The sequence below is a fragment of the Pseudomonas mandelii genome, assembly GCF_006438925.1.
Lineage (GTDB): Bacteria > Pseudomonadota > Gammaproteobacteria > Pseudomonadales > Pseudomonadaceae > Aquipseudomonas > Aquipseudomonas mandelii_C.
The window spans coordinates 114,552-169,870 of record NZ_RCZA01000003.1 but is presented as its reverse complement, the minus strand read 5'-3'; the positions used below and the strand labels follow the sequence as shown (position 1 = coordinate 169,870).

Here is a 55,319-nt window from a genome sequence, read left to right as displayed (position 1 = left end):
GGTATTGGGCGGCAATCCGCTGGATGAACCGTCCACGGTGTATGACTCCGGCGGCAATCAGGAAAGCGACTTCGTCTCACGGCATCCGGGGATCTTCGTGTTTCTGGTGATGCTGTTCATCCTGACGATGTTTGTCTGCCAGATGCTCGGGATCCTGCCCAGCGGCGGCGGTGGCCGAGGCGGTTCGAGCGGCGGGTTCGGCGGTGGAGGTTTTGGCGGCGGTGGAGGCGGGGGCTTCAGCGGCGGCGGGGGCAGTTTCGGGGGCGGCGGTTCCTCGGGCGGCTGGTGATCACACAACAATAGCGAGTGGGCATTCTTAGACATGGCATTACTGACCGAACACGAACAACGCAAAGTTGCCGAGGCGATTGCCCGGGTCGAGCGCGACACCGACGCCGAACTGGTGACCGTGCTCGCGGCCCGCGCCGACGACTACGCGTACATTCCGTTGCTCTGGGCCAGCCTGCTGGCGCTGGTGGTGCCGGGTATCGTGCATTACCTCACGGGCTGGCTGACCCTGCACAGTTTGCTGCTGGTGCAATGGATCAGTTTCATCGTGCTGTGCCTGGTGTTCCGGATTCCGAAAGTCACCACGCACCTGATTCCGCGCTCGGTGCGTCATTGGCGCGCCTCGAACCTGGCGCGCCGACAGTTTCTGGAGCAAAACCTGCACCACACGGTGGGCAGCACCGGCATGTTGATCTTTGTCTGCGAAGCTGAGCGTTATGTGGAAATTCTGGTCGATGAGGGGATTTCGAAACGGCTGGACAACAAGAACTGGGATGGAATTGTTGCGGCGTTTACTCTGCAGGTGAAGCAGGGGCAGACGTTGCAGGGGTTTGTCACCTGCGTCGAGGCGTGTGGCGAGTTGCTCAAGGTGCATGTGCCGGTGACGCATGTGAGGAATGAGTTGCCGAATCGGTTGGTGGTGTTGGGTTAAAAGCCCCCCTCACCCTAACCCTCCCGAAACGTCGGACCGCCCCGAGGGGCGAGGGGACTGACCGATGTGTTCTCTAGAAATTTTGCGACCGGGGAAATCGAGTCGAACTCAGGTCCTGAAAAGCTTGAAGATCGGCTCCCTTTCCCCCTCTCCCCATTGGGGAGAGGGCTGGGGTGAGGGGTGGTTTTCAAACCGTTCGGTAAATAACTGCGTGTCCCCAACCCCCATCCCCCCTAAAATACCCGCCATTCCCTGATCCGCACCGCCCGAGGCCGTTTTTCCCATGTCTGTCACCGCCACTCCCGCCAGCCTCGCGCCGGATCATCACGCCCAATTCATCGACCTGCTGCAAACCAGCCTTGACCAGAATGCCTTCATCAAACTGGTGCTGGCCAAGTACGTCGGCACTGAAGCGGACTTGCAGCGGCTGATCATCAAGCAGCTGACAGTCAAGGATCAGCCCTGCCTGTCCTTTGTCTACCGCTACAAGACGCGTGATATCACCAAGAATTTGCCGATTGCCGAGGGCGTAGCGACCATCGCCGCGCTCTTGCCGGCATCGTTCAAAAATGCGCATTTGCTGTCGCTGACGGATGAAGCTCAGCTGGAATACAGCAAAAAGGGCAAGTCTTCGCTGTTCAAGAGCAAACCTCAGCAATTGCGTGAAGTGCCGTCCGCTGAGCATAACCGCGAGAAGAACCGCTTTCTCGACCTGAGCCGGCCGTTCCTCGCTGACCTCGGCGTGACCAACAAGCAACACGAGCTGATCCCGGCGATGTCGCGCAAGTGGAAGCAGATCAACAAGTTCATCGAAGTCTTCAGCCATGCACTGACCACCTCACCACTGGCGCTGGACAAGCCGGTTCAGGTGGCGGATTTCGGCTCGGGCAAGGGTTACCTGACGTTCGCGATCCATGACTATCTGCGCAACACCTTGAAGGCCGAAGGCGTGGTGACCGGCGTTGAGTTGCGCGAAGAGATGGTGGATTTGTGCAATGCCGCGGCCGCAAAGCTCGAGCATCCAGGGTTGGTGTTCAAGTGCGGTGACGTACGCAGCGTCGCGCCGAGCGAGCTGGACGTGATGATTGCGCTGCATGCCTGCGACATCGCCACCGACTATGCGATTCACACCGGCATTCGTTCTGGCGCCTCGATCATCATGTGCTCGCCGTGCTGCCACAAGCAGATCCGCCTGCAAATCCAGAGCCCGGCGCTGCTCAAGCCGATGCTGCAATACGGTCTGCATTTGGGCCAGCAGGCGGAAATGGTCACCGACAGTTTGCGTGCGTTGTTCCTGGAAGCCTGCGGTTACGAAACCAAGGTTTTCGAGTTCATTTCACTGGACCACACCAACAAGAACAAGATGATCCTGGCGGTCAAACGTGCCGAGCCGGTTGATCCGGCCCAGCTGTTGGTGAAGATTCAAGAACTGAAGGATTTCTACCACATCAGCGAACATTGCCTCGAGACCCTGCTGCGTTCCGACGGTTATTTGGGTTAACGGCAAAAGATCGCAGCCTTCGGCAGCTCCTACATTTGGACGGCGTACGCCCTGTAGGAGCTGCCGAAGGCTGCGATCTTTTGATTTTGCTTTCAGGCTGCAGCCACTCGTGCTGGCTTGACTGCTGTCTTGCGTCCGAGCATCACGGTCACGATCACCCCGGCGGCAAACAGCCAGGTGATCGGCTCGATGTGTTCGCCGAAGAACAGCGCCGAAAAAGCGATGGTGAAGAAGATCTGTAACAGCTGGATCTGACTCACCCGGGCAATCCCCCCCATCGCCAGCCCGGCGTACCAGGCAAAGAAACCGATGAACTGCGAGAACAGCGAGACGTAACCGAAGGCCCACCAGGTCTTGGCCGAAATCTCACCCTGATGTTGCAGCGCCAGGTACACCACCGGCCCGATCAGCAGCGGCGTCGACAGCACCAACGCCCAGCAGATCACCTGCCAGCCGCCCATCTCCTTGGCCAACCGGCCGCCCTCGGCGTACCCCAAACCACCCACTGCTATCGCGCCGAGCATCAGCAAATCACCGGCCTGAATGCTGCCGGCCCCGCTGATCAGCGCATAACCCAGCACCAGCGCACTGCCCAGCGCGGCGCAGGCCCAAAAGGCTTTCGACGGTCGTTCGTGGGACAACCACGCGGCGTACAGCGCCACGCACAACGGCTGTAAGCCGTTGACCAGCGCACCGTGGGACGCCGGCAAGGTTTGCATGGCCCAGGCCGACAACACCGGGAAGCCGAGGATCACCCCGGCAATCACCAGGGTCAGGCCTTTGACCTGCTTCCAGGTCGGCCACTTCTCCCGGCGCCACAGCAACAGCAACGCCGCCGGAACCGCCGCGAACAGTGCACGGCCCAGGCCGTTGAGCAGCGGATGGAGTTCCTGCACGACGATCCGTGTGAAGGGCAGGGTGAGGCTGAAGATCACAACGCCGATCAGGCCGAGGGCCATGCCGGTGTTTTCGCGCGAGGACATGATGGCAACCAGAATCTAGGGTGGCGGGAAGACCTTCATCTAGCCACAAACTGTGCAGGCTGCTCTGTTACAGCTAGGCGCAGAGTTGTCCGTACAGTTGCGAGTAATGCTCGCAACGTAGGAGCTGCCGAAGGCTGCGATCTTTTGACTTTGATTTTTAAAGATCAAAAGATCACAGCCTTCGGCAGCTCCTACAGGGGATTGCCGTAGTAGTCGGGTATTACCTGCCATGCTGATTAAGGACTACCTTGAATACTCCTGCAGGCCCACGTATTTCCCAGAGGAGTCCTCCCCATGGCGGCTAAAAAAATTCTGATGCTGGTCGGCGATTACGTCGAAGACTACGAAGTGATGGTGCCGTTTCAGGCGCTGCTGATGGTTGGCCACACGGTGCACGCCGTTTGCCCGGACAAAACCGCCGGTCAGACCGTGCGCACGGCGATCCATGACTTCGAAGGCGACCAGACCTACAGCGAAAAACCCGGTCACCTGTTTGCCCTGAACTTCGACTTCGCCAAGGTCAAGTCCGAGGACTACGACGCCCTCCTGGTACCAGGCGGTCGTGCGCCGGAGTACCTGCGCCTGAACGAGAAAGTCCTGGAACTGGTGCGAGCGTTCGACAAGGCCGGCAAACCGATCGCCGCCGTGTGTCACGGCGCACAATTGCTGGCGGCAGCGGGGATTCTCGAAGGTCGCGAGTGCAGCGCCTACCCGGCCTGCGCCCCGGAAGTGCGCCTGGCGGGCGGTACGTTCATCGATATCCCGGTGACGGAAGGTCACGTTCAGGGCAATCTGGCCACTGCGCCAGCCTGGCCGGCGCACCCGAGCTGGCTCGCCGGTTTCCTCGGGTTGCTGGGTACTAAAATCACGCTGTAACGAGGGACCTTTCCATGTGCGAGCTCTACGTCAAAGCCGATCCGATTCTCTACGAATCGCGCTCCCGCTCGCTGCGCATCTGCGGGGTGGTCACCACCCTGCGGCTGGAGAATCAGTTCTGGGACATCCTCAGCGAAATCGCCGAGGTCGACGGCATGACCACCAACCAGTTGATCGCCAAGCTGTATGAAGAGGTAATGAACTACCGCGGCGAGGTGGTGAATTTTGCCTCGTTTTTGCGGGTCAGTTGTATGCGCTATTTGAGTCAGCGGCGGGTGCAGGCACCGGAGTTATCAGTGGTGCGTGCGGTGGTGAAGTAGGTGATTTTGCGCTGACCTTACCGGCCTCATCGCGAGCAGGCTCGCTCCCACAGGGGAATTGTGTACATCGATCCATTGTGGGAGCGAGCCTGCTCGCGATGAGGCCCGGACAGGCGACAGATGTCCCAGCCTAGTCTTTACTCTGAGGCGCGAAACCTCTCAATTGCCAAGGAGAAAGAGCATGTCTGGATGGTATGAAGTGAACAAAAGCAGCAATGGTCAATTCAAGTTCGTCCTGAAGGCCGCCAACGCGGAAACCATTCTGACCAGCGAGCTGTACACCACCCGCGCTGCCGCCGACAAAGGCATCGCGTCGGTTCAGAGCAACAGCCCGAAGGATGAACGCTACGAAAAGAAAACCACCAAGGATGGCCATCCTTACTTCAACCTCAAGGCTGGTAACCACGAGATCATCGGTAGCAGCGAGGCTTACACCTCCGCTGCCGCGCTGGAGAAAGGCATCGCCAGCGTAAAAGCCAACGGGCCGACCACGGTGGTCAAGGACAAGACCTTGCCGGTGCTCTAAACACACCGACGATCTAATGTGGGAGCGGCGGTGCGACGATTCGACTTGCCCGCGAAGGCGTCAGCCGCGTCGCCGCCTAAACCTCGACCGGCACCGTCAGCTTCGGGCTACCCAACGCATGGGTCTTCGAATCAAAAAACCGCAACTCACTCCCGGTTCCTTCAAACACCTTCGCGTAATGCCGCTTCTGGTGCTGAATGAACGCCTTGCTGCGCGGATAAATCGAGATCGCCACCCTTTGCGGTTTCGCCTGGCGCAAGGCGTGAATGATGTGGCTGTCCTGCTCACCCAGGGCATGGCCAAACAGGCACAACCCGTCGCCATGGCCAAGTAACTGGTCGTAGCAGAACGACAGATAGTCCGAGCTGCGAATGGTTTTGAGCTTGTCCTGCGCCGGACCTTCATTGACGAACAGCGGCACGTCGTCGAGGGTCTTGATCGTGTTGTTGATCGCGAAACTGCCGAGCAACGTGCCCTCGGTCGACATCAGTTTGCGCGCCGTACCGTCCTGATTACGCACCAGATGCAACCCGCCATGCAGGTAAAGCAGCCGGGTTTTATCGGTCGCCGTGGCGCTCAGATCAAAGCTTGATTCTGCACCCTGAAACAGGTCGCTGATCACATCAGGCTGGTGCTGGATCGCCCAGTAGCTGAGCAGATCGTAGTTGGTGGTGAACACAGTCCGGTAGCGGCCCAGTTCCTGATTGATCGTCGTCAGCGTCGAAGGCACCACCAGCCGCCATGGGATGTGCACCGCGTGCACAGTGTTGATCAGCGCTTCCTTGATCGCGTAGTAACGATTGCGCGGCGCGGCGGAACTCACGGCCAGGGCCTTGTTGACCCGGCTGGTGGTTTTCAGCGCGCTGAGCACTTGCTCGAAGCTGCGCGTCTGCAGGGCGTCAAACACGCTCAGCTCGGACTGGCTCAGGGGTTTTTCTTCGACGGTACGGGCGTTTTCGAACAGCGAGTCGTAGCCGAAGTCGTCCCACACGGTGCGGCTGGCGCCGTTGCCCACCAGCAGGCCGCTGAACGAGGCGGTGGCGCGCAAGGCGTTCCAGTCTTCAAGTTGGGCATCAACATCCTGGAAATCGGTCATTGCGGTCAAAGTCTCAAAGCAAAGGGGCTGATGGGCGGCGACTTTATCACGACCAAGACTTGAGCCAGATCAAGTTACTTCATGACCGATAGGTCGATTCTGTGGGCCCCGCCAGATCGGCGCTGCCGATTCGGCCTCAGCCAGGAGACTCGCTCATGAGCAGCACGTTTTTCATCCCCGCCGTAAACATCATGGGCATCGGTTGCCTCGGCGAAGCCATGGACGCCATTCGCAAGTATGGTTTTCGCAAGGCGCTGATCGTCACCGACGCCGGGCTGGCCAAGGCTGGCGTGGCGAAGATGATTGCCGAGAAACTGGCGATGCAGGACATCGATTCGGTGATTTTCGACGGCGCCAAGCCTAACCCGAGCATCGCCAACGTCGAGAGCGGTCTGGGTCTGCTGAAGGAAACCCGCTGTGATTTCGTGGTGTCCCTGGGCGGCGGTTCGCCCCATGACTGCGCCAAAGGCATCGCGTTATGCGCGACCAATGGTGGGCAGATTCGCGATTACGAAGGCGTCGATCAATCCACCCAGCCGCAACTGCCGCTGATCGCCATCAACACCACCGCCGGCACCGCCAGCGAGATGACCCGTTTCTGCATCATCACCGACGAATCCCGTCACGTAAAAATGGCCATTGTCGATCGCAATGTCACGCCGCTGCTGTCGGTCAACGACCCGGCGCTGATGGTTGCCATGCCCAAGGGCCTGACGGCAGCCACCGGCATGGACGCGTTGACCCACGCCATCGAAGCCTACGTTTCCACGGCGGCCAATCCGATCACTGATGCCTGCGCACTGAAGGCGATCACGTTGATCAGCAACAACCTGCGCCTGGCCGTCCGCGACGGCAGTGACATGGCTGCGCGGGAAAACATGGCTTACGCGCAGTTCCTCGCCGGCATGGCGTTCAATAACGCATCCCTGGGTTTTGTCCACGCCATGGCTCACCAGTTGGGCGGTTTCTACGACTTGCCGCATGGTGTGTGCAACGCGGTCCTGCTGCCCCACGTACAAAGCTTTAACGCCCTGGTTTGCGCCGATCGCCTCACCGATGTCGCCCTTGCGATGGGCGTCGATGTTCACGGTTTCACCCCGGAAGCGGGCGCCCAGGCGGCCATCGTGGCGATCCGCAGCCTGTCCAAAGACGTGGAAATTCCCGCCGGTTTGCGTGAGCTCGGCGCCAAGCTCAACGACATCCCGACCCTCGCCAGCAATGCCTTGAAAGATGCGTGTGGCGTGACCAATCCTCGCGTGGCGGATCAGCGCCAGATCGAGGAGATTTTCCGCAGCGCTTTTTAAGACGTTTTGCGAGCGGGCGCGAGCTTGACGCAAAGCATCGCGCCCAACGCCAGCAAGGTACACAACAGTGACAACGGCCATGCTTGTGGGCTCGCGATCATACTGGCGATCCCGCCGATAACGGCAGCCATCAGTTGATGAATGAAACCGCTCAACGCCATCGCATACGCACCGCCGACCGGCGAACCGTCATTGGCCAGGGACAGGCTGATCGGATAAGTCAAAGACTGGCCGAACACCGCAACGCAATAGGGCAACCAGAACAGCAGCGCTACTGAAGTGCCCGCCAGACTCCCCAGCAACATTACCGCGCTGCCAGCCAGCACCAGCCCCACACCCGCCGTTATCAACCCGCGTTGACCGGTGCGAAGTACAAAGCCATTGACCGCCAAAGCCCCCAGAAAATACGCCGCGCTGATGGGCCAGCCCAATAACCCGTATTCCACGGCCGACCAGTTGAACGGTCCTTGCAGAATCAGCGGCGCAGCGGTGTTGAACGCCACAATCACCCCGTACCCAAGGCCGCCGGTGAGGGCCGGCAACAGAAAGGCTCTATGACGTAAAATGCGCCAGTAGCTCGGCCAGGCGGATGACGGGGCATTCTCCTCGGCCAGCATCGGGAATGTCACCCGGGCCACGACCAGCCCCACCATCAGACTCACACCCCCCAACAGGTAGAAAATCGCCGGCCAGCCCAGCGCCACCTGGATGATCGACCCCAGGTATTGGCCGATCCCCAGCGCCACCACAAAGGAAATCGAAATCCAGGACAACGCCTTGGCCAGCAGGTCGCCGCGGAAACTGTCGCGGATCAGTACCCGCGCCATGACCGAAATCCCGCTGGCGCCAATGCCCTGAACCAGTCGAAACGCCAGGAACGACTCAAGCGACTGGCTCAGGGGCAGGGCCAGATTGCCCAGCCCGTAGATGCCCAGCGCGGCGAGCAGCACCGGTTTGCGACCGATGCGCTGGCCAAGGCTGCCCCAGAACAACATCGGCAACGCCATGCCGATCAGATACACCGCCAGCCCCCAGGAAACCTGCGAGGCGTCGGCGGACAGATCCCGGGCAATCTCCGGCAGCGCCGGCAGATAAATGCTCATGCCTAATTGGGCGAGGAAAACCGTGCAGCAGGTGACGAGGAGGGTGGTGCTGCTCTTCATTGAATCTTCCCTGGTTTCAGTTCAACAGCCGATTTCCCGGCCTTGAGTGCGTAAAAGCTCGGTAATCAGTTCACAAAAGTGGCGGATCAGCGTCGGTTCCATGTCGGCGCGCAGGGTGATTCTGATGGCTGCCTTGCCTTGTGCGACCACCGGGAAAAACACGGCCGAGGTGAAGAAGCCGTGATTGGCCAGTTCCATGGCGATGCTGTTGGCCAGCGCTGCTTCGCCGCAGTTGACCAGTCGAATCGCCATGTTGCTGTTGTGTTGGTCGGTGCGTATGAGGCTGTCGAACAGCCGGATATTAACCTGAAGTTTTTCCTGCAACGCGGCAAATTCCAGCGTGCGATGAAGCTGGATGGACGCTATGCCCGCGCCAATGGCTGCACTGTTCAGGCATTGCGACCAATTGCTGGGGCCGCCGTAGCGCGCAATGAGCTTCTTCTGCCGTTCATTGCCCAGCATCACCAGACCACCGCTGGCGCCAAACGACTTGGCCAGCGAGGCGACGATCAGGCAGTCATCCTCCAGGGCATGCATCCTGGGGCGCACGAGGCCAGCGCCCATTGTTCCGACGGCGGACAGCGCGTGGGAATCGTCCAGATAGAGAAACAACCCATAGCGGTCCTTCAGGTACAAAAGACTGTCCATGTCTGCGACCCCTCCCATGCTGTAGGCGCTGTCCGCGACATAGGCGACAGTGCGGTGTTGCTGGCACTGCTTCTCGAGAAAATCCATGTCGTTATGAGGACAAGTCACGACCGTGGTTTCATCAGCACAGGCGGCTTTGAGGTGACTCATCGAGTCATGCGCCAACCGGTCAAAGACCATCACGGGAGGGCGGTTTTCCGTGAACACGCCGCTGGCCAGCAATGGCAGAATCCCGGCACTCGCCGCACTGCACGACAAGGTGCTCAGGCAACTGGCGCCGAACAACTCGGACAGTTCGGTTTCGTACTGTTCCAGAATGGCCAGCTTGCAGCGGTTCTTTGAGTTGGCGACGCGAAGGGTGCCGGTTTCCCACAGTGTATTCATGGCGCCATCGAGAATGTCGGGATGGTGATCCAGGCCCAGGTACGAGGTCGTGCAGAAATGATGAAACGCGCGCCCGTGCTGATCGAGCATCCGGTTGGCACTTTTGATTTCGATGTTAAGCCCGGAAATTTTCCCGGCTTCAGCGCTCTCCCAATTGTGATCGGCCAACGCGATGACCTTGCGGTAGTTGGTGTAGCGGTTTGCCGCCTGTGCTGTCTGGTCCATATGAAAATGACTTTCCTTGAGTGAAACGATCCATGGGTTTGTTGCAATTCGTGTGTGTTTCCAGACTTTACAGAGCGCGGCGAAGGCTTTGAATCGGCTGTTTCCGGTACGGCTGAGTGTTACAAGAGATTTATGTGTAGGACGACGCCTCGTGATGTTGTGGGCTAAATGCTTTGCCGAGTCGCGTGGAAACCGGGCTATCCTGCCGACTCAGCCGAACAGAAGTCATCGAGCCCTCCATGCTGCAAAAAAGCCTGATCCGCCGCCTCGACCTGATCACTCTCCAGCTGTTTGTCGCCGTTCATGAGGAGGGCACGCTGACCCGTGCCGCCGCGCGTGAAGCCATCGCTGTGTCGGCGGCCAGCAAGCGGCTGATGGAGTTGGAAGAAGCGCTGGGCATCAGCCTGTTCGTGCGCCAGGCCAAGGGCATGACCCTGACGCCGGCCGGGGAAACCTTGTTGCACCATGCTCGGCAGATGCTGTTCAACGTCGAGAAAATGGGGCTCGAACTGGGCGAACACAGCCACGGTATCCGCGGCTATGTGCGAATGCTCGCCAACCTGTCGGCGATCATTCAGTTTCTGCCCGAAGACCTGCGGGACTTTTCCGAGCGTCATCCTCAGGTCAAGACCGACCTCGAAGAACGCCCCAGCAGCGGGGTGATTCAGGGTGTGCTGGATGGCGTGGCGGACCTTGGGATCTGCTCCAGTGACAGCGACGTCAAAGGTCTGCACAGCGTGCTTTATCGACAGGACAAACTGATGGTGTTGATGCTGCCCGATCATCCGTTGGCGAGTCGTTCCAGTCTGGCCTTCGCCGATACGCTGGACAGCGATTACGTCGGTCTGCATTCCGCCAGTTCGATCAATATGCGTACCCACGCGGCCGCGCGCGAGGCCGGCAAAGTGCTGCGGCTGCGGATTCATGTCCCGGGTTTCGACGCCATGTGCCGGATGGTCCAGGCCAACATGGGCATCGGCATCCTGCCGCAAAAAGCCTATGAGCTGTTTGGTCGGGCGTTGGGCTTGCATGCGGTGCCGTTGATGGATGACTGGTCGGATCGCGCATTGGTTCTGGTGGTGCGCGATGAAGCGGCGCTGTCGCCGGTGAGCCGGATGTTGTTCGAGCAGTTGCGCGGGCAGGTCTGATCATTCTCGATTGGATTGACTGGCCCCATCGCGAGCAAGCTCGCTCCCACAGTGGTCTTGCAGTGAGTTTGAATTCAGCGCTGATCCCTTGTGGGAGCGAGCTTGCTCGCGATGGCGGACTCAAGGTCGCGGTAATCTTCAAGGCGTTCGCGTTTCGCGAACGCTCGTTGCCAACTGAAGGTTGGATTCCTTCACCCGTGGTCCTCTAGCCTTGGCTCATATTCCAAGAACAACATGAGGTACCCCGCGATGACTGCCCCCTTGAGTGCAATCAAAGTGATCGAGATTGGCACACTGATCGCCGCGCCGTTCGCCGCACGCATGCTCGCCGAGTTCGGTGCCGACGTGATCAAGATCGAAGCCATGGGTCAGGGCGACCCGCTGCGCAAATGGCGCAAGCTGCACGAAGGCACGTCGCTGTGGTGGTACCTGCAATCGCGAAACAAGAAGTCCCTGGCGCTGAACCTGAAATCCCCCGAAGGTATTGAACTGGTCAAGCAACTGGCAACCAGCGCCGACGTGTTGATCGAAAACCTGCGTCCCGGCGCTCTGGAAAAACTCGGCTTGGGCTGGGACGTGTTGCACGCCCTCAATCCTGACCTGACGCTGGTGCGTATTTCCGGTTATGGCCAGACCGGCCCGTACCGTGATCGCCCGGGGTTCGGCGCCATCGGCGAGGCCATGGGCGGGATCCGCTACACCACCGGCACCCCCGGTTCACCGCCAGCGCGGGTGGGCGTCAGCCTCGGCGATTCCCTGGCTTCGTTGCACGCGGTGATCGGTGCCTTGATGTCGCTGCTGCGGGTCAAGACCGGGCAGGGCGGTGGGCAAGTGGTCGATGTGTCGCTGGCTGAAAGTGTGTTCAACGTCATGGAAAGCCTGGTGCCGGAATACGACATGCTCGGCCATGTTCGTGAGCGCAGCGGCGGGGCCTTGCCGGGCATCGCGCCGTCCAACACTTATCTGACAGCCGATGGCGCCTACGTGGTGATCGCCGGCAACAGCGACCCGATCTACAAGCGCTTGATGGACGTCATCGGCCGCCGTGATCTGGCCGATGCGCCGGAGTTTGCCCATAACGACGGGCGTGCCGCCAAGAGCAACGTGCTCGATGCGGCGATCACTCACTGGACCAGCAGCCTGCCGATCGACGATGTGTTGTCGGCACTGGAAGCTGCCGAAGTCCCGGCCGGGCGCATCTATTCAGTCGCCGACATCGTCGCCGATCCGCACTATCAGGCGCGGGACATGTTGCTCAACGCCGACCTGCCCGGCGGCGCCACGGTGAAGATGCCCGGCATTGTGCCGAAAATGTCCGAGACGCCCGGTGGCGTGAACTGGTCCGGCCCTACATTGGGCCAGCACACCGACGGCATTCTCGCGGGACTGGGCCTTACCGGTTCGGACATCGAACGGCTGAAAGCTCAAGGGGTGGTGCAATGATCACTGATTTTTCCGAGACCCTGATTGTTCAGGAAGTCTCCCCCCGCGACGGCTTGCAGATCGAGCCGACCTGGGTCGAAACCGTCGACAAGATTGCCTTGATCGATCAGCTGTCGCTGGCCGGTTTCAGCCGCATCGAAGCAGGCTCGTTCGTTTCCCCCAAGGCGATTCCGGCGCTGCGCGATGGTGAGCTGGTGTTCAAGGGCATCACCCGGCAACCGGGGGTGATTTACGTCGCGTTGATCCCCAACCTGAAAGGCGCGCAACGGGCGCTGGCGACGGGGGCCGACGAGTTGAATCTGGTGATGTCCGCCAGTCAGACCCACAACCTGGCCAACATGCGCATGCGTTGCGAAGCCTCATTGGCCGCGTTTGGCGAGATCGTGCAATTCGTTCACGGGACGAAGGTGCGACTCAACGCCAGCATCGCCACCACCTTCGGCTGCCCGTTCGAAGGCAAGATCGACGAGGATTGCGTGCTGCAAATCGTCGAGGCTTATCAGGAACTCGGGATCCAGGGCATTACCCTGGCCGACACCACCGGCATGGCCAATCCGCGGCAGGTTGATCGTCTGGTGCGGCGGGTCTTGCAGCGGGTTTCGCCCGCTGATTTGACCCTGCATTTCCATAACACTCGCGGCCTCGGTTTATGCAACGTACTGGCCGCCTATGAGGCCGGTGCCCGACGCTTCGACGCGGCACTGGGCGGGCTCGGCGGTTGCCCGTTCGCGCCAGGTGCCTCGGGCAATATTTGCACCGAAGATTTGGTCAACCTGTGCGATGAGATCGGCATTCACACCGGCATCGATCTGCCGCTGCTGCTGCAATTGTCGCGAGGATTACCCGCGCTGCTGGGCCACGAAGTACCCGGTCAACTGGCCAAGGCCGGACGCAATTGCGATCTGCATCCAAGCCCTTCCTGACCACACCGAAGAACCCCTGTGGGAGCGAGCCTGCTCGCGAAAGCGGTCTGGCATTCAGCATTGTCGGTGACTGACACACCGCCTTCGCGAGCAGGCTCGCTCCCACAGTAAAAGCTTTTCCAGCCTCTCAACCAGACAACAAAAACAATCGGACACCCACGGGCAGTCCGCCTGGAGAACCATCATGAGCCTTAATGTACTGGAGGCGGGCGCGAGCCCGTCCGTTAGCCACGACGAAGAAAAAGCCCTGGTCAGCAAAGTCGCCTGGCGTCTGATGCCGTTGATCATGGTCTGCTACCTGTTCGCGTTTTTCGACCGTATCAACATCAGCTTCGCCAAGTTCCAGCTGCAGACTGACCTGAGCCTGAGCGACACCGCTTACGGCCTCGGCGCCGGGCTGTTCGTGGTTGGTTACGTGATCTTCGAAGTGCCGAGCAACATGATGCTCTACAAGGTCGGCGCCCGGCGCTGGATCGCCCGGATCATGATGTCCTGGGGCCTCGCCACCGCGGCCATGGTCTTCGTCAATAGCGAATGGCAGTTCTACGCGCTGCGCTTTGTGATTGGCGCGATGGAGGCCGGTTTTGCCCCTGGCGTTCTGTATTACCTGACGCTGTGGTTCCCGCAGCACTATCGCGGGCGCATCACGTCGATGTTGTTTCTGTCGTCGGCGTTTGCCGGTCTGGTCGGCGCACCGTTCTCCGGGCTGGTGTTGCAACACCTCGACGGCTTTATGGATATGCGCGGCTGGCACTGGCTGTTTCTGCTGGGCGGCGTGCCTTGCATTGGCCTCGGCTTGCTGGTGCTGACGTTGCTCAAGGACCGCATCGAAGACGCCCATTGGCTGACGCCATCCGAGAAAACGCTGCTGGCCAGCCGTATCGCGCACCATGAACCGCACAAGAGCGGTGGCTCGTTGCTCGCCGCACTGCGGATTCCGGGTTTCCTGACTCTCGGGCTGATCTACTTCCTGATTCAGGTGGCGTCCTACGGCTTGAACTTCTGGGCCCCGCAACTGATCCGCAGTGCCGGCACCGAAAGCCCGGTGATGATTGGTTTGCTGACCGCCATCCCTTACATCTGCGGCGCCATCTGCATGGTGGTGATCGGGCGGTTGTCCGACGCGACCGGTGAGCGGCGCAAGTTTGTCGCAGGTTTGGTCGCGGTGGGCGCGGTGGGGTTCTTCTGTGCGGGGATTTTCGCTAACCACACGACCTTCCTGATTGTCGCGCTGGGCTTGCTCGGTGCCGGGATCATCGCGTCTATCCCAAGCTTCTGGACCCTGCCGCCGAAACTGCTGGCCGGTGCTGGTGCAGGGGCTGCTGGCGGGATTGCGGTGATCAACACCCTTGGCCAGTTCGGCGGCATTGTCAGCCCGGTGATGGTAGGGCGGATCAAAGACCTGACCGGCAGTACCACGCCGGCACTGTATGTCATCGGCGTCTGTGCGCTGATCGCCGTGGCGCTGCTGATGTGGGGGCTGCCGCAGAAGCTGCGCACGCTCGACAAGTTTTAAAAGATCGCAGCCTTCGGCAGCTCCTACCTGGGACCACGCATCCCTGGAGCTGCCGGAGGCTGCGATCTTTTGATTTTCAAGAGGCTGCAATCACCGCGTTGGCCGGTGTAGCGCTGAACTGAATCAACACCACTCCCGCCACTAGCAACAAAGCGCCAACCCCCCGCGACACGGTCATCTGCCGCTCCACCAACCCAAACCACCCGAAGTGATCCAGCACTAGCGACGCCACCACCTGTCCCGCCAGCGCCAAAGCAATAAACCCCGAGGCCCCGAGTTTGGGCAACAGCATCAGCGCCAATGAAATAAAGCACACCCCAAACGCGCCACCGGCCCACATCCATAACGGTGCCTTGCTGATGAACCCCAGCGACGGCAACGGCAATCGCAGCGCCAACATAACCGGCAACAACACCACAATACTCACCAACAACGACGCGAGGGTTGCCCACAACGGATGACCCAGGCCGCGACCGAGGTTGGCGTTGATCGCGCTTTGAAAAGGCACCACCGCTCCGGCTATCACGGCCAGCAGCAACAGCCCGGCCCAATGCAACGTACTCATGAAGATTCTCCAACAGGTTTTGCTGGACTCTAAAGTATTCGTCGCGCAGATTTAAATTCCAAATAGCTATCCAGAACATGCATCAGATGAATGATCTTCGGCGCGTCGACCTCAATTTGCTGGTGACCCTCGACGCCTTGCTCAGCGAACAACACGTGACCCGTGCCGCCGAGCGCTTGCACCTGAGTCAGCCGGCCGTCAGTCATGCGTTGGCACGGTTGCGTGATCTGCTTGGCGATCCTTTGCTGGTGCGGGCGGGCGCCAGCCTCGTGCCAACCCCGCGAGCCCTGGAGTTGATGGCTCCATTGGCCGAAGCCCTGGCTCAAGTGCAATCGCTGCTGGCACCGAATACCTTCGATCCGGCCACCGCCAAGCGCACGTTTCGACTGGCGATGTCCGACTATGGCGCTGCAATCGTCCTGCCGGGGTTGATACGGACCTTGCGCCGGGAAGCGCCGGGCATCGATCTGCAAATCAGCCATGCCAGCCGCGAAGGCATGCTCGAGGGGGTGCTCAACGGCGACATTGACGTAGCGGTAGGCGTCTTTCCAGAGTTGCCGAACGAGTTGCGCAGCACCCCGCTGTTCGAAGAGCACTATGCCTGTCTGGCAGACCGCAACAGCCTGCCCGCCGATGGCGTGCTCGACTTGCCGACCTACCTTGCCCGACCCCATGTTCTGCTGGAAATGCGCGGCAGCGGCACCCCGGAAATCGAACGGGCCCTGACAGCCCTGCGAGAACGCCGTCGCGTGGCAATCAGCCTGCCGCACTGGAGCGTCGCCCCGGAATTCATCAGTGGCACTGATCTGATTCTTACTGTTGCTTCCCGAGGGTTGCTGAACATCGATGAGCAGTCGTTGATCGTGGTCCCGCCGCCGTTTCACATTCCGTCGTTTACGTTTGTGTTGGTTTGGCACAAGCGGCGGGGTGGGGATCAGGCTTTGAACTGGTTGAATGGGCGGATTGGGGAGGGGATAGTGCGTGGCTACCAAACCACTGGCTCATCAATTAACGATTGAGGTAAAAAAATTGCTCACTGGCCTCAACCACCTGACCCTCGCCGTCACCGACTTGAACTGCAGCGTGGCGTTCTATCACGATCTGCTGCAACTTCAGCTTGAAGCCACGTGGGACACCGGCGCTTATCTCTCGCTGCCGGGTCTGTGGGTGTGCCTTTCCTTTGATCCACTGCGCAAATCCGAACCCGCCGCCGACTACACACATTACGCCTTCGGCATCAGCGCATCGGATTTCCCGTTGTTCGTCGAACGCCTGCAATCCGTCAACGTGCAGGAATGGCGCGACAATCGCAGTGAAGGCGCCTCCTTCTATTTCCTCGACCCGGACGGCCACAAGCTTGAAGCCCATGTCGGTGACCTGGCGTCACGGCTGGCAGCCTGTCGTGGGCGACCCTATGCGGGAATGAAGTTCTTCGACGATCAGTAAGTCGATGCGCGTGGACCTGAGATAGACTTGCGCCCATTCACCAAGTAGTTCAAAAGGACTTTCCGATGACCCCATCGCTGCTAATGGCTGTTCTCGCCTCTGGCTTTATCTACGGCATCACGCCGGGGCCGGGTGTGTTGGCGGTGTTTGGCATTGGTGCGGCGCGTGGTCGGAGGGCCGGGGCGGGGTTTCTCTGCGGGCATTTGCTGGGGGATGTGGTCTGGTGCAGCACTGCGTTGATCGCGATTGTCGGTGCGCGGGAAATCGGCAGTACCGCATTCGATGTGCTGGGAGTACTCAGTGGGCTGTACCTGTTCTGGCTCGGTCTGCGCGCGGTTCGCGCTCGTCGCAGCAGTGACGAAGCCCCTCAAGGCCCGGCGCGGCAGCCGTTCTGGCACGGCATTCTGTTTGGCCTGACCAATCCGAAGGCTTACCCGGTGGCGGTAGCGACTTTTACGGCGCTGCTGTCCAGCCGTGCCGAATTGCTGCACTGGTCGATGCTGCCGTGGCTGATTGTCCTGAGCTTCGTCGGTGGCCTTTTGGCCTACGCTATCCTCATCGGGATCGTTGGTGCGCGACAGGTCCGTACCTTGTATCAACGCCATGAACTGGCGATTACCCGGCTGTGTGGGGTGATGTTTATCGGATTCGCCATCAATGCCCTGGCGCATGCATTACCGGGGCTGGTGACGAACAAGGCGTGAGGCTGATTGCAAGGAGGCGTCAGTTGTACTGATGGGGCAGGGAAGATTCTTTATTGCTGCATTGGCCGGGCACGCTCACCGCACTATGGCAACCAGAAATTCCGCGCCGTTGGCGAGCTTCATCGATCTCTTGCTGGACGCCGTCTGTGCGGTCGACAAACAAGGTCGCTTCGTATTTGTCAGCGCGGCCTGCGAGCGTATTTTCGGTTATACCCCCGAAGAGCTGATCGGCCAGTCGATGATCGATCTGGTGCACCCCGCCGATCGTCAGCGCACCCTCGATGCCGCGCAGGAGATCATGGGCGGCGACCCCAAGCTCAATTTCGAAAACCGCTACCTGCGCAAAGATGGCCGAGTGGTGCACATTCTCTGGTCGGCGCGCTGGTCGGAGGTCGACCAACTGCGAATCGCCGTGGCGCGCGACATCACTGAACGCAAGCAGGCCGAATCCCGGCAAGCGGCGTTGTATGCGATTTCCGAAGCCGCCCACGCGGCGGAAGATTTACTGGCGCTGTTCAAACGCGTCCATTTGATCATCGGTGAATGGCTGCCGGCGCTGAATTTCTCCGTGGCGTTGTATGACGAACACTGTGCACAGCTGAATTTCCCCTATCACGTCAACGACCATGAGCAGCAACCCGAGCAGCCCGGAACGATCACCGGACGTCTCTGCGCCGAGGTGATTCGCAGCGGCCAGCCGATTCTGCTGACCCCGGATCAGGACAATCCACCGGCGGGGTTTGAGGCGCTGGTCGCGGGCCGGCATTCACCTTGCTGGCTGGGTGTGCCGTTGAGTTCACAAAACGGCACCATCGGTGCGCTGATTGTTAAAAGCGTGCCCGGTGGTGAGCGCTACACCGAGCAGGACAAGGAACTGCTGCAATACGTTTGCGCCCAGGTCGCCACAGCGATTGAGCGCAAGCAATTGCATGCCAGACTGCAGCGCATGGCCCAGTACGACCAACTGACTCAGCTGCCCAACCGAGAGTTACTCCGTGACCGGTTTAAAGATTCTCTGACGCTGGCGCGGGCGGACTCCGGCCGAATGGCACTGCTGTACGTCGACCTCGACCGCTTCAAGCAAGTCAACGACACCCACGGTCATGCGGTCGGCGACATGCTGCTGCAGGCTGTCGCCAATCGTCTCAAAGGCTGCGTGCGAGAAACCGACACGGTGGCGCGCATCGGCGGTGATGAGTTTGTAGTGTTGTTGCACAGCATCCACGCTTCGGAAGACGCCGACAGCGTAGCGGGAAAAATCCGACAGGTTTTGGCTCAGCCCCTGCGTCTGGACGGCCACAGCCTGATCATCCAGACGAGTATCGGCGTTGCGCGATACCCCGACGACGGCACTGAAGAAAAGCAGTTGTTCCGGCATGCCGATGAGGCCATGTACGCCGTCAAGCGCCAACATCATCAACGCCTCGGGACCTGAAAAATCTGCCACCGTTCGTCGCGGCGATTTCAACTTTTCTAAACCTTTGCGGTGATCGAAATTCTGATTCTATGCGGGCTCCTGCTCGCCGCGATCATCACCAAGAGGTAGAGAATCATGCCTAATTCAAGAAACTCGAACTCGGGAAACTTCGCCAACGATCGAACGAAGGCGTCTGAAGCGGGTCGCAAAGGTGGGAAAACTACCACCACGACCGTCGATAAAGACCCTGCGAAACCCGATATGGGCCGCAAAGGTGGTCAGAAATCGAAGTAGCGGTGAAGGTAGTTTTGATTGAGAGGCGGGAGCGTAAGCTCCCGTTTGAATTTTTTAGGAGGAGGGCGCGACCATGAGCCGGATGGCCACCCGATTACGCAATGCCAGTTTTGCTACGTTACTGGGCCTGTTTGCCTGCAGTGCCTTTGCCCAGTCCCCCGCCGAATTCATTAACGATGCATCGGCCAAAGGCATGGCCGATATCGAAGCCAGCCGCCTGGCGCACCAGAAAACCGAATCCAAAGAGGTCAAGGACTACACCATCGTCGTCATCAACGACCGCACCACCGCCAATCAGCATCTGGCGAAAATCGCCAAGCAGCTGGATTTGCCGGTGGCCCCGCGCGAAGAGGTAGTCGATAAAGCCAAAGCCTTGATGCCGCAAGTGCAGGACGGCGCCAGCTTCGACCAGGCCTACGCGGCCAGTCAGGTGAAAACCACCCAGGAAGCCATCGAACAGCTTCAACAGGCAGCGCAGACCACCGACGTGCCTGAAATCAAAGCCTTCGCCGAAGAAACCCTGCCAAAATTGCAGAGCCATCTGCAAATGGCCAAGGCGCTGCAAGCCAGTCGCTAACCCACGAAGTACGCGGGTGACCTCGGGCCACCCGCGATGATCCCGATCAGCATTCATTCAAATCCTGCTTACCTTTTTCCTGGACGACGGTCCCGTCCAGGGAAATCGTTTGGCCCTCGCCAAGTTGCCGATACTGCTTTCTCAGCGCTTCCAACTGCTTGAGGTCCAGCGCCTCAAGCCCCAGCATCGCGTTCTGCGCCTCCTTCGTCACCCGCAGCAACTCATCGACCTTCAAATGCAAAATATCCGTATCGCGGTTCTGGGTGTTCTGGATCAGGAACACCATCAGGAAGGTGATGATGGTGGTCGACGTATTGATGATCAGTTGCCAAGTGTCGTTGAAGTGAAAAATCGGCCCACTCAGACCCCACAGAAAAATCAGAATGATCGCCCCCATGAACGTCTTGGGGCTGCCCGCCCACAGGGCAAGTTTCTGAGCGACTTTTGCGAATTTCATAGCCGTGTTCCTTATAGGGATGCGCCTGATTTTCAGACAGCGACGGCGTGTTGGAAATTCTAATTACTTATCTGTGCCCGCTGAAAAAACGGTTTTCTGAGCTTGATACCTTTTACATTGGAATATGGTCGGCGTAGGAGCTGCCGAAGGCTGCGATCTTGGTGATGTCAAAGACAGATTGAACGAGAGCTGGGTAGAAGAAATCTAGGCGGTTCTCAATTCTTGGCTGGAATCTTTCTTTGTGCGGGTTTGTGACTAGTATCAATGGCAGTCAATTTGCCAGCATGCAATCTCACGGATCGAAACCAGGTAAGAGGCCACTCATGGAATTCTTCGAAAAGTTAGCAAGCTTAGCCGCCAAAGTTCGTTTGCAAGGCGCTGCCATTAAGACGGAAGAAGCGACCAAGAACGCGTTTGTCATGCCATTTATCAGCACGGTGCTGGGCTACGATGTCTTCGATCCGACCGAAGTGACCCCCGAATTCGTTTGCGACATTGGAACGAAAAAGGGAGAAAAAATTGATTACGCAATCATGAAGGGGGGGGAGGTTCAAATCCTCATCGAGTGCAAAAAAATAGGCGAGCCGTTGCACATAAATCACGCCTCCCAGTTGTTTCGCTACTTCCACGTCACCAGCGCCCGAATCTCTATCCTTACCAACGGTCAGGTCTACAAGTTTTTCACCGACCTGGATGCACCCAACAAGATGGATGAGAAGCCATTTCTTGAACTCGACCTTCTGGATATCGACGAGTATTCCGTCCCCGAATTGGTCAAGCTCACCAAGTCAGCCTTCGATGTGGATTCGATCATTAGCGCCGCAGGTGAGCTGAAGTACGTCAGCCAAATCAAAAAGGTCATTGCTTCGCAGGTCAGCAAGCCTGATGACGACTTTGTGAAGGTGTTCGCGTCGCGTGTATACGACGGGGTGATTACTCAGAAGGTCCGTGAACAGTTCTATGAGCTAACGAGAAAGGCCGTGGTGCAGTTTCTCAACGACCAAATCAACGACAGGCTCAAGTCGGCCATGAGCGGTGCTATTCAACCCGCGTTAGCCTCTTTGCCGGCTTCTTCCAGTGGTGCTGAGCAGCCGGATTTGCGAGACGAGTCAGAGGACAAGGTTCTGACAACGCTGGAAGAACTGGAGGGGTATCACATCGTCCGTGCCGTCGTTCGGTCTGTTGTCGATGCGAAGCGGATTGTTCAGCGCGACACCCAGAGCTACTTCGGCATTCTGCTCGACGACAACAACCGCAAACCGATCTGTCGTCTGCACTTCAATCGTTCACAAAAATACATCGGCATATTTGACGAAGAGAAAAATGAAACCCGGCACGCAATAAACTCGATAGACGATATCTACGAATACTCAGATCACTTGAAGAAGACTGTTGGATATTACGACTAACCACGATGATCGATTGGCAGAAGAAACCGGCCCTTGAGGCCGGTTTTTTTGGATTTCTGTTCACTCCGCCAACTTCACGTCCACCGTCCAACTGAAGTACCCCAATGCCTCGCAGCTTTTATTGATCAGCATGAATTTCAGTTCGCACGCCGCTACCCCAGCCGCCAATTGCGTACAGTGCCAATAATGATCATCGGCCGTGTGGCTGCCCGGTTGGGTCGGGTTTTCGGGATCGGGTGCGGGGACTGTCAGGTTTGCGTGGACCACCAGTTCAGGCGGTGAAAGTACCCCGGCATCACCGACAGACATCTCGTAGAACACCACGCTGTGTTCGGCGAGCAAGCTGACGGTCCTGCCACGGATTTGAAAGTTCTTTCCGTTATTTGCGGCAAGCGTCATTGGGCTGTCATTAATTGTACTTTGTGTGAGATTTGTACCGCTGATGGAAAAGATGAAGCCTTCCTCAATCCCGGTCGGATTTTTCGGCTCAAGACTGGGTTGCGGATAGCGTGAAAGCAGTGATTCGACATCGACGATCAGCAGCACATTATTGGCTGGCGCGATACTCATCGAGGGGGAGGCAATCGGTTCAGAAGTCATCATGGATTCCTTTCATGATGTTGATTCAAGACGGCAGCCGCATCGGCTCAAGCAAGACATCCCGTCCCGGCCGAAGCGGCAACGAACTCGGCAGGCCCCTTGTCTCCAAGGGGCCTGGTCATCGTCAGTTACGGATGGTAATGAACGGATCCCACGAGCAGCAGCCTACGATCTTGCAGTCGCGATCAACGATCAGGAAGTGGAAGTGGTAGGTCACACTGCCGCATGAAAGTGTTTCTGAAGACCAGTAATGGTTGTCGACTTTCTGGCAGCTAGGCACCGACGGGTTGCTGGTGTTGGGAACGGCAACGCACGCTGTAGCCTTGCGGGGCGTGGGTGTGGAGATCAAGTCGTTGCCGACATTGCCGATGAACTTGTAGAAAATCACTGCAGTCTCGAAGCTCTGCGACAGACTGGTTTCACGCCAGCGAATCAAGTCGCCTACCTGGGCTTTCAAGTTGAGTTCGCCACCGGCCTGGCCGCTGACCACGTTGTTCTGATTGGTCACCATGTACACATGATTGACGTCGATTAACGTCGGCGAGGCAGGGTTTTTGCTGATGTTCGGGTAGTTTTTCAGAATGGTTTCAGTGTCGATTGAAACAAGTACATCCGTGACTCGAGACATAGTAAAGCTCCTTGTTCATAGTGAATGCCTGGCATCTTCCAGGCAAAACAACGCTTGCTTGCCTTACGGCCGTTGCGAACACACTACGGGCGGAACCCACCTGTCACGGGCATGAGCTGGCCTTGCTCCTTGCGTGCAAACTAACGGGTTCGGGTTCCTTCCGACGGGCCGCGATTGGACTATAGATGTGAATTTTAGGCTGTCAAAATTGCTTGGCTTCTAGTTCGACGAACGGTCGGTTTGGTTATGACTTCAGAAGATTTTGCGATAAAAAATGCTCATTCAAATTCTCGTTGTTATGTCGGTGCCAAGTCATACAAGTTCAGGTAATAGACAGATACGACCTGCTACAAGATCAATTAGCCAAGCAGGAGCGTGGCTGGAAAAGGGGGGATTTTTGCTGATTCACTCAATGCGGCGGTCAAGCCTGAGGAGGCAGCATGTGGTTACGTTATATGGCGTTATTGGCGGTGATGTTCGCAGCGTCCGGCTGTGTGCAGGAGCGGGTCGTTCATGAGCGGCGTCCGGTGCAGCATGAGTACGTTGAAGTCATTGCACCGCAGCCGCCACCGGAACGCGTAATCGAAGTAGAGCCTGTGGCGCGTCCGGGGTACGTCTGGTCCCGAGGATACTGGCGTTGGGAAGGTGGGCGTTATGTCGCTGTTCATGGCCACTGGGTGCCGGAACGACCGGGCTATCGTTATGTGCATCCCCACTGGGAGCAGCGTAATAATGGCTGGTATTGGCAACGAGGGGGTTGGGTCAACTGACATCTTTCGCCATAGGTCGGATAGGGCAGAGCACATCGGTCGGCGTATCGTAGCGAACTGTTATCTGCCCTGCCCATGACAACGCACCGACAGGAGAACGCAATGAGTTGGTCCGCCAAACAATACGTCGCTTTTGAAGATGAACGCACACGTCCCGCCCGTGACCTGCTGGCCGCGATCCCTGCTGTGGACGCACGCTCGGCAATCGACATCGGTTGCGGCCCCGGCAATTCAACCGAGTTGCTGGTTGAGCGCTTCGCCAATGCCGCGGTGCGTGGCTTGGACAGTTCGACCGATATGATCGCCGCCGCCCGCAAGCGCTTGCCGCAGGTGCAATTCGATACGGCTGATATTGATACCTGGAACGAAAACGGCCCGTTCGATGTGATTTTCGCCAACGCGGTGTTGCAGTGGTTACCTGATCACGCGAAGTTGCTGCCTGCACTGGCGAGCAAGCTGGCCCCAGGTGGCAGCCTGGCGATCCAGATGCCGGACAATCTCAACGAACCTTCGCATCGCTTGATGCGCGAAGTTGCAGCCGATGGTCCATGGGTTGGCAAGCTGGCGGGCGCCGCCGGGCAGCGGACGGAGATGGCAGATGCCAGTGGTTATTACTCGATGCTGCGAGCCCACTGTTCCCGTGTCGATGTGTGGCGCACGACTTACCATCATCCACTTGCTGGCGGCGCGTCTGGTGTGGTCGAGTGGTTCAAGGGCAGCGGATTGCGACCGTTTCTTGATCCGCTGGATGAGGCGGAGCGGGCGCAGTATCTCAAGCAGTATCAGGCCGCGATCGAGCTGGCCTATCCGCAGTTGACCGATGGTTCAGTGCTGCTGCCGTTCCCACGGTTGTTTATTGTTGCGACGCGCTGATGAATTAATGAAAAAGGGACAGATTCCGCTCTTTTCGTCTGTCCCTTTCGCGTACCAATGGCCGAGAATTCCGTCGTAGCTAGGCGTCAATCAGCTGATCAATCAAAACCGCGTTGCTATAGATCAAGCTTCCATCACTCGCTCGATGCCCGACCAGATGGAACTGACCGCGTTCGTTGTGTATATAGACGCGCATTTGGCAGTCGGACAAAGGGCCGTATCCCTCCGGCAAGTTCAACTCCAGAGTGTCCATGTCGACATCGACCATGGCTTCACGCTCATGGGTCTTCTGCAGGCGTTCTTCAGCTTGCTCCAGACCCCGATGGAGGGGGCCATCGACGTAAAAATGGATTTCACCCACAGGGGTCGACTTTTGTTCTCCGTTGACTTTGCACCAGCCTTCGATCGTCAAGGCACTCATGACGAAATCTCCGTTGTGGACGGCTGGACGCTGTAGCTCTTGGCCGTCACTTGTCTGACCGCTATGCATAGGCAAAGACTTTTGCGGGCGCTTGCCGATTTTTGCCTTCCGTAATCAGACCTAATTATAGCTGGCAACCGGGCCCCGCTTACTCGACTGTCGTTCAGGCGAAATGTGTTGCTGAAGAGTTACAGTTATATATAGCGAATAGGTTTTAAGTGATCAAGTTGATGCTGAAGTTGGAATATCCAGGCAATAAGGCTTTTCAGCAAAAAGCGCTTGTTCCGGCCATGAACTATACTTCCTGCGGACTTTGCCACAAAGATAGGTGGTATTTGTCTAGCCTGTTTTGGCGTCAGATTAGTACGGATTTGACGATGTTGTTCTGTGGCGATGCTTATGCATGCCGATGAGTAACAGGAATAGGATGAAAGCAAAATGGCAATGGCAATTATTCTTGTACTAATCGTTATTGCATCAGTGCTGTTCCATATATTAGCGCCTTGGCATGCGACACCGGCAGCGTCCAACTGGGGGTCAATAGACACCACCCTGTTCATCACCCTGATCATTAGCGGAATATTTTTCGTCGCCGTCACCCTATTCATGGCGGTGGCCGTGATACGTTTCCGTCACAAGGAAGGTGCCAGGGCGGCCTACCAGCCAGAAAATAAAAAGTTGGAAACATGGTTGATTATCGTGACCTCGGTAGCGATTGCCGCGATGTTGGCGCCAGGCCTGGTTGTTTACAGTGACTTTATCCGGGTGCCGAAAAATGCTTATGAACTTGAAGTGGTTGCCCAGCAGTGGCAATGGGCCTTTCGTTTTCCCGGCCAGGACGGGAAGCTGGGCAAATCGGATATTAAGTTTGTTGATTCCACCAATCCCTTCGGCCTCGACCCCAAGGATCCTCTTGGGCAGGACGATGTACTTATAATAAACAATGACGTTCGCCTTCCGCTCGATAAGCCGGTAAAAGTTTTACTGCGCTCTAAAGATGTGCTGCACGATTTCTATGTCCCACAAATGCGCAGCAAGATGGACATGGTGCCAGGGATGGTGTCGTACTTCTGGTTTACACCGACTAAAACGGGGAAATATGAAGTCCTTTGCGCTGAATATTGTGGCGTAGGTCATTACAATATGCGCGGCCATATGATCGTAGAAGAACAGGATGCCTTCGATCAATGGCTGAACAGCCAACCAACTTTTGCGCAAACATTAACGACAGCTGCCAAACCCAGTCGGGACAGCGTGCTGGAAAAAGGTCGCCAGTTGGTCGAAAAACTCGGCTGCAGTGCCTGCCATAGCCAGGATGGCAGTGCCAGTCTCGGCCCGGGATGGAAGGGCCTGTACGGCCGCACTGAACAGCTTGCCGATGGCACCAGCGTGCTCGTCGATGAGGCCTACGTAAAAGAGTCGATCCTCGATCCGAAGGCCCGACTGGTACAAGGCTACCCGCCGGTCATGGTGACCTATACTCTCAATGACGATGAACTGGGTGCGCTCGTCGCCCTGATCAAATCACTCGGTGCCGGGCAGCAAGACAAAGAACCTACTCCCGGCGAAGCGTCGAGCCCAGGTGGCGACTTGGCGGCACAGGGACAGAAGTTGGCTCAGTCGCTCGGCTGTCTGGCCTGCCACAGTGTCGATGGCAGCAAGGGTGTTGGCCCCAGCTGGCAGGGCCTGTATGGCAAGGCAGAAACCCTTGCCGACGGTACGAGCATAAAGGTCGATGAGGACTATATAAAAGATTCGGTTCTTAATCCCGGTGCCAAAATCGTCAAGGGCTACGCGGCCGTCATGCCGGCCTTTACTCCGAGCGACAAGGACCTGAACGCACTGATCGCTTTTATCAAATCCAAAGCGAATGCCGACGCTGATGCGAGCAAGGCGCAACCAGGGAAGTAGCCGTAAAGCAACCAGGAATGCACCGAAACTTCGACAGGAGGATGACGTGATGGCCTATGCGGAGCAAGCCGAAACAGAAGCACTACACGAACCCAAAAGCTTCCTGACCAAATATATCTGGAGTCAGGACCACAAGGTCATAGCCATTCAATATTCCTTGACGGCTCTGTTCGTGGGTCTTATCGCCGTGGTGTTGTCCGACTTGATGCGCATACAGATAGGCTTCCCCGGCAGCTTGGCGTTCATGGACGCCAGTACTTACTATCAGGCGATGACCATGCACGGCATGATCATGGTCATTTATTTGCTGACGGCCTTGTTTTTGGGGGGCTTCGGCAACTATTTGATCCCGCTGATGGTGGGCGCCCGCGACATGGTCTTCCCCTACGTCAACATGCTGAGTTACTGGTTCTACCTGCTAGCGGTACTCGTGCTGCTCTCCAGTTTCTTTGTCCCCGGCGGTCCCACCGGTGCGGGCTGGACGCTCTATCCGCCACAGTCCATTTCTCAGGGGACACCAGGGGTCGAGTGGGGCATCATCCTGATGCTTGTCTCACTGGCGATTTTTATTGTCGCAGCCACCATGGGCGGGTTGAACTACGTCACCACGGTGTTGCAGGCGCGCACGCACGGCATGACATTGTTTCGCATGCCGCTCTCCGTATGGGGAATCTTCATGGCCTCGATCATGGCCTTGCTGGCCTTCCCGGCGTTATTTGTCAGTGCAGTCATGATGCTGTTTGACAAGCTGTTGGGCACCAGCTTCTTTATGCCGGCGATGGTCTCGTTGGGGCAGTCGCTCGATCACCAGGGCGGTAGCCCGATATTATTCCAGCACCTGTTCTGGTTCTTCGGCCACCCGGAGGTCTACATCGTTGCTCTCCCTGCGTTTGGTCTGGTGTCCGACTTGATCAGCACGCATGCGCGTAAAAATATCTTCGGCTACCGAATGATGGTGTGGGCCATTATTGCGATTGGCGTACTCAGCTTTGTGGTCTGGGCGCACCATATGTATGTCAGCGGAATGAACCCGTACTTTGGCTTTTTCTTCGCGACCACCACCTTGATCATCGCGGTGCCGACCGCACTGAAAGTCTACAACTGGGTGCTGACCCTGTGGCGCGGCGACATTCATCTGACTGTGCCGATGCTGTTTGCCCTGGCCTTTATCGTCACTTTCCTGGTCGGCGGTCTGACCGGCTTGTTTCTGGGCAATGTGATCGTTGATATCCCGCTCTCGGACACCTATTTCGTTGTAGCCCATTTTCATATGGTCATGGGGGTTGCACCGGTACTGGTGGTGTTCGGTGGCATTTATCATTGGTTCCCGAAAGTCACCGGGCGCATGTTGAACGACACCCTGGGCAAGTTGCATTTCTGGATTACCTTTCTGGGCACCTACGCCATCTTCTTCCCCATGCACTACCTGGGTTTCCAGGGCATGCCACGCCGTTACTACGCCTATGAAAACTACGCGTTCATCCCGCAGTCGGCGCAAGAGTTGAATGCTTTCATTACGGTGGTCGCATTGACCGTCGGCGTTTCCCAGTTGCTGTTCCTGTTCAACCTGGCCTGGAGTGCATTTAAGGGCAAACCCGCAGGCAGTAATCCCTGGGGCGCGGCCAGTCTGGAATGGCAAACACCGAACACCCCGCCGATACACGGTAACTGGGGAGCGAAGCTGCCGGTCGTGCATCGCTGGGCCTATGACTACAGTGTGCCGGGGATAGAACAGGATTTCGTTCCGCAAACAGTCTCCGCCGAGGAGCTGGAGCAGATGCGGCAACTGAGTGTCGGAACCAAGATAGCGGACGTTAAAACATGAGCCGGTTGCTATTGAGAAACGCCGACGGCGCTGACCCCGGCGGCAGCTGGAATCGCGATCCGGAGGGTATTCAGGCCGGCGAGGGTGCCGACCGAAACCAAACCGCAAGAATAGGCCTGCGCTTATTTCTGGTCGTGGTGAGTTCGTTATTCTTTCTCTTCTTGCTCGCCTTTATCGCCCGTTCACAAATGACCGACTGGCTACCCCTGACAGAGCCCTTGGCGCCGTTAGCCAATCCATGGCCGCTGTGGGTGAATTCGGCTTTTCTGGCATTCAGTTGCATCGCACTGCAGTGGTCACGCATGGCCGCGCGACAGGCTCGACTGGACGCAACGGTCATTGGCTTTGTATTGGGGGGCGTATTTGCAATTGCCTTTCTGGTGGGGCAATTCTGGGTCTGGCAGCAGTTTGTCGCCTGGGGCTACTTTGTCGCCAGCAATCCGGCCAACAGCTTCTTCTACCTGTTGACCGGTGTGCATGGGCTCCACCTGCTGGGCGGGTTGATCGCCTGGGGCAGAACCGTCGCCAAATTCCTGCGTCATGTGCCGCTGCCTCAACTCAGCGCTAGCGTGGAGCTGTGCGCCATCTATTGGCATTACTTACTGGGTCTTTGGTTCGTGCTATTCGCTCTGCTGACCAGCACGCCGCAAACCTATGAAGCCATCGCCAGATTCTGCGGCCTGAGGTGAAAAGCCATGGCATCGCATTCACCCGCCCCAGGCGAGTCCAGTTCATCCAATCCCCCCAGCTTGCCGCCAGCAGCAGGATGGCAGGGCATCGCCAGCGACTGGTCCTCGGATAAGGAGGCTTTCAAGCAGGTCCCCTGGGGCAAGGCGATGATGTGGATATTCCTGCTCAGCGATACGTTTATATTCACCTGTTTTTTAACCGGCTACATGTCGGTACGCATGACCATCACCACCGCCTGGCCGAACCCCAGTGAAGTGTTCGCATTGACGATCGGCGGTAGAGAAATCCCGCTTATTCTGATCGCCATCATGACCTTTGTGCTGATCAGCAGCAGCGGCACCATGGCCATGGCAGTCAATTTCGCCTATCGCCATGATCGTGCGAAAACCACAGCCCTTATGCTGGCGACCGCTGCCTTGGGTGTGACCTTCGTCGGCATGCAGGCATTCGAATGGAGCAAGCTCATCGCAGAAGGGGTGCGTCCCTGGGGGAACCCTATGGGGGCGGCGCAATTTGGTGCGAGTTTTTTCATGATTACCGGTTTTCACGGGCTGCATGTGTCAATCGGCGCCATCTACCTCAGCATTGTGGCAATGAAAGTAATGCGGGGAGATTATGAGCGCTCCGGGAACTATCAGAACGTCGAGATAGCCGGGCTTTACTGGCACTTCGTGGATCTGGTGTGGGTGTTTATTTTTGCTTTCTTCTATTTATGGTAGAGGAGCACGGGTGATGGCACATGCTCAGGGTCAACAACATCCGATTAGTTTGTATCTCAAAATCTGGGGGCTGTTATTCGTCCTCAGTACGATGTCGTATCTTGTCGACTATTTTCACTTCCAAGGCTACCTCAGGTGGTCCCTGATTATTACTTTCATGTTGTTGAAGGCAGGTTTGATTGTCTCCATCTTCATGCATATGGCCTGGGAACGGTTGGCCATGGTCTACGCCATACTGGTGCCACCTTTGTGTTTGCTGGTACTCGTCGGACTGATGGCCACCGAGGCGGACTATGTTTTCCTCAGCCGGGTCATTTCCTTCGGCCAATAAGCAGCTTCCGGATGGCCTTCAGTCTCCAGGGGCTAACCCGATATCACTCGCTTGAACTGATGCCATTTGTGCTGCCAGGCCACTGTCCAGTGGGGGGCTGCGGTTCCCGTGCCGGCAATCTCCAGCGCTGGGTGATGTTCGATAACCCCGTCCAATACCGACTCCTGAGCCGGCTCGACATCTACGAAGAAAATATGTTTTCCCTCTCCTACCACCTGTTTAAAACTGCGGAAGTGAGTGTTTGGCACCTGAATACCAAAAAAACCGCCTTCCCAGATGCAGAAGCCACATACAACAATGGCAAGAAAGATAAAAGGCATCCAGCCTGCGGCGGATTCGGTCCAGCCCAGCCAATAGGCGCCGCCAAGAACCAGCGCCGCGAGTGGCACACCGATCACTGCACCAATTTCGCCAGAGCGAACAACATCCTGTTCCATTAACGAGTTAACTTCGTGAAGGTGATGTTGTTCAACATCGGCAACGTGTTGACTGAGCACATGAATTTGTTCGGAATTGATGCCGCTGGCTTCCAGTTCATTTTCAACGGCTTCAAGATCGTCGAGATTGTTGCTGATGTAATAGTGTCGATTCATGCCACACCTCCCATCTCGTGCTTGCCGTAGACCTCCTTTGTCTTGCAGCTGCCAGTCGAGATTTGCAGTCGGTATCAGTACCTGTGGGGAACGTTGTGCGCTTCATTCAAGCCATAAAAAAGTATAGCACTGCATATCATTCAGGCATGGGGATGGGAAGCATGCGGTCTGATGCTCCCGGCAGGTTCCCCGGCACCCTAAATTCTGGACATAAAAAAACCGGTCACAACGGACCGGTTTTTGTGTTCCTGCATCTCCCGTCAAAACCCTCCTGACGTGAGACCAAATTCGATTGGAGCGGGTGAAGGGAATCGAACCCTCGTTATCAGCTTGGGAAGCTGGAGTAATGCCATTATACGACACCCGCTCAGAGCGGCTGACTTTGTACCAGATGTGGGCGTAGAAATGAAGTTTTTCTTTGCGCGCGACGGCTTTAGCGCAGATGAAACAAAAGCAGAGACCGCATGACGATCTATCGCGGGCAAGCCTTGCTCCTACAGGAATGCATTCAACACTGTAGGGCGAAGCCTGCTCGCGATGACGCTGTTTCAAATGGCCAATGCATGTTGGTTCTGGACGTAGTGATAACGCGGTCGGCTTTCGTGTTGCGAAGGTTTCAGAAAGCCCAATAGTGCGTTGCGGCTGTCTCGGCAAGCTGCTTTGTGCTCCATGTCGAGAAAGTGGCCGGTGGCCTGCAGGGTGCTGAAGGTGGCGTCCTGCACGTGGTTGGCGAACAATCGGGCGCCGTCGGCAGCGGTGTACTCGTCCCATTCGCCGTTCATGAACAGCACCGGCACGTTGATTTTCTCCGCGGCTTTGAAGAAGCACTGGCGATCACTGTGCAGCAGATCGCTGATGTGGAAGTGCATCTGCCCGTATTCATGCTCGGCCAAAGAGCTGACGTGCCGATAATTGAAGCGCTTGAACAGCGTCGGAAGGTGTTTGCCAATGGTGCTGTTCACCAGGTTGCCGACCCGGTCACCGTCCCGGCTACCGAGGTAATCGATGCCGCGCTCGAGGTAGTCGAGCATGTGCGCGTTGATCTCCGGGGAGAACGAACTGATCACGGCTTTTTCGATGCGCCGTGGCTGGTGGGCCAGGGCGACCAGGGTCGCGGCGCCACCCCAGGAAAACGACAGCACGTGTTCGGCGGCGAAGTGGTCGATCAGCTCCAGGAGGATCTGCCCTTCGACTTCCTTGGTCAGCAATTTCTCGTGCAGGTTGTGGGCTTTCGACTTGCCCGCGTAGGGCTGGTCGTAGCAGACCACATTGAACTGCGGGTGAAGGTTTTTCACGGTTTGTGCAAACGACGCAGTCGTGGCCATCGAGCCGTTGACCAAAATAATGGTCTTCTCAGCGGCGTCTGCGCGATAGAACTCCGTGTAAACCCGATACTGACCCTGTATATCCAGCACAGCGATTTCAGGCCTCATGTCATAAGACTCCAAGCAAGCGGGTATGCGCGCAAATGAGATTGCACGAGCTTTGTGACAGGTAGGCATACGCCTGGAATTTTGGAGCCCATGTCGATCCAATGCAGGCCGGTCGACGGGTATTGTTATTGGAGGGCAGTCTGCCGGGGGAAAGCGGAACCTGAGGGTTCTCTACCGGCAAAAAGTTTCTTAGAAGTATGTTGTGACTCGTCGGTCACATTTCGGCCGACGTCCTGATTCAAGCAGGGGTCACGTCATCGCGCAAGTATCTTTGGCAAATTGTTCGACAACTTCTGCTGAGCGGTCGCCTGCTTAGAACAATTGAATCTCTTCAGTGCGTAATGCGCGGTACTCGCCCGGTTTCAGGGCACTGTCAAGCACCAGCGGGCCCATGCTTTCGCGGTGCAGGCGCAGCACCTTGTTGTCGAAATGGCCGAACATCCGCTTCACCTGGTGATAACGGCCCTCGACGATGCTCAGTCGTGCGGAGGTTGGTCCGAGTACGGCCAGCTCGGCGGGCTGGGTGGTGAGGTCTTCGAAGGCGAAGTACAGGCCTTCGATGAATTTCAATGCGTATTGCGGGCCAATCTCTTGCTCCGTCTCGACGTAGTAGACCTTGGGCAGTTTGGTTTGCGGCTGGGTCAGGCGTCGCGACCAGCTGCCATCATTGGTGATCAGCATCAGGCCGGTGGTGTTGAAGTCCAGGCGTCCGGCGATGTGCAGGTCCTCCTTGTCCGGCTCATGGATCAAGTCGAGCACGGTCGGGTGTTGCGGATCGCGGGTGGCACTGACGCAGCCGGGCGGTTTGTGCAGCATGAAGTAGCGTGCAGGCTTGCCGACTTGCAGCAGCTCATCGTCGATTTCCACGCGGCTGAATTCCAGTACGTCGGCGTGAGGGTCGCTGACGATGTTTCCGTCGATCCTGACGCGCTTTTCCACCAGTAACAGACGCACCTGCTTACGGTTGAAGCGCGGCAGGTTGCTGAGAAAACGGTCAATGCGCATGACGAGGGATCGGTAGGAATGGGGCGCGTATCTTACGTGATCGGTTGTGCGGTTGCTTACAGCTGCGCTTCGACTTGCGCGCAGCGTGGGCACAAACAGGATTTGTCGCGCAGTTCGGGCGGCAGCGCTTCGAGCACCGCCGGGTCGATGCTGACGCCATAGCACCAGCAGGCCCGATCGGCGGTTCGCGGGTCGGCCAGCGTGCAGTCGTTGGAGGCGCCGCACGCCGGGCAGAGGTCGGGTTTACTCATGTAGGGTTATGCATAACTGGAGTGAGGCATTTCCACGCAGGTGCGGTTACGGCCGGCTTGCTTGGCCCGGTACATCGCATGATCCGCTCTCGACAGCAGCGTGTGCAAGGTGTCATCCGTCTGCAAGGTGGTTAGGCCGATACTGACGGTCAGCTGCAAGGTCCGATCGTTGTAGGCATAACGCTGTTGCTCGACATGCTGACGAATTTTCTCGGCGATCATCAGACCTGTCTCACCATCAGTGTCCTTGAGCAACACGATAAATTCCTCCCCGCCCCAACGGCAGACGATGTCGGAGTGGCGCAGGCAACTCTCCAGATCCCGTGCAAAGCCGATCAGCACCTGATCGCCGGCAAGGTGACCGTAGGTGTCGTTCAACGCCTTGAAATGGTCCAGATCCAGCAGCAACGCGGTCAGCGGTTTGGGCTCGCGCTGGGCTTCGTGCATGGCTTGCGCCGCCAACAGGTCGAAACCGCGGCGGTTTGGCAACTCGGTCAGGCTGTCGAGGACCGCCTGGGCCTGGATCTTGCCCTGGTAGCGCTTGATCACCCGGTTGAGCAGGACCAGCACGATCAGCGTGACGATCAGGCAGATCAGCAGGTTGAGGTACAGCGATTGGCGGATCTCACTGAGGGCGCCGTCTTCGCGTTTGTCGACGAACAAGTACCAGTTCAGCTCCGGAATGAAACGCACATTGAGGAAATGTCCCTGGCCCCGGACGGAATATTCGTAGCTACCGCTGTGAGGTTTGGGCAGTTGGCTGACCAGGTCCTTCATGCTGTCGAGCTCGCCGAGGGTCCGCCCGATCCGCGCGCCTTCTGGGCCACCCTCGGCGCCCGTCAGTACCAGGCGCCCGAAGTTGTCGACGAAAAACACGCTGCGTTGATAACGCTGCTGATACTTGTCGATCAGCTTGATCACCGCATCCACCGTCAGACCGACACCCGCCGCGCCGATGAAACGGTTGTTGTAGTCGTAGACCTTGTAGTTGATGAAGAAGGTCAGGTTGTCCTTGTTGGCAAGGTCCGGGTCGACATTGATCTCGTAGGGATCGGCCATGTCTCGTACGCGGAAATACCACGCATCGCGGGGTTCAGTGGCTTTGACCTGTTTGAGCACGCCCTTGGCGTGGTAGTAGGTCAGGCTGGTGTTGGAAACGAAAAATGCGGTGTAGGCGCCATAGTGGGTCATGACCTCGTTGAGATAGCGGGTCATTTTTTCGGGATCCAGCTCGCCGTTTACCACCCAGTCACGCATGAAGGTGTCGCGGGACATCATCGAGGAAATCAGGATCGGTCTGACGAGGTCTTTCTGGATTTCCGAGTAGACCGTGTCCGACGTCAGCGGCAGTTCGGTGTTGATGATGTTGTCGCGGATCGACGCTCGCGAGGCGTAGTAACTGAGGAAGGATGTGGCGAGAAAGCCTGCGCCCAGCAACGCGATCAGCGTGAGGACCAACGAACGTTGCGAATACAGCGGCGAGCGAAGCGGCATGACGATTCCGTTGGCAGTGACCCGATGGCAGGCATTCTAATGGCACTGCCGGGAAATAACTGCTGCATTTGTGGGGGGAATGGCTGGCGATTTGAATGTCTTGATATGGAGCCGTGCTCTCGGGCAGATCGACCCCTCACCCCAGCCCTCTCCCCAAGGGGGAGAGGGGGAGAGGGGGAAAGGGAGCCGAACTTCACGCTTTTCAAAACTTGAGTTCGACTCAATATCTGAGGTCGATGTAACTCGAAAGAACACCTCGGTCAGTCCCCTCTCCCACCGGGAGAGGGTTAGGGGGAGGGGGCGATTCCGGCTCAGACACGAGTCTCAAGATACGCACGCCATCCACCAAGGTAACTAATATCCACCGCCCCCTCCAAGCCATACGCCTCACAAATAAACCCACTCTCCCAACGCCCATCCGCCAATTGCACCTTGCCCAACCCTAGTGGCGCCGGAATACCGGTCAGAAAAGAACCCAGCTCATGGCTCGGCAATTCCCAAACCTCGACGGCAATCGCCACCCCCCCGTCCTTCACGCGAACCATCCCGGGACGAAACGGCGGGCCGCCGGCCAAGGCATACAGTTGATAGTCCGGCGAGCTGAACGTCGTCTCGACCCGTCGAGCCCCGCGCTGCCTCAATTGCCAATTCAGCGCCAACCCATCCAGATGCGCGCCACACACCACCAATCGCGCGCGATCATTGCGTGCGACAGCCGACGGAACCGGTGTCGCCAAACCTTGCTGGCGCTGCAAGGCATCCGCCACGCTCAACAAATACTGATCAGTAAACGCCCGCCCGAACAACGTCACGCCCCAAGGCAAACCATTGCCCATGAAACCGCTGGGCACGGCGACGGCGGCGTAATCGAGCAGGTTCATGAAGTTGGTGTAGTAGCCCAGTTCCGAATTGCGCAGCACCGGCTCGGCGTCCAGTTCCGCCAGCGTGACGGGGCGGCCGATGGTGGGTGTGAGCACGCAGTCGAGACCGTCCAGCGCCTGGTCGCACAGGGATTTCAGGGCTTGCAGCCGGTACTGGGCGCGGAAAGTTTGCACGCCGTTCACCGCTGGAGCCTTGGCCAGCACCGCGCGAATCACCGGCAGTACGGCTTCAGGGTTTTGCTCCATCAATTCGCCAGCGACGCTGTAGCGCTCAGCCACCCACGGCCCTTCATAGAGCAAACGCGCCGCTTCAAGGAACGGTGAAAAATCCAGCTCCACGGCGTCACCACCCAAAGCCTTGAGCTGATCGATGGCATCACCGAACAACAACGGGCCTTCAGGGCAGCCGAAGAACTCCAGATCCTGAGCGCGCGGCACGCCAAAGCGGAAGGGGCGAGGCGCACCAAACGCCGAGCCGTCATTCCACAACGGATTGCTGCGGCTGTATTCATCGCGGGGATCAAGGTGCGCAGTGAGCGCGAGCAACTGACTGGCTTCCCGAGCAGTCGCGGTGAACGTGGTCACGCAATCGAGGGTGCGGCAGGCCGGAACCACACCGGCCGTGGAGATCAACCCTTTGCTGGCTTTCAACCCCACCAGATTGTTCAGCGCCGCCGGCACACGCCCGGAGCCCGCCGTGTCCGTACCCAGGGAAAAACTCGCCACGCCGAGCGCCACCGCCAGTGAAGACCCGGCGCTGGAACCGCCCGATGGATACTCCGGCAACACGCTGTTTGGGCACGCGCCATAGGGTGAGCGACTGCCGTTAAGCCCAGTGGCGAATTGATCAAGATTGGTCTTGCCCAACGGAATCGCCCCCAGCGCCAGCAATTGCTCGACGATGGTCGCCGAACGTTCGGGCACGTAGGCAAACGCCGGGCACGCAGCGGTCGTCGGAATGCCCGCCAGGTCAATGTTGTCCTTGATTGCGAACGGCACGCCGAACAGCGGAAGGCTTTCAATGTCACGACCGTCGAGTGCCGCGAGGTACGGTTCCAGTTCTTCAACACTGAGCAAGTGGATGAACAGGTGATAGTCCGGGTTCAACGCCGCGGCTTTATCGCGCAGGCTCAGCAGCAGTTCACGGGGCGTGATGTTGCCGATGCGATAAGCGCTGCGCAGGGCGTCGAGTTGCAGATTGATGTTCATGGCGTTAATCCTTTTAAAAATGGGTTCACTCAAGTTCCAGCACCACGACACGCTGTCCGGCGCGCACGGCCGAACCCGGTTGCACACGAATCTCGCGTACCACTCCGGCCGTGGGTGCGAGCAATGGGATTTCCATCTTCATCGACTCCAGAATCACCAGCACATCACCCGCGGCGACCCGGCTGCCGGTTTCAACCTGAACCTGCCAAAGGTTGCCGGCGATGTGGCTGTCGACGCTCTGTTGACCGCTGGCCAGCGGTGCGTCGTCGGTCACTTCCGGGACAAGTTCTTCACTGTCGAAATGCGCCTGGCCACTGGCAATCCAGCGCTCGCGTTCGGCGTTGAACGCGCCTTTTTGCTGATCGCGAAACGCGGAAATGCTCTCGGCTTCCTTCGTCAGGAAGGCTTGGTAATCCGCCAGATTCAACTGACTGTGCTCGATGTTCAGATCGAATCGCCCGAGGGGGAAATCCCGTCGAATGCGCAGCAGTTCATCGGCACTGACCGGGTAGAAACGGATCTGATCGAAGAAGCGCAGCAGCCACGGTTTGCCATCGAATGCGGCGACCTCACGGTAGCGATTCCACATCTGCAAGGTGCGGCCGACGAACTGATAACCGCCGGGGCCTTCCATGCCGTACACGCACATGTAAGCACCACCGATGCCCACCGAGTTTTCCGCGGTCCAGGTGCGGGCCGGGTTGTATTTAGTGGTCACCAGACGATGACGCGGATCGAGCGGCGTGGCGACCGGCGCACCGAGGTAGACATCGCCCAGGCCCATCACCAGGTAGCTGGCGTCGAACACCGTGCGCTGCACTTCGTCGAGGTTTGGCAGGTCGTTGATGCGGCGGATGAACTCCAGATTGCTTGGGCACCACGGGGCGTCCTTGCGCACGGTGGTCATGTATTTTTCGATCGCCAACTGGCAGGCCGGGTCGTCCCAGGACAGCGGCAGATGGACGATGCGCGAGGGCACTTGCAGGTCCTTGGCGGCGCACACGGCGTCCCATTCGCCAGCGACGATGCAGAGCAGATCGGCCAGCGGCAGTTGTTCGGGTTGGTAGTGCACCTGCAGCGAGCGGATGCCGGGTGTCAGGTCGATGACGCCGTGCAGGTTTTGGCTTTCCAGGGCTTGCATCAAGGCGTGGGCTCGGAAGCGCAAGACGAGGTCCAACTCAGGTGCACCGATTTCCAGCAGTAGATGAGTGTCCCCCGACAGTCTCGCGACCAGCCGCGTATCCCCCTGACCCAAATCCAACACCACAGGCGACACAAGTCCCTGTGGGAGCGAGCTTGCTCGCGATAGTGGTGTATCAGTCACATCAATGCTGGATGTGCCGACGTCATCGCGAGCAAGCTCGCTCCCACATTGATTCCATTTCAAGGCGAGAGTGCGGGCGGTCTTGAGATCGACTGGGAGGAACTGCACCTTATCCCCCGCCTTAAGCTGCCCCAGCTGCCAGAGGTCGGCTTCGATCACCGTCACCGGGCAGACAAACCCGCCGAGGCTAGGGCCGTCGGGACCGAGGATTACCGGCATGTCACCGGTGAAATCCACCGCACCAATGGCGTACGGATTGTCATGAATATTCGACGGATGCAGACCCGCCTCGCCACCATCGGCACGCACCCATTCAGGCTTCGGCCCGATCAACCGCACACCGGTTCGGCTGGAGTTGAAATGTACTTCCCACTGGGTGGCGAAGAAGGTGCCAATGTAGTTTTCGGTGAAATATTCCGGCGCACCATGAGGGCCGTAGATCACCCGGATTTGCCGCACGGTGGACAACTCGGTGACCTGTTCTACAGGCAGTTGAAGACCGGTGCTGCGATCGCTCAAAGCAAGGACATGCAACACGTCGCCAGCCCGCAACGCACGACCACCATGCCCACCAAACTGGCCGAGGGTGAAGGTGCTTTTGCTGCCCAGATAATCCGGTACTTGCAGGCCACCGCGCAGGCTCAGATAGCTGCGGGCGCCTGCACCGGCAATTGTGCCAAGGCTCAAAGTAGCGCCCGCCGGTACGAGCAAAGCAGTGTTCATGGGCACCACTTCACCATTAAGGGTCAGTGGAATCACTGCCCCGGTCACCGCCACCACAGCGTCGCAATTGAAGCGCAGCAGCGGCCCGCTCATGGTGATTTCCAGTGCCGCAGCGCCTTCGTCGTTACCCAGCAAAAGGTTGCCCAAACGCAACGCACGACTGTCCATCGGCCCTGACGGCGGCACGCCCACGGCCCAGTAACCGAGGCGGCCGGGATAGTCCTGAACGCTGGTTTGAGTCCCGGCGCTGAGCACTTCAAACGTGTTGGCCTGATACACCAGACCTTCCAGGCAACGGGTCCACGGCTGACCGCTGGCGAAGGGCACATCGAGCAGAATCTGTCGCAAATAATCGCGATTGGTTTCCACCCCGTAGAGCTGGCTGTCGCCCAGCGCTTGATGCAGGTCGGCAGCGGCTTCTTCGCGGGTCGGCGCCCAACTGATGACCTTGGCGATCATCGGATCGAAATACGGTGGAATCTCGCAACCGGCCTCGACCCACGTGTCGATGCGCAGGTGTTTGCCATCGGCGGCAGGGAAGTTCACGGCGGTCAGCAACCCCGGGCTCGGCTGAGAATCGCGCCCCGGATCTTCGGCATAAAGCCGCGCCTGAATCGCATGGCCGCAGGCTTTCAAGCCTTGGCTCAACTCGCTCAACGGCGTCAAATCACCTGCCGCCAGTTCAACCATCCAGCGCACCAGATCCACGCCCCAGACTTGCTCGGTGACGCCGTGCTCCACCTGCAAACGGGTGTTCACTTCGAGAAAGTAGAAACGCTGAGCCTCGCTGTCGAAGACGAACTCAACGGTGCCGGCGCTGCGGTAATTCACCGCTTTCGCCAGTTTGATCGCCGCTGCACACAGCTCTTCGGCCATGCCTTCAGGCAGGTTCGGAGCCGGGGTTTCTTCGAGGACTTTCTGGTTGCGCCGCTGCACTGAACAGTCGCGCACGCCGAGGGCAATGACTTCGCCCTGGCCGTCGCCGAACACCTGGACTTCCAGGTGGCGGGCGTGCTGGATGTACTTCTCGATGAACACCCCGGCGTCGCTGAAGTTGTTCTGGCCGAGGCGTTTGACGGCTTCAAAGGATTCGCTCAACTCGGCCGCACTGCGACACACGCGCATGCCGATGCCGCCGCCGCCGGCGGTGCTTTTGAGCATCACCGGGTAGCCGACCTGTTCGCCGGCAATCAGCGCTGCGTCGAGGCTGTCGAGCAACTCGGTGCCTTCGAGCATCGGCACGCCGTGTTGCTTGGCCAAGGCGCGGGCGGTGTGCTTGAGGCCGAACACTCTCAGCTGCTCTGGCGTCGGGCCGATGAAGGCGATGTTGGCGGCTTCGCAGGCTTCGGCGAACGCGGCGTTTTCCGAGAGAAAACCGTAGCCCGGATGGATCGCCGTGGCGCCGGTGGATTTGGCGATGTTGAGGATTTTTTCGACGGCCAGATAGGTGCCGGCGGCTGCGCCTTCGCCGAGGCTGTGGGCTTCATCGGCCTGCAAGATGTGCAAACTGGCGGCATCGGCTTCGGAGTAAACGGCAACGCCCTGGACCTGCAACTCACGCAGGGTACGCAGGATGCGACAGGCTATGGCGCCACGGTTGGCAATCAGGACTTTTTCGAACATGGCATAACCCCCGGAGGCGATAGCGCATCAGCCTCGACCTGGGATGCGGGCCGTCCCGCAGTTTTTTGAGATGCACCCGGGCCGTCCCGGATGGCTGACGTTCACTCGATCCCTGTAGGAGCTGCCGAAGGCTGCAATCTTTTGATCTTGATCTTTTAGGGATCAAGGGAGATCACAAGCAAAATCAAAAGATCGCAGCCTTCGTCAGCTCCTACACGGAGTGGTCACTTAATGCACTGGCCGGAACGGCTCTGGCACAACGCAAACAACCATCTACGCAACCGCACGAATTTCAGTTCCATACCAGCAGCTCCGCAGGGGTGGGGTTGTAGGCGTTGCACGGGTTGTTCAGTTGCGGGCAGTTGGAGATCAGCACGATCACGTCCATCTCGGCCCGCAGGTCGACGTATTTGCCCGGCGCCGAAATGCCGTCTTCAAAGGTCAGCCCGCCATCCGCCGTGACCGGTACGTTCATGAAGAAGTTGATGTTCGGCCCGATGTCGCCCTTGCCCAGTCGCCCGTCGTGAACGCAGGCGCGCAGGTAGTTATCGCGGCAGCTGTGCATGTAGCGTTTCTCCAATGCGTAACGCACGGTGTTGCTCTCTTGTGCACACGCACCGCCGAGGGTGTCGTGACGGCCGCAGGTGTCGGCGACGATGGTCAGCATCGGTTTTCCGAGGTTGGAATAGAGCACGCTGCCAGTGCTCAGGTAGACGCTGTTCTGCCGGCGCAACGTGCGCTGCACGTCATAGCGTTCCTTTGGATTAGCGACGCTGTAGAACAAGGTGTCGACCGCTTGGTTGCCTTCCAGGTCGAGGATGCGCAAGGTCTGGCCGGCCTTGACCTCCATCAGCCACGGTTCCCCGGCGGGGATGGTGGCGCGGTAGATCGCGGTTTCGGGCAGCTGTTGAGCGGTAGCGATGGCGAGTGACATGGCAGCGATCCTCAGGCGAACAGACGGTCGGTGTTGATGAAGCCGCGCTCGTTTTCCGGGCGTGAGGTGCGGCAGTGTTCGGCGACGCTGGCGTCAGCGTTCATCCAGCTGAGTTTCAGCGGTTTTGGTGCGTACTCGGGCGAAGGGTCCATCGGATGTTGCAACGCGGTGAGCACCACCAGCGTGTCCATCGGCGCATACAACTCGATGTAGTCAGCGGCCTTGGAATTGCCTTCGACGAAATGAAAACGCCCGGCCTCATCGACGTTCACCCGGCTGAACAGGTTGAGCGTCATCAGCAAATCGGACAGGCCCAAACCCCACTTACCCAGCTCCACCAACAGGTTGTCGGTGCCGTTGCGGAAGAAGCCGTTGCGCAGTTCCTGATAGCGGCCCTGGCCGTATTTTTCTGCGACCTCTTCAGCGCAGAGCACACCGCCGAGGCTGTCGCTCCAGCCGCAGGTGTCCGCAGTAATGGCGGCCAGCACGCGGCCCATGTCCGAGTACAAACAGTGACCTGCGGTGAGCTTGGCGGTGTGTTGGCATTTGAGGCTGTCGGGCAGGTTCAGGCGTTCGGTTTTCTCATTGGCGTTGAGCAGCGTCAGGCTGACATTGGCACCCCCGCGCAGGTCGGTCAGGCGCAGCAGTTGGCCGCGTTTCAGAACGAAGGAACGATGGCCGCCACCGGGGAGCATTTCTTCGGCGAAGGGCGGGAACAGTTGGGTCGAATCAGTCATGTGCAAAGTCCTCTTAAGCGGTACGAAGCGTGCCTGCCAGCTCTGCCGGCAAGGCATCGACGGCGGCGCGATGGGCGCGGCGGTCGCTGTTCAAAGGGATGTCGTAGGTTATGCGCGCGCCATAGGCGCCGGGGGCATGCGGGTCGACGCGGACCTTGTCGAACACCAGCAGGCGCGTGCCGAGGCTGAAGCCTTCGGACAGGTCGTGGGTGACCATGAACACCGTCAGTTGCGTCTCGCGCCATAGCTCCAGCAGCAGGCCGTGCATGTCTTTGCGGATGCCTGGATCGAGGGCGCCGAACGGTTCGTCGAGTAGCAATACCCGAGGCTTCATGATCAGCGCTTGGGCAATCGCCAGTCGTTGCTGCATGCCGCCGGAAAGCTGCGCCGGGTACTTGTCCAGCGAATGGCCCAGGCCGACTTTGTGCAGCAGCACTGATGCCTGTTCTCGTGCATCTTTTTTTGCGCTGCCGAACAAACGTCCGAGCAGAGGCGAGCGCGGCAGTTCGAGGCCCAGGGCGACGTTGTCCAGCACCGTTATATGCGGGAACACCGAGTAACGCTGGAACACCACGCCACGGCTGGCATCCGGTTCGCCAGCCAGGGTTTGGCCGTCGAGCAGAATCTCACCGCGACTGGCGCGTTCCTGGCCGAGCAACAACCGCAGGAAAGTCGATTTACCGCAACCGGAGGCGCCGACCAAGGTGCAGAACTCACCCTCGTTGACGTTCAGGTTCAAGCCTTCGAGTACCACCTGATCAGCGTATTGCTGCCAGACGTTTTTCACTGTGATGAAGCTCATGCCCGCGCTCCTTCATACCAAGGGAACGCGCGCTGGGTCAGGCGTTTCAAGCCCCAATCCATCAGCCAGGCGAGCAGGGTGATCCAGACCACATAGGGCAAAATCACGTCCATCGCCAAGTAGCGGCGCACCAGGAAAATCCGGTAGCCGAGGCCATCGGTCGAGGCAATGGCTTCAGCGGCGATCAGGAACAACCACGCCGAGCCAAGCATCAGTCGCAGCGAGATCAACAAGCGTGGCAGCAATTGCGGCAGTACCACGCGCAGCATCAGCGTCCAGGTCGAAGCGCCGAGGGTCTGGGCCTTGATCAGCAACTCGACGGGAATTTCCCGGGCGCGCTGCTCCAGATCACGGGCCAGGCACGGGGTGATGCCGATAACGATCAGCATCACTTTCGACAACTCCCCCAAGCCGAACACAATGAACAGAATCGGCAGAATCGCCAGCGGCGGCACCATCGACAGCACCGTCAGCATCGGCGACAACGGTGCGCCAAACAGCGGCAGCGTACCGGCGGCGATGCCCAGGCACAGCCCGGCCAGCGCGCTGATGCCGAGGCCGATGGCCAGGCGTCGCAGGCTGGACGCGGTGTCTTGCCACAACACGTATTCACCGGTGCGGGTGTCGGCGGTGAACGCCAGGCGTTTCACCGCGTCGGTCATCTGCACGGCGCTCGGCAGCAGCTTGTCATTGGGGTTGTCCGTCAGCCGCTCGGCCGAGCCCATGAAGTAGGCGAACAGCACCAGGGCGAACGGCAGGATCACCAACAGCAGGCGACTCGGGCGATCCGGGTGGCGATTGATCAGGCGCATGGCCAGGTCCTCCTGATTACAGCTTGGCGTCGGCAGCCATCTGCACGTAGGTGGGGTCGAAGCGCAGCTTGAGGTTGGTCTTGTCGCCGCTGGTGACGCCGTTGGCGAAGGCCATGCCGACTGCACTGGTGTCCTTGGCGCCCTCACCGAGCAAGCCGTGCTGGAACGAGAACTCGGCCACTTTGCGCATGGTTTCCGGCAGTTGCTTGCTGGTGGAGAACGCCAGGGCTTCTTTGGGCGTGGCGAACAATTTGGTGGTGTCCAGTTGCGACTGAAAACCGGCCAGATCGGTGCCCGAGGCTTTGGCCATGTGTTCGAGGGCGGTTTTGCTGGCGGCGTTTTTTGCGTTCATCAACTCGACCACTTCGAACCAGGCGCCGGTCAGCGCTTTGCCCAGGGCCGGGTTGTCTTTGAGGGTGGCGCTGTTGACCACCATCATGTCCATGATTTCGCCGGGGACCTGGCTGGAGTTGAACACTTCGGTCACCCCGGGCTTGGCTTTGATGTCCGAAAGCATCGGGTTCCAGGTGGTGACGGCGTTGACCTGATCGGTGTTGAAGGCAGCCGAGATGTCGGCGTCCGAGGTGTTGACCACTCTCAGGTCTTTCTCGGTGAGATCGACCGAATCCAGCGCCCGGGCCAGCAGGTAGTGGGAAACCGAGAGTTCCACCAGATTGACGTCCATGCCTTTGAGGTCGGTGACTTTCTTGCCGTCGCCCTTGAGCACAATGCCGTCGTTGCCGTTGGAGAAGTCGCTGACGATCAGCGCGGTGCTGTCGACGCCACCGGCCGCCGGGATGGTCAGTGCATCCATGTTGGTCATGGTGCAGCCGTCGAACTGGCCGGCGGTGTATTGGTTGATGGATTCGACGTAGTCATTGAGCTGCACCACATCGATCTTGATGCCGTACTTCTTCGCCCATTTATCGACGATGCCTTGGCTGCCAGCGTATTCCCAGGGCATCCAGCCGGCATAGATGGTCCAGCAAACACTGAAGTGGTCTTTCTGGGCGGCTTGGGACGAGACGCTCACGAAAGCTGCGAAAGCTGCGAAAGCAGCGGCGAGCAGGGCGGGTAAACGAAGCTTGAGCATGGGTGATTCTCCAGTTGATCAAGGGCGGGCAGGAGTCAACGCGGCACCGCGAACGGTGGCTTGTCTCCCGGGCTTTTGTCCCGCCGTGTAACCTCAACTGGAGGTCGCCAACTCTCGGACCAGCCACTCGCCTTAGCGAGCCGGAACCCTAGTCAGCCATTGCAAATTGTGGTGCCGCGAACCTGTGATGACTCCTGCACGTCTTTGCTAAAGCGAGAGCCGTGCCAAGTCGGCTTGAACGCTCTAGCGTGGGCGATTACGCAACTGGCGCGTTGGAGACAGGTGGCGGCGTTGCCTTGTGATGGTGCATGGATGCACCGCAATGGATCGGGCCGGCCGCTGATCTGAAGGTCCAGGCGGCTCGGCACTCGGCGCAGCATTGCCAGTCAAAAATGGTGTCAGCCGGCCTGTTCCGGCTGTGGGTCTTTCAGGAGGCCGCCATGTTTCGTCGATTGTTGTTCGGTGTTGTTCTCGGTCTGGGGGTGTCCGGCTGCTACTACTACGCCGGTGGCTATGATGTGTATTCCGAGCCTTATTACTACCCCGGCTATTCGCCCTATTCCTACTATTACGGACCGCGTTATTACTATGGTCCGCGCTTTTATGGCGGCTATCGCTACTACTATTGGGGCGGGCATTCGCCACGTTATTACGGCGGTGGATATCGTGGTGGCCACCATTAATCAGCGGGTGAATGGATGAAAAACCTTTCATCGGTGACTTGTTTCAATGTGTTTCAGGAACGCACCAGATTTGGAAAACGATGTCTGATCTTTCGACAGTCACCGAATAATTGACTGTCGCCTGCCAGCGTCGCTGGTGTGGCTCACTCGCGGTCCAGGAGGCCGCCATGTATCTGCGAATTCTTCTGATTGCTGTATTGGGATTGTCTCTTGGTGCATGTGTGCCTTATTCCGATGGAGGAGCCAGCTACTACAGTTCCGAGGTCTATACCTCGCCAGCCTATTATGACGGCGGGCCTTACTACTCAGGTGGTGGCGGTTATTACACGCAACCACGCCGGTACTACGCACCGCCAGCGCGGTATTACCAGCCAACGCCGCGGTATTACCATCAGCCGCGGGTTTATCAACCGGCACCACGCTATTACCAGTCGCAACGAGGCGACTATCGGGCCCATCAGAATCACGGTTGGGACGGCCGTAACCGCGACGGCAGGAACGACGACTACCGCGGACATGGGGGGCGGGACAATCGTGGCGGACGAGGCGACCACAACGGTCGCGGTGATCACGATGGCCGAGGCGGCCACCGTTAAACGCTCATAAAAAAAGCGGCGCATGAAGCGCCGCTTTTTTATGCCCGGATTTCAGTATTCCTACAGATCGGCCAGAGGATGCCGGCCTTCCCAGGCCTTGTGGAAATGCGCTTCTATCACTGCATCCGGCAGGTTATTGATGTCTGGCCAGTGCCAATGGGGTTTTTGATCCTTGTCGATCAACCGTGCGCGCACGCCTTCGCTGAACTCAGGATGACGGCAGCAGTTGAGGCTCATGGTGTATTCCATCTGAAAGACTTGCGCCAGCGACATGTGTCGGGCGCGGGCGATCTGTTCCCACACCAGATGAGCGGTCAGTGGCGAGCCTTCGCTCATGGTTTTCGCGGCACGGCTGAGCAGCAGATCCGTGTTGTCGCGCAGCTGGCTGATGGCCTTCCAGGCGCAGCGCACGTCACTGACATCCAGCAGCTCATCGATCTGCTGGCGTCGCGGTAGCCACTGAGCTTCAGGCATTTGCGCGATCGCTTCCTGCTGCAAGGCCTTGAGCAGGCTGTTCAGCTGCATCGGCGTCTGTTCCTGCCAGTTCAACTGCAGCAGGCCTTCCATCAGCTCTTCCTGCTGTTCGTCGAGCAGGAAACGGTCGGCCAGGTCCAGATCGATCGCATCGCGACCGTTCATATGGGCGCCGGTCAGGCCGAGAAACAATCCCAGCTTGCCGGGCAGGCGCGACAAAAACCAACTGGCCCCGACATCCGGGTACAAACCGATACTGATCTCCGGCATCGCCAGGCGGCTGCTCGGCGTAACAATCCGGATGCCCGCTCCTTGCAGCAGCCCCATGCCGCCGCCGAGCACATAGCCATGCCCCCAGCAGATCAGCGGTTTAGGGTAAGTGTGCAGATTGAAGTCCAGGCGATATTCCGCCGCAAAGAAATGCGCGGCCAGCGGCGGCACTTCGCCGGGATGGGCGCGACAGGCTTCCACCAGGCTGCGTACTTCGCCACCGGCGCAAAAGGCCTTGGTGCCGTTGCCGCGCAGCACGACGCAGACGATTTGCGGTTCTTTGGCCCAGACGTCCAGTTGATCGCGCAAGGCGTTGATCATCGGCAAGGACAGGGCGTTGAGGGACTTTTCGGCATCCAGGCTGGCGACTCCGATGCGTGCGCCGTCGGTGCCCGTGAGTTCTTCGAAGTGCAGATTCATCGTGACCTCGATCGGGAATTTGAGCGTTCAGTATGATCGCTATGTAGGAAAGTGCCGGATCTGCGTCAGATCAATTGACAAGCGTGATGGGCTTTCCTAGGGTTCGCCCCATTGTTTTTGCCGGATGTAACCATGACTGCTGACGACCGTATCAAACTCGAACCGAGCTGGAAGGAGGCACTGCGTGCCGAATTCGACCAGCCCTACATGGCAGAGTTGCGCAACTTCCTGCAAGAGGAGCGCGCGGCCGGCAAGGAAATCTACCCTCCAGGACCGATGATTTTCAACGCGCTCAATTCGACACCGCTGGATAAAGTCAAAGTCGTCATCCTCGGCCAGGACCCGTACCACGGTCCGGGACAGGCCCACGGCTTGTGCTTTTCGGTGCAACCGGGCGTACCGGCACCGCCGTCGCTGGTGAACATCTATAAAGAGTTGAAACGTGATCTGAACATCGACATCCCGACCCACGGTTGCCTGCAAAGCTGGGCCGACCAGGGCGTGCTGATGATCAACACCACCATGACCGTGGAACGCGCCAACGCCAACGCCCATGCGGGCAAAGGCTGGCAACACTTTACCGATCGGATTATCGAAGTGGTCAGTGAACACCAGCCACATCTGGTGTTCCTGCTGTGGGGCGCGCATGCCCAGAGCAAGCAGAAACTGATCGATGCCACCAAGCATCTGGTGCTGACCTCGGTGCATCCGTCACCGTTGTCCGCTTATCGGGGCTTCCTCGGGTGCGGGCACTTTAGTCGAACCAATAAATATCTTGAGCAGAATGGCGAGACGCCGATCGAGTGGCGGTTGCCGCCAGTTTGATGCGTTGACCGAGTTGGCCCCTTCGCGAGCAGGCTCGCTCCCACAAGGATCACGCGAACCCTGTGGGAGCGAGCCTGCTCGCGAAGGGGGCGACTCGGTCTTTCAGACAGAATCCGGCTGCCGATTCCAATACTTGAACAACGGCTCCGCCAGAAACAACACAAACAACAGCCGCATCACCTGCATCGCCGTCACCAGCGGCACCGACAACTGCAATGTCTCTGCCGTCAGGCTCATCTCCGCAATCCCGCCGGGCATCATGCCTAACGTCAGCGAACGCAAATCCAAATGCGTCAGCGCACTCAACCCCAATGCTGCCAGCGTGGCGATCAACATGGTCAGCACCGTGCCGATCAAGGTCCGTCCCATAAAAGAAGGCGCACGCCGGAAAAACTGCCGATTGAAGTGACACCCCAACCCGCTGCCTATCAACCATTGGCCGATCTGGCTGCCGCCGTTGGGCAAGCCGATGTGCAGGTCCCAGCCGATACTCACCGCTGCACTCACCAGCAACGGCCCGAACAGCCAAGGGTTGGGTTGACGAAGACGTTCCCACAGCCATGCGGCCAAGGCGCCGGCCGGGAATAGAAAGACCAGCCACCACCAATTTACGGCGGACGGATGAAAAACCGGCGTGCCGCTGCCCAGCAAATACTTGAACGCCGCCGGCACACACAGCACCACCACCAACACCCGCAGACTTTGCCCCGCCGCAACGCGACTGAGCACCGCGCCATTGCGGGCGCCGAGGTTGACCATCTCCCCGGAGCCGCCTGGCATGCTGGAAAAAAACGCGGTCGCGCGATCTTCACCGGTACGCCGCATCAACCAGACCCCGACCACGGCCGACAGGCTGGTGACCAACGCACCGAAGAAGATCAGACCGAAGTGGCTCAGGACCTGCTCCATCACCACCGGGGTGAAGTGCAGGCCGATACCGATGCCGACAATCCACTGGCCGCACTTGCGGCCGCCAGGGATTTCCGCCAATTGCCAGGGTGTCAGGCAACGCACCAGGATGATCGCCAACAACGAGCCGACCATCCACGGCAGCGGCCAGCCGATCTGGCTGGCGAGGTAACCGCCCAGCAGACCGACCAGCGGGGTTCCCCACCAGGCTTTGAAGGGTGTTCGATCAGACATCGGCGATAGCGCGCCGGGCGACCGAACGTTTGCGCCAGATCCGCAGGATCGGCATTAGCAACATGATTGCGGTCAGCACCCAGACACCGAAGGTGATCGGGCTGGACCAGAGGATTTCCAGCGCACCGTTGGAAATCGACAGGGCGCGACGCAGGTTCTGCTCCATCAGGCCACCAAGGATGAAGCCCAACAGAACCGGCGACAACGGGAAGTCCAGCTTGCGCAGGATGTAACCGAAGATGCCGATGCCGATCATCAGGAACAAGTCGAAGGTGGTGGCATGCACCGCGTAGACGCCGATTCCGGTGATGATCGCAATCACTGGCACCAGCGCCCAGTTCGGCACGGCCAGGATGCGGGTGAAGATGCGGATCATCGGGATGTTGAGGATCACCAGCATGATGTTGGCGACGAACAACGAAGCGATCAGGCCCCAGACAATGTCCGGTTGCTGTTGGAACAGCAGCGGACCCGGGGTGATGTTGTACAGCGACAGCGCGCCGATCATCACCGCCGTGGTACCGGAACCCGGAACGCCGAGCGTCAGCATCGGCACCAGGGCACCGCAGGCGGCGCCGCCGATGGCGGTTTCCGGCGCCGCGAGGCCACGCATGTCGCCTTGTCCGAACGTGCCATTGGCGCCGGCAATACGTTTTTCGGTCATGTAGGCCACGGCACTGGCCAGTGTTGCGCCGGCACCCGGCAGAACGCCCATGATGAAACCGAGCAGACCGCAACGGATGTTCACCACGAACACCGACGACGCTTCCTTGAAGTTGAACATCATCCGGCCGGTAGCTTTCACCGCTTCCTGGCCGCGATGGGTTTTTTCCAGCAGCAGAAGGATTTCACTGATGGAGAACAAGCCCAGTACCAGCACAACGAACTGAATACCGTCGGTCAAGTGGATGTTGTCCCCGGTGAAACGGTACACGCCGCTGTTGGCATCGATCCCGACGGTCGACAAAAACAAACCGATCAGCGCGGCGATAAAGGTCTTCAGTGGTCGATCACCGGCCATGCCGCCGAGGCAGACAATCGCGAACACCATCAGCACGAAATACTCCGCCGGTCCAAAGGCAATCGCCCATTTCGCCAGCAGCGGGGCAAACAGCACCATGCCGCAAGTGGCGATGAACGCACCGATGAACGAACTCCACGCCGACAGCGACAACGCTACACCGGCCAGACCCTTGCGGGCCATCGGGTAACCGTCGAGGGTGGTCATGACAGTGGAGGCTTCGCCCGGAATGTTCAGCAGGATCGAGCTGATCCGGCCGCCGTATTCACAACCCAGGTACACCGCCGCCAGCAGGATCAGCGCCGACTCCGGTGGCAGACCGAGGGCGAACGCAATCGGAATCAGCAGCGCCACGCCGTTGATCGGCCCCAGGCCTGGCAACAGCCCGACGACGGTGCCGATCAGGGTGCCGCACAGCGCGGTCACCAGGTTGTACGGGCTCAGCGCGACGCCGAAGCCCTGGCCCAAATAGCCAAGAGTATCCATATCAGTTCTCCAGAACGTCGAGCACGCCCAACGGCAGTGGCACGTCCATCACCTTGTCGAACAGCAGATAAAGACCGATAGCCATCAGGCTGATGATCACCGTGCTGGGTAGCCAGCGGCCGCCATACAGGCGTGCCATAGGGATCCCGATCAGAATGCTGGCGACGATGAAACCAAGGGGTTCGAAGGCCCCGGCGAACACCAGCAACAGCAGTACGCAGATGCCGATTTTGGTTAGGGTTTCACGGTCCAGTTTCGGGTCGTCATCGCTGTGGATGATCGGTGTCGGGCGAAACACCATGTACAGCAGACCAAGGCCCATCAGGCCGAGCATCAATAGCGGGAAGGCTCGCGGCCCCACCGGTTCGTAGGAAAAAGACGCTTGATACGGCCACGCCATCAGCGCCAGGCCAACACAGACCAGCAACAGCGCCGAAGCGAAAATGCGTTGTAAGAGCATGGGAAACTCCTGTGCCGCGGCCCCGCAGAACGGGGGCCGCAGCCGCTAGACAGAGGCGATCACTGAATCAGGCCGAACTCTTTGGCCAGCACTTTGTAGTCCGCAACCTGCTTCTTCACGTAGGTGTCCAGCTCCGGGCCGGTCATGGCGAACGGGAAGAGCTCACGTTGATCGCGAAGCTTGGCGAATTCCTCGGAAGCCAGCAGCTTGTCGAAAGCGTCTTTCCACCAGGCGTAGTCTTCGTCGCTGACCTTTGGCCCGAGGTAGAAGCCGCGAACCACTGGCCAGACGATGTCGTAGCCTTGTTCTTTAGCGGTCGGAATGTCTTTCATTTCCGGCTCGTCCAGACGCTTCTCGGAGAACACGGCCAGCAGGCGCATGTCACCACTCAGGATGTGCGGCATGGAGTCGGAGATGTCGGTGCTGCCGACCTGGATGTGGCCGCCGAGCAGGGCGGTGGCGATTTCACCGCCGCCTTCGAGGGCGACGTAACGCAGGTCGCGCGGGTTGATCCCGGCAGCCTTGGCGATCAGGGCGGTTTGCATCCAGTCCTGGCTGCCGACGGTGCCGCCAGAGCCGATCACCACTTTGCTCGGATCTTTCTTCAACGCCTGAACCAGATCGTCCAGGGTCTTGTAAGGCGAATCGCTTTTCACCGCGATGGCACCGTAGCTTGTTCCAACGGCGGCCAGCCAGCGCACGGCGTTTTCATCGAAACGACCGAACTTGCCTTGGGCCAGGTTCAACAGCGAACCGCTGGACCAAGCTACCAACGTGCCAGCGTCGGCTGGACGCTGAGCGACCACCGCGTTGTACGCCACCGCGCCGACACCGCCGGGCATGTAGGTCACGCGCATCGGTTTGGTCAGCAGTTTCTGGTTCACCAGCGCGCTTTGCGCCAGTTTGCAGGTCAGGTCGAAACCGCCGCCGGGCGAGGCCGGGGCGATGCATTCCGGGCGTTTGGGTTCGGCGAGCAATTGGCCGGCGAACAGCAGGGCGCTGGCAGTGAGAGCAACTTTACGCAGTGATAAGTTCATTCAAGTCTCCTTGGGAGTTGTTGTTATAGGTGTATTGAATTACCAAAGGGCAACGCTATAGCTCACCAGCAGACGCACTTCATCGGCATCGCGAGCGGAGTAGTTGGAACGGTAGGTGGCATTACGCAGGCGCACGGCAACATCCTTGAGCGCGCCGCTTTGTACGACGTATTTGATTTCGGTGTTGCGTTCCCACTCTTTGCCTTCGTCACCGTTCTTGAGCTTGATGTTGTCACCGCTCAGGTAACGGCTCATGAAACTCAGGCCGGGGATGCCGAGTTTGGCGAAGTCATAGTCGTAGCGCGCCTGCCAGGAATGTTCTTCGGCGCCGGCAAAGTCGTTGATCTGAACGAAGTTGACCAGATACGGGTCACTGCCATCGACATAAGGAAACGCACTGTCGCCGGACATGTGCTGATAACCGGCGCTGAATTTATGCCCGCTCAAGGCGTAGCTCACCAGGCCGTTGAGGGATTTGTTGTCGATCTTGCCGCCACGGGCCGCACCCTGGTCATCACTGATGGCCAGGCGCAAATCGGTGCCGAAAGTGCCGGGGCCGAACGGTTGCGAAGCGACAACACCGAGGAAGTGCTGGTTGTAGACTTCATCAAGTTGCGCGAAGTGGTAGCTGCCGGTGATTTTGTCGGTGAACTTGTAGTCCAGGCCGCCAAAGTCGAAATGCTTGCCGGCTGCGGTGCCAGCGAAGCGGCTGTTCTTGTTGTTGAGGGCGATGTCCTCGAAGTCGGTGCTGTCGCGGTCCTTGGCTTTCTCCAGACGCCCGCCGGTGAAGGTCAGGTTCTTGATCTCTTTGGAGGTCAGCATTCCACCTTCAAAAGTCTGTGGCAGGATGCGCCCGTCGTTGGGCTTGAGGATCGGCAGTTCCGGAATCAGGCTGCCGATTTTAAGTTCCGTGGCGGAGATCTTCACTTTGCCGGTCAGGCCCAGCTTGGAGTACTCATCGGCGGCGCGGCCGTCGTCATGGGTTGGCAGCAGGCCGGTGCCGGTGCGGTCGGGACTCGAATCGAGTTTGACCCCCAACATGCCCAGCGCATCGACACCGAACCCCACGGTGCCGTCGGTGTAACCCGATTGCAGATTGAGCATGAAGCCCTGGGCCCATTCGTCCCGCTTGGATTGCTGGGCGCTGGTACCGTCGCGAAAGTCGCGGTTGAAATACATGTTGCGGGTTTCGAGGGTTGCCGTACTGTCTTCGAAGAAGGCAGCCTGGCTCAACGGCGAAAAGCCGGCGAGGGCGGCGGCACTGGCAAGGGCGGTGTGGCTGAGGCGGGAAAAGCGAGCAGGCGGGCAAGCCTGAAGCTGCATGGACAGCATCTTGAAGTACTCCGTTTATTGTTCTTATTGGCGAAAACGCTTCGAGGCGTTTTTCGTACGCTATGTGCGGTAGCGACGGCAGTCGAAACTGTCCGTGGCTGGACTCTAACCGGCCAACCTTTCGCTAACCTTTCAGAAGACTTTCACGGTTTTCGGGCTTCACAGCGGCGGTTGCGGCTGTAAACTCCGCGCCAAAGAATGGCATCGACCATCCCTGAATGAGGTAAAGATCCATGCGTGTTCTGCTCGTCGAAGACCATCTGCAGCTCGCCGAAAGTGTCGCCCAGGCGCTCAAGAGCACCGGGCTGACCGTGGATGTGCTGCACGACGGTGTGGCAGCCGACCTGGCGTTGAGCAGCGAGGAATACGCCATGGCGATCCTTGACGTCGGTCTGCCGCGCATGGATGGCTTCGAAGTGCTGGCGCGCCTGCGGGCGCGGGGCAAGAACCTGCCGGTGTTGATGTTGACCGCCCGCAGCGACGTCAAGGATCGGGTCCACGGCCTGAACCTTGGCGCTGACGATTACCTGGCCAAACCCTTCGAACTGACCGAACTCGAAGCCCGGGTCAAAGCCTTGCTGCGCCGCAGTGTGCTCGGTGGTGAGCGCCAGCAGCGCTGTGGCGTGCTGTCCTATGACCTGGACACTCGGCGCTTCACCCTCGGCGAAGAATTGCTGGCCCTGACCTCCCGCGAACAGGCTGTTCTTGAAGCGCTGATCGCCCGTCCTGGCCGGGTGATGAGCAAGGAACAACTGGCCTCGCAAGTCTTCGGTCTGGACGAAGAGGCCAGCCCCGACGCCATCGAGATCTATGTTCATCGCCTGCGCAAAAAGCTCGATGGCCAACCGGTGGTTATCGTGACGTTCCGCGGTCTCGGCTACTTGCTGGAAAGCCGCGATGCATAAGCCCAGCAGCCTGCGCTGGCGGTTGCTGTGGAATCTGGCGTTGTTGCTGGTGGTGTTGATGTTGGCCAGTGGTTTGAGCGCTTACTGGAACGGTCGCGAAGCGGCCGATACCGCCTATGA

General features: G+C 58.7%; 57 protein-coding genes, 1 tRNA gene and 1 riboswitch (2 of these 59 cut by a window edge). Of the genes, 30 read left to right on the top strand and 28 right to left on the bottom strand.

The genetic code is table 11. From position 1 onward, the window contains the following. The 3 genes from EAH74_RS07860 to EAH74_RS07850 form a co-directional block, all read left to right on the top strand. A protein-coding gene (locus tag EAH74_RS07860; RefSeq protein ID WP_140677477.1) for a TPM domain-containing protein crosses the window boundary here: on the top strand, positions 1 to 289 show its 3' portion. Its footprint begins 464 nt before the window's first position; only the last 289 of its 753 coding nucleotides appear in the window; its start codon lies off the left edge, out of view; its stop codon occupies positions 287 to 289. A gap of 33 nt (positions 290 to 322) precedes the next feature. After that, on the top strand, positions 323 to 940 hold the full coding sequence (locus tag EAH74_RS07855) for a TPM domain-containing protein (RefSeq protein WP_123366842.1): 618 nt from the start codon (positions 323 to 325) through the stop codon (positions 938 to 940). A gap of 283 nt (positions 941 to 1,223) precedes the next feature. Continuing rightward, positions 1,224 to 2,441, top strand: coding sequence for a class I SAM-dependent methyltransferase (locus EAH74_RS07850; protein ID WP_140677475.1), 1,218 nt, complete (start codon positions 1,224 to 1,226; stop codon positions 2,439 to 2,441). Positions 2,442 to 2,533: 92 nt separating this feature from the next. Here the strand turns inward: EAH74_RS07850 and EAH74_RS07845 are convergent, their stop codons facing one another. Next, positions 2,534 to 3,424 (bottom strand): DMT family transporter, encoded by an 891-nt coding sequence (locus EAH74_RS07845; RefSeq protein WP_140677474.1) that lies wholly within the window; start codon positions 3,422 to 3,424, stop codon positions 2,534 to 2,536. 294 nt (positions 3,425 to 3,718) lie between these two features. Here EAH74_RS07845 and EAH74_RS07840 point away from each other — a divergent pair, with 294 nt between their 5' ends. From EAH74_RS07840 to EAH74_RS07830, 3 genes are all read left to right on the top strand, one after another. Further along, the gene (locus EAH74_RS07840; protein WP_008152949.1) at positions 3,719 to 4,300 is read left to right on the top strand and encodes a DJ-1/PfpI family protein; all 582 of its coding nucleotides are present in this window, start codon (positions 3,719 to 3,721) and stop codon (positions 4,298 to 4,300) included. 14 nt (positions 4,301 to 4,314) lie between these two features. Then, the gene (locus tag EAH74_RS07835) at positions 4,315 to 4,620 is read left to right on the top strand and encodes a ribbon-helix-helix domain-containing protein (RefSeq protein ID WP_140677472.1); all 306 of its coding nucleotides are present in this window, start codon (positions 4,315 to 4,317) and stop codon (positions 4,618 to 4,620) included. Positions 4,621 to 4,801: 181 nt separating this feature from the next. Beyond that, positions 4,802 to 5,146, top strand: a complete 345-nt coding sequence (locus EAH74_RS07830) for a YegP family protein (protein ID WP_140677470.1) — start codon at positions 4,802 to 4,804, stop codon at positions 5,144 to 5,146. A gap of 76 nt (positions 5,147 to 5,222) precedes the next feature. Here EAH74_RS07830 and EAH74_RS07825 read toward each other — a convergent pair whose 3' ends face one another. Continuing rightward, positions 5,223 to 6,242, bottom strand: a complete 1,020-nt coding sequence (locus tag EAH74_RS07825) for a DUF4917 family protein (RefSeq protein ID WP_140677468.1) — start codon at positions 6,240 to 6,242, stop codon at positions 5,223 to 5,225. A 155-nt stretch (positions 6,243 to 6,397) separates the two neighbouring features. On the opposite strand from EAH74_RS07825, the gene yiaY reads away from it, so the two are divergent. Next, positions 6,398 to 7,546, top strand: a complete 1,149-nt coding sequence (yiaY, locus tag EAH74_RS07820) for an L-threonine dehydrogenase (protein WP_140677467.1) — start codon at positions 6,398 to 6,400, stop codon at positions 7,544 to 7,546. On the opposite strand, the gene EAH74_RS07815 is transcribed toward yiaY, so the two are convergent. Both EAH74_RS07815 and EAH74_RS07810 read right to left on the bottom strand, forming a co-directional pair. Beyond that, complete coding sequence (locus EAH74_RS07815) at positions 7,543 to 8,709, bottom strand: multidrug effflux MFS transporter (protein ID WP_140677465.1); 1,167 nt, start codon at positions 8,707 to 8,709, stop codon at positions 7,543 to 7,545. The genes yiaY and EAH74_RS07815 overlap by 4 nt on opposite strands. 21 nt (positions 8,710 to 8,730) lie before the next feature. After that, positions 8,731 to 9,966 carry an aminotransferase class I/II-fold pyridoxal phosphate-dependent enzyme gene (locus EAH74_RS07810; RefSeq protein ID WP_140677463.1) on the bottom strand — a complete coding sequence of 412 codons (1,236 nt, stop codon included), beginning with the start codon at positions 9,964 to 9,966 and terminating at the stop codon, positions 8,731 to 8,733. 239 nt (positions 9,967 to 10,205) lie between these two features. On the opposite strand from EAH74_RS07810, the gene EAH74_RS07805 reads away from it, so the two are divergent. From EAH74_RS07805 to EAH74_RS07790, 4 genes are all read left to right on the top strand, one after another. Further along, positions 10,206 to 11,114: a LysR family transcriptional regulator gene (locus EAH74_RS07805; protein ID WP_140677461.1), complete on the top strand. Its 909-nt coding sequence runs from the start codon at positions 10,206 to 10,208 to the stop codon at positions 11,112 to 11,114. A gap of 249 nt (positions 11,115 to 11,363) precedes the next feature. Continuing rightward, on the top strand, positions 11,364 to 12,557 hold the full coding sequence (locus EAH74_RS07800) for a CaiB/BaiF CoA transferase family protein (RefSeq protein ID WP_140677459.1): 1,194 nt from the start codon (positions 11,364 to 11,366) through the stop codon (positions 12,555 to 12,557). Continuing rightward, positions 12,554 to 13,480: a hydroxymethylglutaryl-CoA lyase gene (locus EAH74_RS07795; protein WP_140677457.1), complete on the top strand. Its 927-nt coding sequence runs from the start codon at positions 12,554 to 12,556 to the stop codon at positions 13,478 to 13,480. The genes EAH74_RS07800 and EAH74_RS07795 overlap by 4 nt, the downstream gene beginning before the upstream one ends. Positions 13,481 to 13,664: 184 nt before the next feature. After that, positions 13,665 to 14,996 (top strand): MFS transporter, encoded by a 1,332-nt coding sequence (locus EAH74_RS07790; RefSeq protein WP_140677456.1) that lies wholly within the window; start codon positions 13,665 to 13,667, stop codon positions 14,994 to 14,996. A 76-nt stretch (positions 14,997 to 15,072) separates the two neighbouring features. Here the strand turns inward: EAH74_RS07790 and EAH74_RS07785 are convergent, their stop codons facing one another. Then, positions 15,073 to 15,561 carry a DMT family transporter gene (locus tag EAH74_RS07785; RefSeq protein ID WP_123366827.1) on the bottom strand — a complete coding sequence of 163 codons (489 nt, stop codon included), beginning with the start codon at positions 15,559 to 15,561 and terminating at the stop codon, positions 15,073 to 15,075. Between the two features lie 77 nt (positions 15,562 to 15,638). On the opposite strand from EAH74_RS07785, the gene EAH74_RS07780 reads away from it, so the two are divergent. The 6 genes from EAH74_RS07780 to EAH74_RS07755 all read left to right on the top strand — a co-directional run bounded on the left by EAH74_RS07780 (position 15,639) and on the right by EAH74_RS07755 (position 19,999). Continuing rightward, positions 15,639 to 16,580, top strand: a complete 942-nt coding sequence (locus tag EAH74_RS07780; RefSeq protein WP_140677454.1) for a LysR family transcriptional regulator — start codon at positions 15,639 to 15,641, stop codon at positions 16,578 to 16,580. A 10-nt stretch (positions 16,581 to 16,590) separates the two neighbouring features. Next, the gene (gene fos / locus EAH74_RS07775) at positions 16,591 to 17,007 is read left to right on the top strand and encodes a fosfomycin resistance glutathione transferase (protein WP_140677949.1); all 417 of its coding nucleotides are present in this window, start codon (positions 16,591 to 16,593) and stop codon (positions 17,005 to 17,007) included. Positions 17,008 to 17,072: 65 nt separating this feature from the next. After that, entirely contained in the window at positions 17,073 to 17,711 is a 639-nt protein-coding gene (locus tag EAH74_RS07770) for a LysE family translocator (RefSeq protein ID WP_123366824.1), read from the top strand. 85 nt (positions 17,712 to 17,796) lie between these two features. Beyond that, the gene (locus tag EAH74_RS07765) at positions 17,797 to 19,146 is read left to right on the top strand and encodes a sensor domain-containing protein (RefSeq protein WP_140677452.1); all 1,350 of its coding nucleotides are present in this window, start codon (positions 17,797 to 17,799) and stop codon (positions 19,144 to 19,146) included. A gap of 117 nt (positions 19,147 to 19,263) precedes the next feature. After that, positions 19,264 to 19,422, top strand: coding sequence for a KGG domain-containing protein (locus tag EAH74_RS07760; RefSeq protein ID WP_010462447.1), 159 nt, complete (start codon positions 19,264 to 19,266; stop codon positions 19,420 to 19,422). Between the two features lie 73 nt (positions 19,423 to 19,495). Beyond that, entirely contained in the window at positions 19,496 to 19,999 is a 504-nt protein-coding gene (locus EAH74_RS07755) for a DUF4142 domain-containing protein (RefSeq protein WP_140677450.1), read from the top strand. Positions 20,000 to 20,045: 46 nt separating this feature from the next. On the opposite strand, the gene EAH74_RS07750 is transcribed toward EAH74_RS07755, so the two are convergent. Continuing rightward, a complete protein-coding gene (locus tag EAH74_RS07750) occupies positions 20,046 to 20,456 on the bottom strand; it encodes a low affinity iron permease family protein (protein WP_140677449.1) in 411 nt (136 codons plus the stop codon). Positions 20,457 to 20,779: 323 nt separating this feature from the next. Here EAH74_RS07750 and EAH74_RS07745 point away from each other — a divergent pair, with 323 nt between their 5' ends. Then, positions 20,780 to 21,865: a type I restriction endonuclease gene (locus EAH74_RS07745; protein ID WP_140677447.1), complete on the top strand. Its 1,086-nt coding sequence runs from the start codon at positions 20,780 to 20,782 to the stop codon at positions 21,863 to 21,865. Positions 21,866 to 21,925: 60 nt separating this feature from the next. Here EAH74_RS07745 and EAH74_RS07740 read toward each other — a convergent pair whose 3' ends face one another. After that, the gene (locus tag EAH74_RS07740; RefSeq protein WP_140677445.1) at positions 21,926 to 22,465 is read right to left on the bottom strand and encodes an AidA/PixA family protein; all 540 of its coding nucleotides are present in this window, start codon (positions 22,463 to 22,465) and stop codon (positions 21,926 to 21,928) included. Positions 22,466 to 22,589: 124 nt separating this feature from the next. Beyond that, positions 22,590 to 23,093, bottom strand: coding sequence for an inclusion body family protein (locus EAH74_RS07735; RefSeq protein ID WP_017336890.1), 504 nt, complete (start codon positions 23,091 to 23,093; stop codon positions 22,590 to 22,592). 440 nt (positions 23,094 to 23,533) lie between these two features. On the opposite strand from EAH74_RS07735, the gene EAH74_RS07730 reads away from it, so the two are divergent. Both EAH74_RS07730 and tam read left to right on the top strand, forming a co-directional pair. Beyond that, positions 23,534 to 23,863: a YXWGXW repeat-containing protein gene (locus tag EAH74_RS07730; RefSeq protein WP_082555838.1), complete on the top strand. Its 330-nt coding sequence runs from the start codon at positions 23,534 to 23,536 to the stop codon at positions 23,861 to 23,863. Positions 23,864 to 23,965: 102 nt separating this feature from the next. Next, positions 23,966 to 24,736, top strand: coding sequence for a trans-aconitate 2-methyltransferase (gene tam, locus EAH74_RS07725; protein WP_123366817.1), 771 nt, complete (start codon positions 23,966 to 23,968; stop codon positions 24,734 to 24,736). Between the two features lie 79 nt (positions 24,737 to 24,815). On the opposite strand, the gene EAH74_RS07720 is transcribed toward tam, so the two are convergent. Further along, positions 24,816 to 25,157 carry a hypothetical protein gene (locus EAH74_RS07720; RefSeq protein WP_140677443.1) on the bottom strand — a complete coding sequence of 114 codons (342 nt, stop codon included), beginning with the start codon at positions 25,155 to 25,157 and terminating at the stop codon, positions 24,816 to 24,818. Positions 25,158 to 25,595: 438 nt separating this feature from the next. Here EAH74_RS07720 and EAH74_RS07715 point away from each other — a divergent pair, with 438 nt between their 5' ends. The 5 genes from EAH74_RS07715 to EAH74_RS07695 are packed head-to-tail and all read left to right on the top strand — an operon-like array spanning position 25,596 to position 30,633. Further along, positions 25,596 to 27,068 carry a c-type cytochrome gene (locus tag EAH74_RS07715; protein ID WP_140677441.1) on the top strand — a complete coding sequence of 491 codons (1,473 nt, stop codon included), beginning with the start codon at positions 25,596 to 25,598 and terminating at the stop codon, positions 27,066 to 27,068. A gap of 49 nt (positions 27,069 to 27,117) precedes the next feature. Further along, positions 27,118 to 28,893, top strand: a complete 1,776-nt coding sequence (gene ctaD, locus EAH74_RS07710) for a cytochrome c oxidase subunit I (protein WP_140677948.1) — start codon at positions 27,118 to 27,120, stop codon at positions 28,891 to 28,893. Beyond that, complete coding sequence (locus EAH74_RS07705; protein WP_140677439.1) at positions 28,890 to 29,582, top strand: cytochrome c oxidase subunit 3; 693 nt, start codon at positions 28,890 to 28,892, stop codon at positions 29,580 to 29,582. The genes ctaD and EAH74_RS07705 overlap by 4 nt, the downstream gene beginning before the upstream one ends. A 6-nt stretch (positions 29,583 to 29,588) precedes the next feature. Continuing rightward, on the top strand, positions 29,589 to 30,302 hold the full coding sequence (locus tag EAH74_RS07700) for a heme-copper oxidase subunit III family protein (RefSeq protein ID WP_140677437.1): 714 nt from the start codon (positions 29,589 to 29,591) through the stop codon (positions 30,300 to 30,302). Between the two features lie 13 nt (positions 30,303 to 30,315). Beyond that, positions 30,316 to 30,633 carry a cytochrome C oxidase subunit IV family protein gene (locus tag EAH74_RS07695; RefSeq protein WP_123366811.1) on the top strand — a complete coding sequence of 106 codons (318 nt, stop codon included), beginning with the start codon at positions 30,316 to 30,318 and terminating at the stop codon, positions 30,631 to 30,633. Positions 30,634 to 30,665: 32 nt separating this feature from the next. On the opposite strand, the gene EAH74_RS07690 is transcribed toward EAH74_RS07695, so the two are convergent. From EAH74_RS07690 to EAH74_RS07630, 13 genes are all read right to left on the bottom strand, one after another. Next, positions 30,666 to 31,226 (bottom strand): magnesium transporter, encoded by a 561-nt coding sequence (locus EAH74_RS07690; RefSeq protein WP_140677435.1) that lies wholly within the window; start codon positions 31,224 to 31,226, stop codon positions 30,666 to 30,668. A 293-nt stretch (positions 31,227 to 31,519) separates the two neighbouring features. Next, positions 31,520 to 31,593, bottom strand: a tRNA-Gly gene (locus tag EAH74_RS07685). 181 nt (positions 31,594 to 31,774) lie between these two features. Further along, on the bottom strand, positions 31,775 to 32,659 hold the full coding sequence (locus EAH74_RS07680; RefSeq protein ID WP_140677433.1) for an alpha/beta fold hydrolase: 885 nt from the start codon (positions 32,657 to 32,659) through the stop codon (positions 31,775 to 31,777). Between the two features lie 312 nt (positions 32,660 to 32,971). Beyond that, positions 32,972 to 33,664: a pseudouridine synthase gene (locus tag EAH74_RS07675; protein WP_140677431.1), complete on the bottom strand. Its 693-nt coding sequence runs from the start codon at positions 33,662 to 33,664 to the stop codon at positions 32,972 to 32,974. Positions 33,665 to 33,720: 56 nt separating this feature from the next. Then, entirely contained in the window at positions 33,721 to 33,915 is a 195-nt protein-coding gene (locus tag EAH74_RS07670; RefSeq protein WP_140677429.1) for a cysteine-rich CWC family protein, read from the bottom strand. Between the two features lie 6 nt (positions 33,916 to 33,921). Next, entirely contained in the window at positions 33,922 to 35,409 is a 1,488-nt protein-coding gene (locus tag EAH74_RS07665; protein WP_140677427.1) for a sensor domain-containing diguanylate cyclase, read from the bottom strand. Positions 35,410 to 35,720: 311 nt separating this feature from the next. Further along, positions 35,721 to 37,499 (bottom strand): allophanate hydrolase, encoded by a 1,779-nt coding sequence (gene atzF / locus EAH74_RS07660; RefSeq protein ID WP_140677425.1) that lies wholly within the window; start codon positions 37,497 to 37,499, stop codon positions 35,721 to 35,723. 25 nt (positions 37,500 to 37,524) lie between these two features. After that, positions 37,525 to 41,169, bottom strand: a complete 3,645-nt coding sequence (gene uca, locus EAH74_RS07655; RefSeq protein ID WP_140677423.1) for an urea carboxylase — start codon at positions 41,167 to 41,169, stop codon at positions 37,525 to 37,527. Positions 41,170 to 41,461: 292 nt separating this feature from the next. Next, positions 41,462 to 42,103 carry an urea amidolyase associated protein UAAP2 gene (locus EAH74_RS07650; RefSeq protein WP_076030050.1) on the bottom strand — a complete coding sequence of 214 codons (642 nt, stop codon included), beginning with the start codon at positions 42,101 to 42,103 and terminating at the stop codon, positions 41,462 to 41,464. Positions 42,104 to 42,114: 11 nt separating this feature from the next. Then, entirely contained in the window at positions 42,115 to 42,840 is a 726-nt protein-coding gene (locus EAH74_RS07645) for an urea amidolyase associated protein UAAP1 (protein ID WP_140677421.1), read from the bottom strand. A gap of 13 nt (positions 42,841 to 42,853) precedes the next feature. Then, positions 42,854 to 43,642: an ABC transporter ATP-binding protein gene (locus EAH74_RS07640; RefSeq protein ID WP_140677420.1), complete on the bottom strand. Its 789-nt coding sequence runs from the start codon at positions 43,640 to 43,642 to the stop codon at positions 42,854 to 42,856. Then, complete coding sequence (locus tag EAH74_RS07635; RefSeq protein WP_140677418.1) at positions 43,639 to 44,454, bottom strand: ABC transporter permease; 816 nt, start codon at positions 44,452 to 44,454, stop codon at positions 43,639 to 43,641. Before EAH74_RS07635 ends, EAH74_RS07640 begins: the two co-directional genes overlap by 4 nt. A 16-nt stretch (positions 44,455 to 44,470) precedes the next feature. After that, positions 44,471 to 45,547, bottom strand: a complete 1,077-nt coding sequence (locus EAH74_RS07630; RefSeq protein WP_140677417.1) for a putative urea ABC transporter substrate-binding protein — start codon at positions 45,545 to 45,547, stop codon at positions 44,471 to 44,473. Positions 45,548 to 45,609: 62 nt separating this feature from the next. Next, positions 45,610 to 45,710: riboswitch (guanidine-I (ykkC/yxkD leader) on the bottom strand. A gap of 277 nt (positions 45,711 to 45,987) precedes the next feature. Between EAH74_RS07630 and EAH74_RS07620 the strand changes: the two genes are divergently transcribed. Together EAH74_RS07620 and EAH74_RS07615 are read left to right on the top strand one after the other, a co-directional pair. Then, the gene (locus EAH74_RS07620) at positions 45,988 to 46,230 is read left to right on the top strand and encodes a hypothetical protein (RefSeq protein WP_140677947.1); all 243 of its coding nucleotides are present in this window, start codon (positions 45,988 to 45,990) and stop codon (positions 46,228 to 46,230) included. Between the two features lie 167 nt (positions 46,231 to 46,397). Beyond that, entirely contained in the window at positions 46,398 to 46,826 is a 429-nt protein-coding gene (locus EAH74_RS07615; RefSeq protein WP_140677415.1) for a hypothetical protein, read from the top strand. Between the two features lie 60 nt (positions 46,827 to 46,886). Here EAH74_RS07615 and EAH74_RS07610 read toward each other — a convergent pair whose 3' ends face one another. Then, complete coding sequence (locus EAH74_RS07610; RefSeq protein ID WP_140677413.1) at positions 46,887 to 47,990, bottom strand: enoyl-CoA hydratase/isomerase family protein; 1,104 nt, start codon at positions 47,988 to 47,990, stop codon at positions 46,887 to 46,889. A gap of 132 nt (positions 47,991 to 48,122) precedes the next feature. Between EAH74_RS07610 and ung the strand changes: the two genes are divergently transcribed. Continuing rightward, positions 48,123 to 48,815: a uracil-DNA glycosylase gene (gene ung / locus EAH74_RS07605; protein ID WP_140677411.1), complete on the top strand. Its 693-nt coding sequence runs from the start codon at positions 48,123 to 48,125 to the stop codon at positions 48,813 to 48,815. Between the two features lie 102 nt (positions 48,816 to 48,917). On the opposite strand, the gene EAH74_RS07600 is transcribed toward ung, so the two are convergent. The 5 genes from EAH74_RS07600 to EAH74_RS07580 are packed head-to-tail and all read right to left on the bottom strand — an operon-like array spanning position 48,918 to position 54,294. Next, entirely contained in the window at positions 48,918 to 49,958 is a 1,041-nt protein-coding gene (locus tag EAH74_RS07600; RefSeq protein WP_140677409.1) for an AbrB family transcriptional regulator, read from the bottom strand. After that, positions 49,951 to 51,465, bottom strand: a complete 1,515-nt coding sequence (locus EAH74_RS07595) for a tripartite tricarboxylate transporter permease (RefSeq protein WP_123366797.1) — start codon at positions 51,463 to 51,465, stop codon at positions 49,951 to 49,953. The genes EAH74_RS07600 and EAH74_RS07595 overlap by 8 nt, the downstream gene beginning before the upstream one ends. A gap of 1 nt (position 51,466) precedes the next feature. Next, positions 51,467 to 51,925, bottom strand: a complete 459-nt coding sequence (locus tag EAH74_RS07590; protein WP_140677407.1) for a tripartite tricarboxylate transporter TctB family protein — start codon at positions 51,923 to 51,925, stop codon at positions 51,467 to 51,469. Between the two features lie 59 nt (positions 51,926 to 51,984). After that, complete coding sequence (locus EAH74_RS07585; RefSeq protein ID WP_140677405.1) at positions 51,985 to 52,962, bottom strand: Bug family tripartite tricarboxylate transporter substrate binding protein; 978 nt, start codon at positions 52,960 to 52,962, stop codon at positions 51,985 to 51,987. 39 nt (positions 52,963 to 53,001) lie between these two features. Continuing rightward, complete coding sequence (locus EAH74_RS07580; RefSeq protein WP_111450839.1) at positions 53,002 to 54,294, bottom strand: OprD family porin; 1,293 nt, start codon at positions 54,292 to 54,294, stop codon at positions 53,002 to 53,004. A gap of 233 nt (positions 54,295 to 54,527) precedes the next feature. On the opposite strand from EAH74_RS07580, the gene EAH74_RS07575 reads away from it, so the two are divergent. Then, positions 54,528 to 55,199 carry a response regulator gene (locus EAH74_RS07575; RefSeq protein WP_140677403.1) on the top strand — a complete coding sequence of 224 codons (672 nt, stop codon included), beginning with the start codon at positions 54,528 to 54,530 and terminating at the stop codon, positions 55,197 to 55,199. Then, positions 55,192 to 55,319 carry the 5' portion of a sensor histidine kinase gene (locus tag EAH74_RS07570; RefSeq protein ID WP_140677401.1) on the top strand. The gene runs 1,261 nt beyond the window's last position, so 128 of the gene's 1,389 nt are visible here — the first part of the coding sequence; it begins with the start codon at positions 55,192 to 55,194; its stop codon lies off the right edge, out of view. Before EAH74_RS07575 ends, EAH74_RS07570 begins: the two co-directional genes overlap by 8 nt.

Bases quoted from the DNA above. Each gene is read 5' to 3' on its own strand.
- EAH74_RS07855 (WP_123366842.1), top strand. From the start codon at position 323: ATGGCATTACTGACCGAACACGAACAACGCAAAGTTGCCGAGGCGATT.
- EAH74_RS07850 (WP_140677475.1), top strand. From the start codon at position 1,224: ATGTCTGTCACCGCCACTCCCGCCAGCCTCGCGCCGGATCATCACGCC.
- EAH74_RS07845 (WP_140677474.1), bottom strand. From the start codon at position 3,424: ATGTCCTCGCGCGAAAACACCGGCATGGCCCTCGGCCTGATCGGCGTT.
- EAH74_RS07840 (WP_008152949.1), top strand. From the start codon at position 3,719: ATGGCGGCTAAAAAAATTCTGATGCTGGTCGGCGATTACGTCGAAGAC.
- EAH74_RS07835 (WP_140677472.1), top strand. From the start codon at position 4,315: ATGTGCGAGCTCTACGTCAAAGCCGATCCGATTCTCTACGAATCGCGC.
- EAH74_RS07830 (WP_140677470.1), top strand. From the start codon at position 4,802: ATGTCTGGATGGTATGAAGTGAACAAAAGCAGCAATGGTCAATTCAAG.
- EAH74_RS07825 (WP_140677468.1), bottom strand. From the start codon at position 6,242: ATGACCGATTTCCAGGATGTTGATGCCCAACTTGAAGACTGGAACGCC.
- yiaY (WP_140677467.1), top strand. From the start codon at position 6,398: ATGAGCAGCACGTTTTTCATCCCCGCCGTAAACATCATGGGCATCGGT.
- EAH74_RS07815 (WP_140677465.1), bottom strand. From the start codon at position 8,709: ATGAAGAGCAGCACCACCCTCCTCGTCACCTGCTGCACGGTTTTCCTC.
- EAH74_RS07810 (WP_140677463.1), bottom strand. From the start codon at position 9,966: ATGGACCAGACAGCACAGGCGGCAAACCGCTACACCAACTACCGCAAG.
- EAH74_RS07805 (WP_140677461.1), top strand. From the start codon at position 10,206: ATGCTGCAAAAAAGCCTGATCCGCCGCCTCGACCTGATCACTCTCCAG.
- EAH74_RS07800 (WP_140677459.1), top strand. From the start codon at position 11,364: ATGACTGCCCCCTTGAGTGCAATCAAAGTGATCGAGATTGGCACACTG.
- EAH74_RS07795 (WP_140677457.1), top strand. From the start codon at position 12,554: ATGATCACTGATTTTTCCGAGACCCTGATTGTTCAGGAAGTCTCCCCC.
- EAH74_RS07790 (WP_140677456.1), top strand. From the start codon at position 13,665: ATGAGCCTTAATGTACTGGAGGCGGGCGCGAGCCCGTCCGTTAGCCAC.
- EAH74_RS07785 (WP_123366827.1), bottom strand. From the start codon at position 15,561: ATGAGTACGTTGCATTGGGCCGGGCTGTTGCTGCTGGCCGTGATAGCC.
- EAH74_RS07780 (WP_140677454.1), top strand. From the start codon at position 15,639: ATGCATCAGATGAATGATCTTCGGCGCGTCGACCTCAATTTGCTGGTG.
- EAH74_RS07770 (WP_123366824.1), top strand. From the start codon at position 17,073: ATGACCCCATCGCTGCTAATGGCTGTTCTCGCCTCTGGCTTTATCTAC.
- EAH74_RS07765 (WP_140677452.1), top strand. From the start codon at position 17,797: ATGGCAACCAGAAATTCCGCGCCGTTGGCGAGCTTCATCGATCTCTTG.
- EAH74_RS07760 (WP_010462447.1), top strand. From the start codon at position 19,264: ATGCCTAATTCAAGAAACTCGAACTCGGGAAACTTCGCCAACGATCGA.
- EAH74_RS07755 (WP_140677450.1), top strand. From the start codon at position 19,496: ATGAGCCGGATGGCCACCCGATTACGCAATGCCAGTTTTGCTACGTTA.
- EAH74_RS07750 (WP_140677449.1), bottom strand. From the start codon at position 20,456: ATGAAATTCGCAAAAGTCGCTCAGAAACTTGCCCTGTGGGCGGGCAGC.
- EAH74_RS07745 (WP_140677447.1), top strand. From the start codon at position 20,780: ATGGAATTCTTCGAAAAGTTAGCAAGCTTAGCCGCCAAAGTTCGTTTG.
- EAH74_RS07740 (WP_140677445.1), bottom strand. From the start codon at position 22,465: ATGACTTCTGAACCGATTGCCTCCCCCTCGATGAGTATCGCGCCAGCC.
- EAH74_RS07735 (WP_017336890.1), bottom strand. From the start codon at position 23,093: ATGTCTCGAGTCACGGATGTACTTGTTTCAATCGACACTGAAACCATT.
- EAH74_RS07730 (WP_082555838.1), top strand. From the start codon at position 23,534: ATGTGGTTACGTTATATGGCGTTATTGGCGGTGATGTTCGCAGCGTCC.
- tam (WP_123366817.1), top strand. From the start codon at position 23,966: ATGAGTTGGTCCGCCAAACAATACGTCGCTTTTGAAGATGAACGCACA.
- EAH74_RS07720 (WP_140677443.1), bottom strand. From the start codon at position 25,157: ATGAGTGCCTTGACGATCGAAGGCTGGTGCAAAGTCAACGGAGAACAA.
- EAH74_RS07715 (WP_140677441.1), top strand. From the start codon at position 25,596: ATGGCAATGGCAATTATTCTTGTACTAATCGTTATTGCATCAGTGCTG.
- ctaD (WP_140677948.1), top strand. From the start codon at position 27,118: ATGGCCTATGCGGAGCAAGCCGAAACAGAAGCACTACACGAACCCAAA.
- EAH74_RS07705 (WP_140677439.1), top strand. From the start codon at position 28,890: ATGAGCCGGTTGCTATTGAGAAACGCCGACGGCGCTGACCCCGGCGGC.
- EAH74_RS07700 (WP_140677437.1), top strand. From the start codon at position 29,589: ATGGCATCGCATTCACCCGCCCCAGGCGAGTCCAGTTCATCCAATCCC.
- EAH74_RS07695 (WP_123366811.1), top strand. From the start codon at position 30,316: ATGGCACATGCTCAGGGTCAACAACATCCGATTAGTTTGTATCTCAAA.
- EAH74_RS07690 (WP_140677435.1), bottom strand. From the start codon at position 31,226: ATGAATCGACACTATTACATCAGCAACAATCTCGACGATCTTGAAGCC.
- EAH74_RS07680 (WP_140677433.1), bottom strand. From the start codon at position 32,659: ATGAGGCCTGAAATCGCTGTGCTGGATATACAGGGTCAGTATCGGGTT.
- EAH74_RS07675 (WP_140677431.1), bottom strand. From the start codon at position 33,664: ATGCGCATTGACCGTTTTCTCAGCAACCTGCCGCGCTTCAACCGTAAG.
- EAH74_RS07670 (WP_140677429.1), bottom strand. From the start codon at position 33,915: ATGAGTAAACCCGACCTCTGCCCGGCGTGCGGCGCCTCCAACGACTGC.
- EAH74_RS07665 (WP_140677427.1), bottom strand. From the start codon at position 35,409: ATGCCGCTTCGCTCGCCGCTGTATTCGCAACGTTCGTTGGTCCTCACG.
- atzF (WP_140677425.1), bottom strand. From the start codon at position 37,499: ATGAACATCAATCTGCAACTCGACGCCCTGCGCAGCGCTTATCGCATC.
- uca (WP_140677423.1), bottom strand. From the start codon at position 41,169: ATGTTCGAAAAAGTCCTGATTGCCAACCGTGGCGCCATAGCCTGTCGC.
- EAH74_RS07650 (WP_076030050.1), bottom strand. From the start codon at position 42,103: ATGTCACTCGCCATCGCTACCGCTCAACAGCTGCCCGAAACCGCGATC.
- EAH74_RS07645 (WP_140677421.1), bottom strand. From the start codon at position 42,840: ATGACTGATTCGACCCAACTGTTCCCGCCCTTCGCCGAAGAAATGCTC.
- EAH74_RS07640 (WP_140677420.1), bottom strand. From the start codon at position 43,642: ATGAGCTTCATCACAGTGAAAAACGTCTGGCAGCAATACGCTGATCAG.
- EAH74_RS07635 (WP_140677418.1), bottom strand. From the start codon at position 44,454: ATGCGCCTGATCAATCGCCACCCGGATCGCCCGAGTCGCCTGCTGTTG.
- EAH74_RS07630 (WP_140677417.1), bottom strand. From the start codon at position 45,547: ATGCTCAAGCTTCGTTTACCCGCCCTGCTCGCCGCTGCTTTCGCAGCT.
- EAH74_RS07620 (WP_140677947.1), top strand. From the start codon at position 45,988: ATGTTTCGTCGATTGTTGTTCGGTGTTGTTCTCGGTCTGGGGGTGTCC.
- EAH74_RS07615 (WP_140677415.1), top strand. From the start codon at position 46,398: ATGTATCTGCGAATTCTTCTGATTGCTGTATTGGGATTGTCTCTTGGT.
- EAH74_RS07610 (WP_140677413.1), bottom strand. From the start codon at position 47,990: ATGAATCTGCACTTCGAAGAACTCACGGGCACCGACGGCGCACGCATC.
- ung (WP_140677411.1), top strand. From the start codon at position 48,123: ATGACTGCTGACGACCGTATCAAACTCGAACCGAGCTGGAAGGAGGCA.
- EAH74_RS07600 (WP_140677409.1), bottom strand. From the start codon at position 49,958: ATGTCTGATCGAACACCCTTCAAAGCCTGGTGGGGAACCCCGCTGGTC.
- EAH74_RS07595 (WP_123366797.1), bottom strand. From the start codon at position 51,465: ATGGATACTCTTGGCTATTTGGGCCAGGGCTTCGGCGTCGCGCTGAGC.
- EAH74_RS07590 (WP_140677407.1), bottom strand. From the start codon at position 51,925: ATGCTCTTACAACGCATTTTCGCTTCGGCGCTGTTGCTGGTCTGTGTT.
- EAH74_RS07585 (WP_140677405.1), bottom strand. From the start codon at position 52,962: ATGAACTTATCACTGCGTAAAGTTGCTCTCACTGCCAGCGCCCTGCTG.
- EAH74_RS07580 (WP_111450839.1), bottom strand. From the start codon at position 54,294: ATGCTGTCCATGCAGCTTCAGGCTTGCCCGCCTGCTCGCTTTTCCCGC.
- EAH74_RS07575 (WP_140677403.1), top strand. From the start codon at position 54,528: ATGCGTGTTCTGCTCGTCGAAGACCATCTGCAGCTCGCCGAAAGTGTC.